Genomic DNA, 41,719 nt, shown 5'->3' with positions numbered 1-41,719 from the left:
CCCGTGATCGGGTGACACATCACGAGAGCGGAACATCGGGAGGAATAGTCCCGACGTTCACAGCGTCCTCGCTGTGTTTTTTCAAAGGAACCTCGACCGTCGGATGTCCGATGGACGGGGTATCAACATATCTGGCGTTGACTTTTGGCACGCTGTTGAGTTCTCAAGGAACGGACGCTTCCTTCGTACTCACCCTCGCGGGCTTTCCTCCGGGCGCTTCCCTTCGGTCTTGCGTTTCCGACTCTATCAGATCTTTCCGATCCGATTTCCTCGGTGCTTTCCAGGTTCCCGCTTCCGCGTTTCCCTTTCCGGCGGTTCCGACTCTATCAGATCCTTTCGGACCCGATTCCCAGTCGGCGGGTTTCGTCTAGGGCTTGGGCTTTCGCCGGCGCCTTTCGACATTCACTACGCTAACCGATTCCCCCGGCCGATTCATAATCGGGCTTCGCGGATTCGCATTCAGGCGTGCGGACACGTCTGAGGCGACCCCGCTGGAGGGGGCTGTCGTAGGTAGTGGGTTGGCCGCTCCGGCTGCTGACGATCGCAGTACCCGGTTCAGCGGCTCGGAATACATTACGCACCTGCGGGGGGCGCGTCAACCCGGCGGCGCTTCGGGACGTGGGCTCGGTAGGGGCTCACCGTCGGGTCGTCGGCGATCCAGTAGCGCCAGGGGTGGACGGCTCCCTCGCCGGACACTCCGGTGCGGGGGCCCTTCCGTACCTGGTGGGCGGGGACGGGGGTGCCGGTGAGGATGCGCAGTGGGGTGTCGCCGGAGGCGCAGGCGTCCGTGCCGTTCAGGGCACGGTCGACGTCCAGGGCCGTGGCCAGGCGGGCGGGGCCTTTGGCCAGTTCCTTGTCGTTGCGGGCCGAGAGTCGTCGGGTACGGGCCAGCTCGGCGCCCTCGATGATCTCGCCGGCGCGCAGCAGTACGGCGCTCGCCCTGCCGTCGGGGCCGCACACCAGGTTCATGCAGAACCACATGCCGTAGGTGAAGTAGACGTACACGTGTCCGGGCGGGCCGAACATCACGTCGTTGCGCGGGGTGCGGCCGCGGTAGGCGTGGGAGCCGGGGTCGTTCTGGCCGTCGTACGCCTCGACCTCCGTGATGCGGAGGGCGATCGGACCGTCCGGGGTGGTGCGTACGAGGATGCGGCCGAGGAGGTCCGGGGCCACTTCCAGGACGGGCCGGTCGAAGAAGTTCCTGGGCAGGGGCGTACGGTCGGGGGTCGCGATCATGCCGTACGAGGGTACTGGAGTCCGGTGGCGTGGCGGGGTGGCCGCAGAACGCCCGGCTTGCCAGGGTGAGGGTACGGAACCGGTCGCGGCCGGGTCGCGTTTAAAGGGATCAAGGGTTCGGACGTTCGGGTTCGGAGTTAGGGAGAGTCATGGCGTTCAAGAAGCTGCTGGCGAGCCTGGGTGCCGGTGGGGCCTCGGTCGAGACCGTGCTGAACGAGATCAACGTCGTTCCGGGCGGGGTCGTGCAGGGCGAGGTGCGGATCCAGGGCGGGTCGGTGAACCAGCAGATCGAGGGGCTCTCGGTCGGGCTGCAGGCCAAGGTCGAGGTCGAGGGGGGCGACCAGGAGTACAAGCAGGACATCGAGTTCACGAAGGTGCGGCTCGGCGGTGCCTTCGAGCTGGAGGCGAACGCGGTGCACGCGGTGCCGTTCGGGCTGGAGATCCCCTGGGAGACGCCGATCACCATGATCGACGGGCAGCAGCTGCGGGGCATGGACATCGGTGTGACGACGGAGCTGGAGATCGCCCGGGCCGTGGACTCCGGCGACCTGGACCTGATCAACGTGCACCCGCTGCCGGCGCAGAAGGCGATCCTCGACGCCTTCCTCCAGCTGGGCTTCCGGTTCAAGAACGCGGACATGGAGCGCGGCCACATCCGCGGCACGCGCCAGAAGCTGCCGTTCTACCAGGAGATCGAGTTCTTCCCGCCGCAGCAGTACCGGGGGCTGCACCAGGTCGAGCTGAGCTTCGTGGCCGACGAGCACACGATGGACGTGGTGCTGGAGATGGACAAGAAGCCGGGGCTGTTCGCCGAGGGCAGCGACACCTTCCGGTCCTTCCAGGTGGGGCTGAACGACTACCAGGGGACCGACTGGGCGGCGTACCTCAACCAGTGGCTGGCCGAGGTCGGCAGCAGGCGGAACTGGTTCTAGGCTCGGGACCGACGCAACGAACGATCAGGAGGTACCGAGGTGACCGAGCTCAAGCGGCGGCCGCTCCCCCACGACTTCCACCCGCCCGTGCCGTCGTTCACGGTGACGAGCAAGGACATCGAGGAGGGCGCGACGCTCCACGGCGCTCAGGTCCACGCGGAGGGCAACACCTCGCCGCATCTGCGGTGGGACGGCTTCCCGGAGGAGACCAAGAGCTTCGCCGTGACCTGCTACGACCCGGACGCCCCGACGGGCAGCGGGTTCTGGCACTGGGTGGTGTTCGACATCCCGGCCTCGGTGACCGAGCTGCCGGCGGGTGCGGGCAGCGGCTCCTTCGAGGGGCTGCCGGAGGGCGCGGTCCAGGTGCGCAACGACTACGGCACCAAGGACTTCGGCGGTGCCGCGCCGCCGCCCGGGGACGGGCCGCACCGGTACGTGTTCACGGTGTACGCCGTGGACCAGGAGAAGCTGGGTCCGGACGCGGACGCGACGCCCGCGGTCGTGGGCTTCAACCTGCGGTTCCACACGATCGCGCGGGCGCAGTTGATCGGTGAGTACGAGGTGCCCGCGGAGGGCTGAGCCCGCTCCGCGCGCCGGTCGGGAGTTCATTCGACGTTTGCCCGCCCCTGGTCTTGGAAGTGATCAGGGGCGGGCATTTTTTTGTTGCCGGGGGCGCGGGGGTCACCTCCTGTGGGAGCAGCAGATATTGCGTTGTCCATCTCGGCGTGCCCGGCCAGAGTTATCCCAGCCCGCCGAGGGGTGGGCCAGGGCACACGGGAGGTGGGCTGGTATGCGGGACACGCTGGTGCTGAACGCGAGCTTCGAGCCGCTGTCGACGGTGACGCTGAACCGAGCCGTCGTTCTGGTGCTGCAGGACAAGGCCGTCGTCGAGCAGGCCCACCCCGAACTGCGGATGCGGGGAGCCGCGGTCGACATACCGGCGCCCCGCGTGATCAGGCTCTGCCAGTACGTACGGGTGCCGTTCCGAAGACAAGCCCCGTGGTCGAGGCGGGGTGTGCTGGTGCGGGACCGGCACCGGTGCGCGTACTGCGGCAGGCGGGCGACGACCGTGGACCACGTGGTGCCGCGGTCCAGGGGCGGGCAGGACACCTGGCTGAACACCGTCGCCGCGTGCGCGGAGGACAACCACCGCAAGGCGAACCGGACTCCGGCGGAGGCCGGGATGACGCTGCTGCGGGAGCCGTTCGAGCCGACGCCGGCGGATGCGATGCTGCTGGCGCTGGGGCGTGAGGACTTCGACGCGCTGCCCGAGTGGCTGGCCGGCGAGGCCGCGTAGCGCCTGCCGGGTCCGGTCGGTCCGCGGCCGCGGGTCGTCCGTGGCCGGTCACGCAGTTCCCCGCGCCCTTCGGGGGTGCGCGGGGAACTGTTCGTTTCCGGGATCCGTCAGTCGATCGAGGGCTTCTCGCGGCGTTCCGTGGCGCCGTTGCCGCCCGCTCCGTTGCCCGAACCGCCGCCCATGGGGCCGAAGTTGCCCATGGCGCCGGACAGGCCCTTGAGGGCGTCGCCGATCTCGCTGGGGACGATCCAGAGCTTGTTGGCGTCGCCCTCGGCGATCTTCGGCAGCATCTGGAGGTACTGGTAGCTCAGCAGCTTCTGGTCGGGGTCGCCGGCGTGGATGGCCTCGAAGACCGTGCGGACGGCCTGGGCCTCGCCCTCGGCGCGCAGGGCGGCGGCCTTGGCCTCGCCCTCGGCGCGCAGGATCTGGGACTGCTTCTCGCCCTCGGCGCGCAGGATCTCGGACTGCCGGACGCCTTCGGCCTGGAGGATCGCGGCGCGCTTGTCGCGGTCGGCGCGCATCTGCTTCTCCATCGAGTCCTGGATGGAGGTGGGCGGCTCGATCGCCTTGAGTTCGACGCGGTTGACGCGGATGCCCCACTTGCCGGTGGCCTCGTCGAGGACGCCGCGCAGGGCCGCGTTGATCTCCTCGCGGGAGGTCAGGGTCCGCTCCAGGTCCATGCCGCCGATGATGTTGCGCAGCGTGGTGACGGTGAGCTGCTCGATGGCCTGGATGTAGCTGGCGACCTCGTAGGTCGCGGCCCGCGCGTCGGTCACCTGGTAGTAGATGACGGTGTCGATGTTGACGACCAGGTTGTCCTGGGTGATCACCGGCTGCGGCGGGAACGGGACGACCTGTTCGCGCAGGTCGATGCGGTTGCGGATGGTGTCGATGAACGGGACGACGATGTTGAGGCCCGCGTTCAGCGTCCGCGTGTAGCGGCCGAAGCGCTCGACGATGGCCGCGCTGGCCTGTGGGATGACTTGGATCGTCTTGATCAGGGCGATGAAGACCAACACCACCAGGATGATCAGAACGATGATGACCGGTTCCATCGTCGGCTCCCCGTACCCTTCTCCGCCTCGGCTCCTCGGCAGATCTCGTGTCTGTGGAAGATCTCGCTGTTGAAGATCTTGCTCGTCGAGTCTGGCAGAACGCCGCGTACCTCGTGGGCCGTTCCGCGCAGTTGTGCCGTGCGAGGTCACATGACGATGGCCGTGGCTCCCTCGATGTCGACGACGTCCACCTGCTGGCCCACCTCGTAGGCCTGGCCGGTGTCGAGGGCGCGGGCCGACCAGACCTCTCCGGCGAGTTTGATGCGGCCGCCGGAGGCGTCGACGCGTTCCAGGACGACGGCCTGCCTGCCCTTCAACGCCTCGACCCCGCTGACGAGTTGGGGTCTCTGGGCGCGGTGCCGGTTGGCGACGGGACGGACGACGGCGATGAGTGCGGTCGAGACGACGACGAAGGTCAGGACCTGCACCACGGCGTCGCCGCCGAAGAAGCCGGAGGCCACCGCGGCCGCGACGGCGCCCACCGCCAGCATGCCCAGTTCGGGCATCGCGGTGATCACGAGCCCGATGCCGAGCGCTGCCGCGCCGATCAACCACCACACCCACGCGTCCATGTCCACAGGGTCATGGTAGGACCGCGGACCCCGTCGCGGACAGGGCGCCGATCAGGCGGAAAGGGCGTTGCCCCGTGGGGTGTTGGGGTGCGGCCGGCCGGGTCAGGACAGCGGGAGGCCCTGCGCGGTCCAGCGGTCGCCCACCTGCTCGACGACGAGGGGCAGGCCGAAGCAGAGGGAGAGGTTGCGGGAGGTGAGTTCGAGCTCGAGCGGGCCGGCGGCGAGGACCTTGCCCTGGCGGATCATCAGGACGTGGGTGAAGCCCGGGGGGATCTCCTCGACGTGGTGGGTGACCATGATCATCGAGGGGGCGATGGGGTCGCGGGCCAGGCGGCCGAGGCGGCGTACGAGGTCCTCGCGGCCGCCGAGGTCGAGGCCGGCGGCCGGCTCGTCGAGGAGGAGCAGCTCGGGGTCGGTCATCAGGGCGCGGGCGATGAGGGTGCGCTTGCGCTCGCCCTCGGAGAGGGTGCCGAACTTGCGCTCCAGGAACTCGCTCATGCCGAGCCGGTCGAGGAAGGCGCGGGCGCGCAGCTCGTCGATCTCCTCGTAGTCCTCGTGCCAGGTGGCCGTCATGCCGTACGCGGCGGTCAGGACGGTCTGCAGGACGGTCTGGCGCTTGGGGAGCTTGTCGGCCATGGCGATGCCGGCCATGCCGATGCGGGGGCGCAGCTCGAAGACGTCGCTGCCGGGCCTGCCGAGGGTCTCGCCGAGGATGGACGCGGTGCCGCTGCTGGGGAAGAGGTAGGTGGACGCGACGTTCAGGAGGGTGGTCTTGCCGGCGCCGTTGGGGCCGAGGATGACCCAGCGCTCGCCTTCCTTGACCGACCAGGAGACCTGGTCCACCAGCGCTCGGCCCTCACGGATGACGGATACGTCCTGAAGTTCCAGAACATCGCTCATGAGCGCGTTGTCTCCCCTTGCAGTGTGGCCGGTCTCGGCTGTCGCGTACGCCTGTGGCTCGGTCCGCCGCGCCGGTGGGCGCAGCCCTCAAGGAAATCTACGCCACCGGTCGGCCCGTCCATTCCATCGGTCCGGTCCTTAGGGTGGGGGCATGTTCTCGGAACCGCGCTCGGGCCGTGTGGCCGCTTGGGGAAATGCCCTTCTCGCCGGACTTGTCCCGCCCGACGACGCCGTCGTCGCGATCGTCGGCGAGGACGCCGTGCACCGGGTGGCGGGGCTGCCCGGGGAGTCCGGGCCCGTCGGGCTGACGCTGGCGCTGGGGCGGCTGCGGGCGCTCGGGGTGTCCGGGCTGCGGGTCGCGCTGCCGGTGCCCGGGCATCCGCTGGGGCTGAGCGGGCCGCCGGAGTTCAACGCGCGGGCGCTGGAGGCGGAGGAGGCCGTGGTGTGCCACGGTGCCGCGTTCGGGCTGGTGCCGGAGGTGCGCGAGGCCGGGCCGGCAGGCGATGTGCACGTCGAGGTGGTGTGGCACTGCCTGCCCGTGCGGGAGGCGCCGCCCGCCGACGTGCCGTCGCTGGGCGAGGCCGAGCGGGAGCTGGCGGAGGCGCTGCGGGAGGCGACCGAGGTGCTGACGCGGCTGGACGTGGCCGGGTCGGGGCCGGTGGCGGAGGCGGCGGTCGACGCGTACCGGGCCCGGGCGGAGAGGGGCCGGGAGGTGCTGGCGCCGGGGTACCCGCCGCGGGCGGTGCGGGTGCTGGAGCTGGCGCAGCGGGTGGGGGCGCTGATCTCGCTGGCGCTGGACCAGGGGCGCGGGCACGGGGGTGCGGTGAGCGCGTCGGAGATGGCGGCGCGCGGGGAGGCGCTGCGGCCGGTGGAGCGGACGGCGCGGCGGGCGCAGGTCGCGGCGTACAACTCCGTTGTGGAGGAGCGGGAGCGGGGGGCGCGCTGAGCGTTCTCCGAGCTGTGTCGGGGGTTCCGCGGGGTGCGTCGGGTGCTTCCCGAGGTGCGCTGAGCGTTTCCTGAGGTGCACCGAGCGTTTTCCAGGTGCGCTGGGCGCCGGCGGCGAGGTGCGCTGGGCGCCGGCGGCGAGGGGTGGGGGCGCGGCCCGGTGCTGCCGCCCGCGGGGTGCGGGGCCGGTCGCCGGTACCGGTCGCCGGTGCCGCCGCCGCGGTACGGACGCGCACGGCCTGCGTGCGCATGGCCCGCGTACGCGCGGCTTGGGTGCGCACGGCCTGCGTGGCGGACGTGCCCGGAACGCCCGACCGGCCTCCCGGGCGTGTCCGGGAGGCCGGTGGTCACCTCCGGCTCGGAGACGGAGGTGGGCGTCAGTGGTTGACGGCCTGGTTGCCGAAGGCCGGGTTCAGCACGCCGATGACGTTCACGCTGTTGCCGGAGACGTTGACCGGGACGTCCACGGGGACCTGGACCAGGTTGCCCGACGCGACGCCCGGGGAGCCCACGGCCTGGCCGTCGGCGTGCGCGCCGCTGGTGGCGGAGGCCATGCCCGCACCGGCGGCCAGCAGGCCACCGGCCACCATCGTCACAGCCGCTGCCTTCTTCAGGTTCTTCACTTCTGAGCCCTCCTTGCGATGGCCGCGGCAGGCGCCGCAGCACGCACTGGAGAACGGCGGGGACCGGCGGGGGATACGCCGAGTGGGGGACATTCCCACGACGGTATGAATCTCGGCCCGGAGCGCAACCTTCCGTATTGCCGTCTTATCACTCCGGCCGCACGGACACGGGCCGGAGGTCAGCCGGCCACGCCGTGACGGACGGCCCACAGGGCGGCCTGGGTGCGGTCGGCGAGGTCGAGTTTCATCAGGATGTTGGAGACGTGCGTCTTGACGGTCTTCTCGGAGAGGACCAGCGCGCGGGCGATCTCCCGGTTGGAGCGGCCGTCCGCTATGAGACCGAGCACCTCCCGCTCCCGCTCCGTGAGCGTCCCGGCCCGGCCCTGGCCGGTACCGGTCCCCTCCTCCGACAGCAGCGCGCCGGCGACCTCGGCCTGGAGGAGGACGTGGCCGGCGTGGACGGAGCGGATCGCGCCGGCCAGCGCGTCGGGGTCGACGTCCTTGTAGACGTAGCCGGCGGCGCCCGCGCGCAGGGCCGGGACGACCGTGCGCTGCTCGGTGAAGCTGGTGACGACGAGCACGCGCGCGGGGTGGTCGAGCTCGCGGAGCCGGCGCAGCGCCTCGACGCCGTCCATGCCCGGCATCTTGACGTCCATGAGGATGACGTCGGGCCTGAGCTCCTCGGCGCGGGCCACGCCCTCGGCGCCGTCGGCGGCCTCGCCGACGACCTCTATGTCGTCCTGGACCTCCAGGAAGGTGCGCAGGCCCCGGCGTACCACCTGGTGGTCGTCGACGAGCAGCACCTTGATTGCGTCAGCCACCGGGGACCTCCATCTCGATCGTGGTGCCCTTGCCGGGCGCCGATTCCACCGTCAGGCTGCCGCCGGCCCCGCTCGCCCGGTCCCGCATGGAGACCAGGCCCAGGTGGCGTCCCGCGCGGCGGACCGCCTGCGGGTCGAAGCCGCTGCCGTCGTCCGTGACCCGCAGGACGGCTCCGGAGCCGCGGCGGTCCAGGGTCACGTCGACGTGTTCGGCGCCGGAGTGCCGCAGCGCGTTGTGCAGGGCCTCCTGGGCGACGCGCAGCACCGCCTCCTCCTGGGCGGCGGGCAGGGCGCGCACCCCGCGGCCGGCGAAGGTCACGCGCGCGCTGTGGGCGCGGTCGAGGACCTGGACCTGGGTGCGCAGGGTGGCGACCAGGCCGTCCTCGTCGAGGGCCGCGGGGCGCAGTTCGACGACGGCGGCGCGCAGTTCGTCGGCGGCCTCGGCGGCCAGGGCGGCCACCTGCTGGAGTTCGCCCTTGGCGCGGGAGGGGTCGCGGTCCACCAGGCGGGCGGCTGCCTGGGCCGTCAGGCGCAGGGAGAACAGCTTCTGGCTGACGGCGTCGTGCAGCTCGTGGGCGAGGCGGGAGCGCTCCTCGGCGATGGTCAGCTCGCGGCTGCGCTCGTAGAGCCGGGCGTTGGTGAGGGCGATGGCCGCGTGCTGGGCGAGGATGCCGAGCAGCTCCTCGTCCTCCTCGGTGAAGCCGCAACCGCCTTCCGGTTTCGGGCAGTTCTTGTTGGCGAGGAACAGCGCTCCGATGACCTCGTCGCCGTCGCGGATCGGCAGGCCCAGGAAGTCGGCCAGGTCGGGGTGGGCGGCGGGCCAGCCCTCGAAGCGGGGGTCCTTGCGCACGTCGGCGAGGCGCTCGGGCCGGGCCTGGTGCAGCATCGCGGCGAGGATGCCGTGCTGGCGGGGCAGGGGGCCGATGGCCTTCCACTGCTCGTCGCTGACGCCGTCGACGACGAACTGGGCGAAGCCGCCGTGGTCGTCCGGGACGCCGAGCGCGGCGTACTGCGCGTCGAGCAGCTCGCGGGCGGAGGCGACGATCGTCTTGAGGACGTCGCGCACCTCCAGGTGCCTGCTCATGGCCAGCAGCGCGGAGCTCACCGCGGCGAGGCCGGACCGGGGACCGTGACTCATGACCTCACCGTACCGGCGGGCCGTGACAGCGGGGATCGGGCCGGTGGCGGCGGCCGGCTGCGCCGGTGGGCCTAGGACGGAGGTCCTGGTTCCCCGCCCCGCACCCGTCGGTCCGGGGAGTGACGTGGGACCGGGTCGTGGGACCGGGGTCGCGGGACCGACGGAGCAGGGCGGGAGGACCCGGTGCCGTGCGGCCCGCGTCCGAGGCGGCCCGGCGGCCGTGTTTCCAGGTCGTGGACACGCCGAGGGAACGAGGGGGCACACCATGCCGGCAGGGATCGTCACGAGGGCTTCGAAGGGGGTGGGGAGGGCGTCCGGCACCGGGCCGGGTCGGTGGAGGCGGTCCGGTGGCCTGGGCCTGGTGGTGCACCACGTGAGCGCGATGGGTGCCGGGCCGCCGGTCCGGTCCTTCCAGGGGCCGCGGCAGGCGCTGGAGGTGAGCGCGGTGGCGGCGCTGGGCCTGGTGCAGGGGGCGCTGCCGCTGCCGCGCGCCGCCCGGGCGGGCACGGTGATCGCGGTGAGCCCGGACGCGGCCGCCGGGGCGTACGGGACGTGGGGCGGCTGCGGCGCGTCCAAGGCGGCCCCGGAGCGGCTCGCGGCCGTGCTCGGGTGGAGGAGCCGAAGCCCTTCCGGCAGGGCGGTCGGTCCCGGGGAGGTGGCCACGGACCTGTGCGCGGCGGCCGTACCGGGGGACGACGGCCCGCGGCCGGAGCCGGTCCGTGTGGTGCCCGCCTTCCCGCGACCGCTGCGGGAGCGCCCGTCGAGCGGCCGGTACGAGGCGTCCGCCCTGCCGGCGGGGCTCCGGTGAGCCCGGCCTCGGGAGTTCCCCCGCGCGGGTCCCTCCCTCGGCGGACGGTGCCGGAGGAGTTGTCCGCGCGCGGGCCCGGGCCGGACCGGGACGCCGTACGGCTGCTGGTCTCGCGGGGTACCGCGGTGGCGCACCACGCGTCCCCGGAGCTGCCGCGGCTGCCGCGGGCCGGGGACCTGCTCGTGGTGAACACGTCGCCCATGCCGGCGGCCGCGGTCGACGGGCGGGCCACGCACGCGCGCGCGTGCGCGCGTACAGGGGAAGGTGAGCCGCTCCAGGAGGCGGGGAGCGGAGGCGTGGGAGGGCTCGCCGGTACGCGGGTGGGCTGCCCCGGGGAGGTGCGGCCGGCGTTGGAGGAGCCGCCGAGCGCGCGCGGTGAGCGGCTGTGGTGGAGCGCGGGCGGCGGGGACGTCCTCGGGCTGCCGCGGGAGTACGGGCGGTCCCTCCGCTGCTCCCGCGCGGAGCGGGACCGGCCGCCGCCGGTGGACCGGACGGTGTTCGCGCCGCCGGCGCCCGGCGGGGCGGGCGGCGCGGAGATGCCGGGCGCGGCACGGCCCTTCACGGCGCGGACGGCGGTGGAGCCGATGAGCCGGGGGTGGCGTTCGCGCCGGTCGCCCTGCACACCGGGGTGGCGTCGGCGGAGGCACCGCAGGAGCCGCCGGGTCCGGAGCGGTTCGCGGTGCCGGAGGCGTCCGCGCGGCTGGTCGACGCGGTCAGGGCGGGCGGTGGCCGGGTGATCGCGGTGGGGACGACGGCCGTGCGGGCCGTGGAGTCGGCGGGGCCGTCCGCGCGCGGGCCGGACGGACGGACCTGGTGGTCACCCCGGAGCGGAGGTGCGGGTGGCGGACGGGCTGCTGACCGGGCTGCACGAGCCGGAGGCCTCGCACCCGCTGACGGTGGAGGCGGTCGCGGGGCGGGCGGCGGTGGACCGGGCGTACGAGGAGGCGATGCGGGCGCGGTACCTGTGGCACGGGTTCGGCGACGTGCGCCTCGTCCTGCCGTTCCGGGCCGCTCACACAGTGCATTGCGCCAGCAACTCGCGGTGAGAACACCGAGGGCCCCATGTGAGCCCGCACATAGGGCGCAGATCACGTACGAAGGACAATAGGAGACAAACAGGACCCGCGTGAACGGGGCGAACAGTCCCGTGTGCCCCGTTTCGCCCACCCCTGATCCACTACCCGGCTTCGTACGTCACACCTTTGCCTGGCGATTTTGCGCCAGCTAAGAATTGCTCCCGTCGCTCAGCGCCGCGGATTCCGGTCCGCGGCGTTCGTGCCGGAAGCACCCTCTGTCCCCCCTGGACGCAGAGCGACCTCCGCGCTACTCGAAGAGGTCCCTTTCCCATGCCCAAGAACCTTCTCAGTCGTGTTCGCAGTCGTGCCGTGACCCGTCACCAGAAGATCGCGACGGCCGGTGTCGCCACCCTCGGCGCCGTTGCCCTCGGCTTCTCGGCCGTGCCCAGCAACGCCTCGACGACCACGGCCGAGGTCGCTCCTGCGGCTCAGGTGGCGGTCAGCTCCGAGAAGATCGACTCCGCGCAGATCAAGGACGTCAAGGCCAGCATCACCGACCAGCTCGCCGGTGCCAGCCTGAAGGCCGAGCAGATCGCGCAGAAGAAGGCCGAGGCGAAGGCCGCCGCGCAGAAGGCCGCCGAGGCCGCGCGGAAGAAGGCCGCCGCCGAGGCCGCGAAGAAGGCCGAGCAGGAGCGGAAGGCCGAGCAGGCCGCGAGCCGCACCGTCCAGCGCGCCGCGCTCAAGAAGGCCGCCGCCAAGGCGTACCCGAACACCCTCGACGGCTGGATCCGCGAGTCCCTCGACATCATGAAGAAGCACGGCATCCCGGGCTCCTACGAGGGCATCCACCGCAACATCATGCGCGAGTCCTCCGGCAACCCGAGGGCCATCAACGACTGGGACATCAACGCCATCAACGGCATCCCGTCCAAGGGCCTGCTCCAGGTCATCCCGCCGACCTTCCAGGCCTACCACGTGCCCGGCACGTCCTGGAACATCTACGACCCGGTCGCCAACATCACCGCCGCCTGCAACTACGCGGCCGACCGGTACGGCTCCATGGACAACGTCAACAGCGCGTACTGAGGCCGGCGCGGACCTCTTCACGCGATCGCGGACGCCGAAGGGCGGCACCCTCCTGACGGGGTGCCGCCCTTCGGGGTCGACGGACCCGGACGCGTGGTGGTGCGCCTACTTCCGCATGACCTCGGGCTCGTGGCGGCGCAGGAAGCGGGCCACGAAGAAGCCGCAGATCACGCCGAGGACGATCAGGGCGGCCATGTCCAGGCCCCAGGTGGCGACGCTGTGCTCCCACAGCGGGTCCTCGTTGCCGGCCTCCTCGGGCGGGCTGATCCTGTTGAAGTCCAGCGTGGCGCCCGCGGCGGCCACCGCCCAGCGCGACGGCATCAGGTACGAGAACTGGTTGACGCCGACCGTGCCGTTCAGGGCGAAGAGGCAGCCGGTGAAGACGACCTGGATGATCGCGAACATCACCAGCAGCGGCATCGTCTTCTCGGCGGTCTTCACCAGCGCGGAGATGATCAGGCCGAACATCATCGAGGTGAAGCCCAGCGCCATGATCGGCAGGGACAGCTCGACGAGCGTGGCGCCGCCGAGGACCAGGCCCTCCTCGGGGATCTCGCGGGTGGAGAAGCCGATGACGCCGACCAGGAGGCCCTGCAGCACGGTGATCATGCCGAGCACGAACACCTTGGACATCAGGTACGCCGAGCGGGACAGGCCGGTGGCGCGCTCCCGCTCGTAGATGACCCGTTCCTTGATCAGCTCGCGGACGGAGTTCGCCGCGCCGGCGAAGCAGGCGCCGACGGCGAGGATCAGCAGGACGGTGGTGGCCGTGCCGTTCGGGATGATCCGGCCGGTCTGCGGGTTGGCCGGGTTCGGCAGCAGGCCGCGGTCCGGGTCGATGAGCAGGCTCACCGCGCCGAGGACGGCCGGCAGGATCACCATCAGGGCCAGGAAGCCCTTGTCGGAGACGATCACCGAGACGTAGCGGCGCACCAGGGTGACGAACTGCGACATCCAGCCCTGCGGCTTCGGCGGCCTGATCGCCTGCATCTGCGGCATCTGTACGGACTGCGGCGCGACGGCGTCGATGTCCGCGGCGTACATCTGGTAGTGCTGCGAGCCCTTCCAGCGGCCCGCCCAGTCGTAGTCGCGGTAGTTCTCGAAGGCGGAGAAGACGTCGGCCCAGGTGTCGTAGCCGAAGAAGTTCAGCGCCTCCTCCGGCGGACCGAAGTACGCCACGGCACCGCCGGGCGCCATCACCAGCAGCTTGTCGCACAGGGCGAGCTCGGCCACGGAGTGGGTGACGACCAGGACCGTGCGGCCGTCGTCGGCGAGGCCGCGCAGCAGCTGCATGACGTCGCGGTCCATGCCCGGGTCGAGGCCGGAGGTCGGCTCGTCCAGGAAGATCAGCGACGGCTTGGTCAGCAGCTCCAGGGCGACCGAGACGCGCTTGCGCTGGCCGCCGGAGAGGGAGGTGACCTTCTTGTCCTTGTGGATGTCGAGCTTCAGCTCGCGCAGCACCTCGTCGATGCGGGCCTCGCGCTCGGCGGCCGTGGTGTCGGCCGGGAAGCGGAGCTTGGCCGCGTACTTGAGGGCCTTCTTGACGGTCAGTTCCTTGTGCAGGATGTCGTCCTGCGGGACCAGACCGATGCGCTGGCGCAGCTCGGCGAACTGCTTGTAGAGGTTGCGGTTGTCGTACAGCACCTCGCCCTGGTTGGCGGGGCGGTAGCCGGTGAGCGCCTTGAGCAGGGTCGACTTGCCGGAGCCGGACGGGCCGATGACCGCGATCAGCGACTTCTCGGGGACGCCGAAGGAGACGTCCTTGAGGATCTGCTTGCCGCCGTCGACCGTGACGGTCAGGTGGCGGGCGGAGAAGGACACCTCACCGGTGTCGACGAACTCCTCCAGCCGGTCGCCGACGATCCGGAACGTCGAGTGGCCGACGCCCACGACGTCGGTGGGGCCGAGGAGTTGCGAGCCGCCCTTGGGGATCGGCTGGCCGTTGACGTACGTGCCGTTGTGCGAGCCGAGGTCGCGGATCTCCATGCGGCCGTCGGGCGTGGAGTGGAACTCGGCGTGGTTGCGCGAGACCTGCAGGTCCGAGACGACCAGGTCGTTCTCCAGGGCACGGCCGATGCGCATGACGCGGCCGAGCGAGAACTGGTGGAACGTGGTCGGGCTGCGGTCGCCGTACACCGGCGGCGCCCCCGCCGCGCCACCGGGGCCCTGCTGCTGCGGGATGTTCGCGGCCGGCCGCTGCGGCTGCTGCCAGCCGGGCTGCGCGGCGGGCGCCTGCTGCTGCGGGGCCTGCTGCTGCGGGGCGGGGGCCTGCGGAGCCCAGCCGGCGTCCGCGCCCTGGGCGGCGAACGGCTGTTGCCGAGGCTGGGCCTGCGGCGCGGCGACGGCGGCCTCGGCGCCGGACAGGTTCACCCGCGGCCCGTCGGTCGCGTTGCCGAGGTGGACCGCCGTGCCCGCCCCGATCTCCAGGTGGTGGATCCGCTGGCCCTGCACGAAGGTGCCGTTGGTGCTGCCGTGGTCCTCGATGACCCAACTGCGGCCGTTGAAGCTGACCGTGGCGTGCCGCCAGGAGACCCTGGCGTCGTCGAACACGACGTCTCCTTGCGGATCGCGTCCGAGCGTGTAAGACCTGGACGGATCGAGCGTCCACGTCCGTCCGTTTGATTGCAGTACGAGTTCCGGCACTCCATGCCCCACTGAGTTGTCCCCCGAATTACCCCCGGCATGGGGAGTCTAGGGATGTCGAACATCGGGGGGAACTATTTCAGGCTCGGCCCCCTGACCGAAAGTCGGGCCTTGTGAAGACCGGGCACGCGGCCCTCGGCCGGATCCGTTGACGGGGTGGAAAACGGCCCGGAGAGTGGTAATCCACGCGAGGGGGACAAGCGCGGCGATCGTGCCGCACCGCGGGTCGGGGGATCTGCCATGGGCGCGTCCACAGGCGTCGGGACGGCCGGGGGCGGCACGCGCGTGCCGTGGGGGGACGTCGTGCTGACCGCGATCGCCTCGGTGAGCTGGGCGTTGATCGGCATGGCGGGCACGGCGGCCGCGGGCCTGCATCTGCTGCGGGCCGACGCGGCGGGCTCGTTGGGGCCGATGACCGCGGCGGTCGTGGCGCTCGGGGCGGGTGGGTCCGTCACACCGTCCGGTGAGGTGTCCGTGTTCGGGCTGACCGGCGCGCGGGCCGACACCGCCGTCGAGATCACGCCACTCGGTGTGAGTCTGGTGGGGGCGCTGCTGCTGTCCTTCTTCTTCCTGCGGTCCCTGCGCACGGCGGGATGCTGGATCTCCCCGGCCGAACTCCTCGCGCGCGCGGGCGCGGTGGTCGCGCTGTTCGTGGCGATGCTGGGCGGTCTGGCCCGGGCGGGGCACGACGTCGTCACCCTCGACGGGAGCTCGCTGGAGCTCGGCGACCTGCCCGGTGCGGACGGGGACGGCGGTGCCGGGGTGCCGGGGCTCGGGGACCTCGGCGGCATCGGGGACGTCGAAGGGCTGCTGCCCGGCCGGATCGGAGACCTCGTCGACGCGCGGGCGGCGGTGGGCTTCACGGTCGACACCGCGCCGACGCTGCTCGGCGGCGCGGTGTGGTCCGCCGGGATCCTGCTCGTCGCGCTGCTGGCCTCGCGCCGCACTCCCCTCCCCCGCGGCTGGGACGCCGTGCACCGGGTCGTGCGGCCCGCCGTGTCCGCGGTGGTGACCGTGCTGCTGCTGGCGGTGGCGGCCGGGCTCGCGGCGGCGGCGTACGCGGCGACCGGGGACGGCCGTCCGCGGCGGATCGCGGGCGCTGCCCTGCTGGGCGCGCCCAACGGGGTCTGGCTCGGCGTCCCGGTCGGCCTGTTCGTGCCGTGGGACGGGCGGTCCACGGGCGAGCTGACCGGGGTGCTGCCGGATCCCCTGGACGAACTGCTGGGCGCGGGCCGGGCGGAGCCGGTCACGCTGGCGCGGCTGGCCGAACTGGAGCCCCGGGTGTGGCTGCTGGGGGTGGCCGCGGCGGTGGCGATGCTGCTGGCGGGAGTGCTCACGGCGGTACGGACGCCCGTGGTGCCCGCGCCCGGGGGCGGGAGCGTGGGGGTCCTGGGTTTCGCGGGGCGGTGCGCGGTGCGGCTCGGGGCCGCCACCGCGCTGGCGCTGCCGCTGCTGACCTGGCTGACGGAGGTGTCGGTGAACGCCTCCCTGTCGGTCCTCGGCTTCGACGCGTTCGGTGCCGGCATCGACATGCGCGGGCACCTCGGCGCGGCGCTGCTGCTGGGCGCGGTGTGGGGTGCGGGGGCGGGTGCCGCGGGGGCGCTGCCGGCGTGGGCGAGCGGGGCGGCCGGGCGGGGGGCGGTGGCGTGGGCGGTGGCCGGGAGCGGTGCGGGGGTGGGCTCGGGAAACGGAGCGGTGCCGGAGGGCGGAGTGGTTCCGGGGACCGGGGCGGGGGCGGCGGGCGCCGGGGGCTCTTGGGGCTCCTGGGGCGGAGCGGGCACCGGGAGTCCGGCGTACGCGGAGCGCCCCGGCCCGTACGAGCCGGGTACGCCGTACCGGCCGCCGGACCCGGCCGCCAACCCGTACCTCCGTGTGCCCGGGGAGCCCCGCCCGCCGCAGGACGCGCGGCCGGGCGGAGCCGGGCCGGGACCGGGCGGTCCGCCCGCGGGGCAGGACGGGACGCGTCCCCCGGGCGGGTCCCGGCGGGACGAGGAGTCCCCGCCCGACGGGGAGGACGGGGACGTGCACGGCGCGCCGACGGTGGCCCGGCCGAGGGGAGCGCCTCCGCGCGGGCCCGGGCGGCCTCCCGCGCCGCGGGCCGGGCAACGACCGCGCTCCCGGCCGGACGACGGGCCGCCGCCCCCGCCGCCGCCTCCCCCGCCGGCATCGCCACGGAGGCCGGGCGGAGGGCGGTGACCCGTCCGTGACGCCCGCGCCGCGGCCCGGACGGAGGGTACGGGCCCCACGACCCCGACGGAGGACGGGCGCCGCGACCCCGACGGAGGGCGCGGGCCCCACGACCCCGACGGAGGGTACGGGCCCCACGACCCGGACGGAGGGCGGGCGCCGCAGCCCGGACGGAGGGTACGGGCGCCGCGACCCCGACCCGGGGGCGGGCCCCGCGACCCGGACGGAGGGCGGGCGCCGCGGCCCGGACGGAGGGTGCGGGCCCCGCGACCCCGACGGGGGTGCGGGTGCCGCGACCCCGACGGGGGCGGGCCCCGCGACCCGAACGGAGGCGGGCCCCGCGACCCGCGGTGCCGGTCCGTGGGGCGTCGGCGGGAGCACGGTGACGCAAGGCGCACGCCACCGACGCGACACCCACTGTTCGCTGTCCGCCAGACGGACCTCGGCGGCGGAAGGCACGGGGTGCCGGATACGGTGGAAGCACCATGAGCGCTTCGCAGACCTCTGACGTTCCCACTCTCCTTGTCAAGATCTTCGGCAAGGACAGGCCGGGCATCACGGCCGGCCTCTTCGACACCCTCGCGGCCTACTCCGTCGACGTGGTCGACATCGAGCAGGTCGTCACCCGTGGCCGGATGGTGCTGTGCGCGCTCGTGACCGAGCCGCCCCAGGGGCTGGAGGGCGACCTGCGGGCGACCGTGCACAGCTGGGCGGAGTCGATGAAGATGCAGGCGGAGATCATCTCCGGCCTCGGCGACAACCGTCCGCGCGGCCTCGGTCGCTCCCTGGTCACCGTCCTCGGCCACCCGCTCACCGCCGAGGCGACGGCGGCCGTCGCCGCCCGCATCACCAAGGCCGGCGGCAACATCGACCGCATCTTCCGGCTCGCCAAGTACCCGGTCACCGCCGTCGAGTTCGCGGTGTCCGGGGTGGAGACCGAGCCGCTGCGCACCACCCTGGTGACCGACGCGGCGAAGCTCGGCGTCGACGTCGCGGTCGTCGGGGCGGGGCTGTACCGGCGGGCCCAGCGCCTGGTCGTCATGGACGTGGACTCGACGCTCATCCAGGACGAGGTCATCGAGCTGTTCGCGGCGCACGCCGGCTGCGAGGACCGGGTCGCCGAGGTGACGGCGGCCGCGATGCGCGGGGAGCTGGACTTCGAGCAGTCGCTGCACGCGCGCGTGGCCCTGCTGGAGGGCCTCGACGCCTCCGTGGTGGACAAGGTGCGCCACGAGGTGCGGCTGACACCGGGTGCCCGCACCCTGATCCGCACGCTGAAGCGGCTCGGCTACCAGGTGGGCGTGGTCTCCGGCGGTTTCACCCAGGTCACGGACGACCTGAAGGAACGGCTGGGGCTGGACTTCGCCCAGGCCAACACGCTGGAGATCGTCGACGGCAAGCTGACCGGCCGGGTCACCGGCGAGATCGTCGACCGGGCGGGCAAGGCGCGGCTGCTGCGCCGGTTCGCCGCCGAGGCGGGGGTGCCGCTGTCGCAGACCGTGGCGATCGGCGACGGTGCCAACGACCTGGACATGCTCAACGCGGCCGGCCTCGGCGTGGCCTTCAACGCCAAGCCGGTCGTGCGCCAGGCCGCGCACACCGCGGTGAACTTCCCCTTCCTGGACACGGTCCTGTACCTGCTGGGCATCACCCGCGAAGAGGTCGAGGCCGCGGACACGCTCGACACCCTCTGAGGCTTCCGCGCATCCCCTGAGGCTTCCGCGCGCGGCGCGCGCACGGGGGGTCCCGCGCGCGGGGCCCGGCACCGCGCCGTGCCGGGCCCCGCGTCACGCCGGGCGGGTCACTCGGTCGGCGCCCAGTAGTCGAGCAGTGTCGCCACGCCGGGCTCCAGGCTCTTCCAGGACCCGGTGAACGACAGGACGGCGAAGGCGGCGGCCGGGAAGCCCCGGCGGCCCATCCGCTCGCCGGCGTCGCCCTCGGCGGAGCCGGCCAGGACCTCCGCGAGGCCGTGCACGCCCGGGTTGTGGCCGACCAGGAGGACGTTCTGCGCGTCGTCGGGCGTCTCGTTGAGCACGGCGATCAGCTCGCCGGGCGAGGCCTCGTAGACCCGCTCCTCGTAGACGGTCCTCGGCCGCTGCGGGAACTCCTGGACGGCGAGTTTCCAGGTCTCGCGGGTCCGGGTCGCGGTCGAGCACAGGGCCAGGTCGAAGGGGATGCCGGTGCCGGCGAGCTTGCGTCCGGCGGCTGCGGCGTCCAGCCGGCCCCGCTCGGCGAGCGGACGCTCGTGGTCGGCGACCTGCGGCCAGTCGGCTTTCGCATGCCGGAAGAGGACGATCCTGCGGGGTTCTGCGACGCTCATGGAACCCAGCTTCGCATGAAACAGGCCACGCGGCGCAGGGAGTTGACCGGCGGCGCGGTGCGGCTCAGCGGGCCGTGAACTGCTGGATACGCTCGAAGAGGTGAGTGATCGAGTAGGTGAGCGCGGGATCGTCGGCGACCGCGTGGGCGTCGGCCGGGTTCAGGATCAGGACGAACAGCGTCACGAAGGCGAGGGCGGGCAGCGCGAGGGCCCACCAGGGCAGCCGGATGTCGACGCCGCCCCGGGTCGCCGGGTGGGGCCGGGTGTGCGTAGGGGCCGGCATGGGTGCCTCCACTGGTCTGCGCGTGGTCCGTGGTCCGTCCCGCGCTCCGCGACGCGCCGCTCGCGGGCACTTCTCGAAGGTACGGAATCCGCGGTCCCCGGCCCATCCGGTGATCCACCCACTCGACCCTGAGCCCCGCCCCCTAGGGGACGGGGGGTTAACCCCACCCCCGGCGGGGCGGTCAGGGGGCCACGAGTGTCGCGATGACGGCGATGACGATGAAGATCGCGAAGAACGAGCCGAAGACGAGGAGCAGCTTCTTCTGGCCGTTCTGGGGGTTCGGGTCGAGCACTGGCATGGGGCAAGTCTCGCATCCCCCGCCCCGGCCCGGCGCCACGGGTCGCCCCTCGGCGGGTCAGCGGGCCGCCTCCTCCTCCACCGTGCGGTCGCGCCCGGCCAGGACGCCCACCACCATCTGCGGGACCATCAGGCCGACCATGAGGGCGAGCGGCAGTCCCCAGCCGCCGCTGTGCTGGTAGAGCACGCCGACCAGGAGCGGGCCCGGGATGGAGATCAGGTAGCCGGTGCTCTGCGCGAAGGCCGACAGCTGGGAGACGCCCGCGCCGGTCCTGGCCCGCATCCCCACCATGGTCAGGGCCAGCGGGAAGGCGCAGTTGGAGACGCCCAGCAGCAGGGCCCACGCCCAGGCGCCGGCGGCCGGGGCGACGTACAGGCCGGCGTATCCGGCCAGTCCGCAGACGCCCAGCGCGACCACGATCGGGCCCTGCCGGGGCAGCCGGGTGGCCAGGCGCGGGATGACGAAGGCCAGCGGCACGCCCATGACCATGGTGACCGCCAGGAGCAGTCCGGCCGTGCCCGCGGGCACGCCCGCGTCCCGGAAGATCTGCGCCATCCAGCCCATCGTGATGTAGGCGGCGGTGGCCTGGAGGCCGAAGAAGACGGCCAGCGCCCAGGCGGTGCGGCTCCGGGTGATCCGCAGCACGGGCGTCTCCCCCGGCCCGGCCCCCTCCCGGGCGGCGTCCCGCGCGGCGGAAGCCCGGCCCCGGTCCCGTACGAACGGCGCCCAGGGCAGCACGGCCGCCGCGGCCAGGGCCGCCCACACGGCGAGGCCGGACTGCCAGTTCCCGCCCAGTGCGCCGGTCAGGGGCACGGTCACCGCGGCGGCGGCCGAGGTGCCGAGGGCGAGGGCCATGGAGTACAGGCCGGTCATGGACCCGACCCGGTCGGGGAACCAGCGCTTGACGATGACCGGCATGAGCACGTTGCTGACCGCGATGCCCATCAGGGCGAGGGCGCTGGCGGCCAGGAAGCCGGGCGTGCCGCCGGCGTACGGGCGGACGAGCAGGCCGGTGGCGATGGCGGCCATGCCGGCGCAGACGACGGCGCCGGCGCCGAAGCGGCGGGCGAGCCGGGGGGCGGTGACCCCGAAGACGGCGAAGCAGAGCGGGGGGACGGAGGTGAGCAGCCCGGCCACGCTGCCGCTCATGCCGAGCCCGTCGCGGACCTCCTCCAGGAGGGCGCCGAGGCTGGTGATGGCGGGGCGGAGGTTGAGGGCGGACAGCACGATGCCGAGGACGATCAGGCGGGTCGTCCACGTGCGCGCGGCGGGGCCGCCGGGCTCGGGGCCGCCGGGCTTCCGGGCGTCCGGCGCGGCCGAGGTGCGTACGGTCGGGGACGTCGGCGTCCGGGTTTCCTCACTAGCCATGAGGCCCATCATAGAATCATAGGATGATTGGTTGTCGAGTGCCCAGGGCCCTCCGGCGCCGGCCGGTGCCCGCCGTGTGCGAAGGTGTGCCATGCCTCTGAGCCACCCCCGTCGTTCGGCCCTGTCCGAACAGGTCATCGCAGCGCTGCGCGCCCAGATCACGTCGGGCGAGTGGCCGGTCGGGTCCCGGATCCCGACGGAACCCGAGCTGGTCGAGCAGCTGGGCGTCGCCCGCAACACGGTCCGCGAGGCCGTCCGCGCGCTCGCGCACAACGGTCTGCTGGACATCCGCCAGGGATCGGGCACGTACGTGGTGGCCACCAGCGAGCTGGCGGGCGTGATGCACCGCCGCTTCGCCGGCGCCGACCCCCGGCACATCGCCGAGCTGCGCTCCGCGCTGGAGTCGTCCGCCGCGCGGCTGGCGGCGGAGCGGCGCACGGAGAAGGACCTCAAGCAGCTGGACGCGCTGCTGCTGCGGCGCGAGGAGGCCTGGGAGTCGGGCGACGCCGAGGCGTTCGTGGCGGCGGACGCGACCTTCCACCTGGCCGTCGTGGCCGCCTCCCACAACGACGCCGTGACGGCGGTCTACGCGGACCTGGGCGAGGTGCTGCGGGACTGGCTGCGCGCGGACGTCGGCGAGGAGCTGACGCCCGAGACGTACATGGACCACGGGCGGCTGGTCGACGCCATCCGGGCGGGCGACGCGGCCACCGCGGCCGCGGAGGCCGCCGGGTACCCGTTCCTGTGCCGTCCGGGGCGGTTCAGTCCGCCCGCCGGTGACTGACCCACACCGGGCCGACCTCCTTCCAGCAGCGGCCGGCCAGCCGCACGGTCTCCGCGGGCCCGGCGTCCACCGGGGAGCCGTCGCTGTCGAGGTCCCACCATCGGACGCACTCGACGTGCAGGCTGACCCGGTCGGTGTCCGGATAGGGGTTGTGGCAGTACGCGGTCACCTCGGAGCCGGTGACGCGGATGCGGCACGCGGCGCCGAACGGCGCGTCCGACGGCTCGTCGGCCGGCTCGTCGGCCGGCTCGTCGGACGCGGTGCCCGCGGCGGGCACGCGCACGTGGGACAGCGCCTCGTGCGGCAGGGCCAGCACGAGACCGGCGGCTACGGCGACGGTCACTGAGGCGACTCGGTGGGACAAGCGCACAAGGGGACCTCCTCGGCCGTGCTGGGGAGGGGATCGCGTGGTGGACCTGCCTCTCCAGGGTGCGCCGGCACCTGCCGTGCCGCCCGGCCGGATGAGCCGTCCGGGTGACGGGCGAAGGGCCCGCACCCGGTCGGGTGCGGGCCCTTCGCGGACCGTCCGTGATCAGGCGCCGATGGCGTGCAGGCCGCCGTCCACGTGGATGATCTCGCCCGTGGTCTTCGGGAACCAGTCGCTCAGCAGCGCGACGACCCCGCGGCCGGCCGGCTCCGGGTCCTTCAGGTCCCACTCCAGCGGGGCGCGGGTGTCCCAGACGGACGCCAGCTCGTCGAAGCCGGGAATGGACTTGGCGGCCATCGAGCCGATCGGGCCGGCCGAGACGAGGTTGCAGCGGATGTTCTGCTTGCCCAGGTCGCGGGCCATGTAGCGGCTGGTGGCCTCCAGGGCGGCCTTGGCCGGGCCCATCCAGTCGTACTGCGGCCAGGCGTACTGGGCGTCGAAGGTGAGGCCGACGACGGAGCCGCCGTTCTGCATCAGCGGCAGGCACGCCATGGTGAGCGACTTCAGGGAGAACGCCGAGACGTGCATCGCGGTGGCGACGGACTCGAAGGGCGTGTTCAGGAAGTTGCCGCCGAGGGCGTCCTGCGGGGCGAAGCCGACGGAGTGGACGACGCCGTCGAGGCCGCCGAGCTCCTCGCCGACGACGTCCGCGAGGCGGCCGAGGTGCTCGTCGTTCGTCACGTCGAGCTCGATGACCTTGGTGGGCTTCGGCAGCTTCTTGGCGATGCGCTCGGTCAGCGTGGGCCGCGGGAACGCGGTCAGGATGATCTCGGCACCCTGCTCCTGGGCCAGCTTGGCGGTGTGGAAGGCGATGGAGGACTCCATCAGCACACCGGTGATCAGGACGCGCTTGCCCTCGAGAATTCCGCTCATGGTGATCAGTGACCCATTCCCAGTCCGCCGTCAACGGGGATGACGGCTCCAGTGATGTACGAGGCGTCGTCCGAGGCGAGGAACCGCACCGTCGCGGCGATCTCCTCCGGCTGCGCGTACCGGCCGAGCGGCACCTGCGAGACGATGCCCGCGCGCTGCTCGTCGGTGAGGACCTTGGTCATGTCGGTGTCGACGAAGCCGGGCGCGACGACGTTGAAGGTGATGTTGCGCGAGCCCAGCTCACGGGCGAGGGAACGCGCGAAGCCGACCAGGCCGGCCTTGGAGGCGGCGTAGTTCGCCTGCCCCGCGGAGCCGAGCAGCCCGACGACCGAGGAGATGAGCACGACGCGGCCCTTCTTGGCGCGCAGCATGGCGCGGTTGGCGCGCTTGACGACGCGGAAGGTGCCGGTGAGGTTGGTGTCGAGGACGGAGGTGAAGTCCTCCTCGGACATGCGCATCAGGAGCTGGTCCTTGGTGATGCCCGCGTTGGCGACCAGGACCTCGACCGGGCCGTGCGCGTCCTCGATCTCCTTGTAGGCCTGCTCCACCTGCTCGGCGTCGGTGATGTCGCACTTGACGGCCAGGCAGCCCCGTTCCGTCAGGGCGGCGGGCGGCTCACCCGAGCGGTACGTGATCGCGACCTTGTCGCCGGCGTCGGCGAACGCGCGGGCGATGGCGAGGCCGATGCCCCGGTTGCCTCCGGTGACGAGAACCGAGCGGCTCAACGGATCACCCTTTCCATAACGGTCCGGTACCCGCCCGAGCACCTGGACGACAGGTGGCGATGAACAGGCGGCTTCCTCGAAAACCTATCGGTCGGGGAGCGCGCGGGAACAATCGGGCACCCACAGTGGCTCGGGGGCCGCACTGTCGGATCCCTACAGAAACGTCCCGGCCGGGGGAGCAAACGTGTGGTCCCCGCACGGACGCACGCGACATGATCGGGGCACCCACAGGTCACACGACAGGGAGAGACCTCGGTGCCTCATACGATCGACGAAGCCTTCACGGCACTTCCCCTACGCGCCCTCGCCGACGCCGCCCTGGCACGCGCGCGTGCGCTCGGGGCCGAGCACGCCGACTTCCGGCTGGAGCGGGTGCGCAGCGCGTCCTGGCGGTTCCGGGACGCCCGGCCCGCCGGCTCGTCGGACACCACCGACCTCGGCTACGCGGTGCGCGTCGTGCACGGCGGCACCTGGGGGTTCGCCTCCGGTGTCGACCTGACGATGGACGCCGCCGCCAGGGTCGCCTCCCAGGCCGTGGCCATGGCGAAGCTGTCCGCCGAGGTGATCAGGGCGGCCGGGTCGGAGGAGCGCGTCGAGCTCGCCGACGAGCCGGTGCACGCCGACCGGACGTGGATCTCGTCGTACGGGATCGACCCGTTCGCCGTGCCCGACGAGGAGAAGGCCGGGCTGCTGGCGGAGTGGAGCGCGCGGCTGCTGGCGGCCGGCGGGGTGGACCACGTCGACGCCTCGCTGCTCACCGTGCACGAGAACAAGTTCTACGCGGACACGGCCGGGACCTCGACCACGCAGCAGCGGGTGCGGCTGCACCCGGTGTTCACCGCGGTGTCGGTGGACGGCTCCAGCGGCGAGTTCGACTCCATGCGCACGCTCGCGCCGCCCGCGGGACGCGGCTGGGAGTACCTGACGGGCACCGGCTGGGACTGGGACGCGGAGCTGGAGCGGATCCCGGAGCTGCTCGCCGAGAAGATGCGGGCGCCGAGCGTGGAGCCGGGGCTGTACGACCTGGTCGTCGACCCGTCCAACCTGTGGCTGACCATCCACGAGTCCATCGGGCACGCCACCGAGCTGGACCGGGCGCTGGGCTACGAGGCGGCGTACGCCGGGACCTCGTTCGCCACCTTCGACCGGCTGGGGAAGCTGCGGTACGGCTCGGAGCTGATGAACGTGACCGGCGACCGCACCGCCGAGCACGGCCTGGCGACCGTCGGGTACGACGACGAGGGCGTCGAGGCGCAGTCCTGGGACCTGGTCAAGGACGGCATCCTGGTCGGCTACCAGCTGGACCGGCGGATCGCGAGGCTGACCGGGCTCGGGCGGTCCAACGGGTGCGCGTTCGCCGACTCCCCCGCGCACGTGCCGGTGCAGCGCATGGCCAACGTCTCGCTCCGGCCGGACCCCGCCGGGATGTCCACGGAGGACCTGATCGGCAGCGTCGACCGGGGCATCTACGTCGTCGGCGACCGGTCCTGGTCGATCGACATGCAGCGGTACAACTTCCAGTTCACCGGCCAGCGGTTCTTCCGGATCGAGAACGGGCGGCTCGCCGGGCAGCTGCGGGACGTGGCCTACCAGGCGACGACCACCGACTTCTGGGGGTCCATGGCGGCCGTCGGCGGCCCGCAGACGTACGTCCTGGGCGGCGCCTTCAACTGCGGCAAGGCCCAGCCCGGGCAGGTGGCCGCGGTCTCGCACGGCTGCCCCTCCGCCCTGTTCCAGGGCGTCAACATCCTCAACACCACGCAGGAGGCCGGCCGATGAGCCCGCGTACCCACCAGCCGCACGAGGTCGTCGAGCGCGCCCTCGACCTGTCGCGGGCCGACGGCTGCGTGGTGATCGCCGACGAGCGGTCGACCGCGAACCTGCGCTGGGCGGGCAACGCCCTGACGACGAACGGCGTCACCCGCGGACGCACCCTCACCGTGATCGCGACCGTCGACGGCGCCCAGGGCACGGCCTCCGGTGTGGTGTCGCGGTCCGCCGTGACCGTGGACGAGCTGGAGCCGCTGGTACGGGCCGCCGAGGCCGCCGCGCGCGGCGCCGGGCCCGCCGAGGACGCGCAGCCGCTGGTCACGGGCGTGCCGGCGTCCCCGGACTTCGCGGACGCGCCCGCCGAGACCTCCTCCGCGGTCTTCGCCGGCTTCGCCCCGGCCCTCGGCGAGGCGTTCGCCCGCGCGCGGGCGGGCGGCCGGGAGCTGTACGGCTTCGCCCACCACGAGCTCGTCTCCACCTACGTCGGCACGTCGACGGGGCTGCGGCTGCGGCACGACCAGCCCAACGGGACGCTGGAGCTGAACGCCAAGTCCCCGGACCGCACGCGTTCGGCGTGGGCGGGGCACTCGACGCGCGACTTCACGGACGTCGACCCGGTGGCGCTGGACGCGGAGCTGGCCGTGCGCCTCGGCTGGGCCGAGCGGCGCGTCGAGCTGCCCGCCGGCCGCTACGAGACGCTGCTGCCGCCGACCGCCGTCGCGGACCTGCTGATCTACCAGATGTGGTCGGCGTCGGGCCGGGACGCGGTGGAGGGCCGCACGGTGTTCTCCCGGCCGGGCGGCGGGACGCGTCTCGGCGACACCCTGGCCGGGCTGCCGCTGACCCTGCGCAGCGACCCCGGCGAGCCGGGCCTGGAGTCGGCGCCGTTCGTGATCGCGCACTCCTCCGGGAGCGACCGGTCGGTGTTCGACAACGGGCTGCCGCTCGCGCCCACCGAGTGGGTGCGCGCGGGCGAGCTGCGGCACCTGACGACCAACCGGCACACCGCGGGCCTGACCGGGCTGCCGCTGGCCCCGGCCATCGACAACCTGGTCCTCGACGGGGGCGAGGACCGCTCCCTGGAGGAGATGGTCGCGGCCACCGGGCGCGGGCTGCTGCTGACCTGCCTGTGGTACATCCGGGAGGTCGATCCGGCGACGCTGCTGCTCACCGGGCTGACCCGGGACGGCGTCTACCTCGTCGAGAACGGCGAGGTGACCGGGGAGGTCAACAACTTCCGGTTCAACGAGTCGCCGGTGAGCGTGCTGGGACGGGCGACGGAGGCGGGCCGCACGCAGAAGACGCTGCCCCGGGAGTGGAGCGACTGGTTCACCAGGGCGGCGATGCCGCCGCTGCGCATCCCGGATTTCAATATGAGCTCTGTCAGCCAGGGCGTATAACCTCGTAGGCGTCCGCGGCCGGACGCAGGTCCGGCCGCCCGAAGACCACCGAGGAGACACGAGCACCGTGACGGACATCGTCGACGAGCTGAAGTGGCGTGGGCTGTTCGCCCTGTCCACTGACGAGGACGCTTTGCGCAAGGCGCTCGCGGACGGTCCTGTCACGTTCTATTGCGGTTTCGACCCGACCGCGCCGTCGCTGCACGTGGGGCACCTGGTGCAGGTGCTCACCGTGCGCCGGCTCCAGCAGGCCGGGCACCGGCCGCTGGCCCTGGTCGGCGGTGCCACCGGCCTGATCGGCGACCCCCGCCCGACGGCGGAGCGCACGCTGAACGACCCGGAGACGGTCGCCGGCTGGGTGGACCGGCTGCGCGGCCAGATCGAGCCGTTCCTGTCCTTCGAGGGCGAGAACGCCGCGGTCATGGTCAACAACCTCGACTGGACGCAGAACCTGTCCGCGATCGAGTTCCTGCGCGACATCGGCAAGCACTTCCGGGTCAACAAGATGCTGACCAAGGACTCCGTGGCCCGGCGCCTGGAGTCCTCGGAGGGCATCAGCTACACGGAGTTCAGCTACCAGCTCCTGCAGGGCATGGACTTCCTCCAGCTCTACCGGCGCTACGGCTGCACGCTCCAGCAGGGCGGCAGCGACCAGTGGGGCAACCTCACGGCGGGCCTGGACCTGATCCACCGCCTGGAGCCCGACGCCACCGTCCACGCCCTGGCCACGCCGCTGATGACGAAGGCGGACGGCACCAAGTTCGGCAAGACCGAGGGCGGCGCCGTCTGGCTCGACCCGGAGATGACCACGCCGTACGCGTTCTACCAGTTCTGGCTGAACGTGGACGACCGGGACATCTCCCGGTACATGCGGATCCTGTCCTTCAGGTCCCGGGAGGAACTGGAGGAGCTGGAGAGGCAGACGGAGGAGCGTCCGCAGGCCCGGGCCGCGCAGCGGGCCCTCGCCGAGGAGCTGACGACGCTGGTGCACGGCGCCGGGCAGACGGCCGCCGTGATCGCCGCGTCCAAGGCCCTCTTCGGCCAGGGCGAGCTCGCGGGGCTCGACGAGCGGACGCTGGCGGCGGCCCTCGCGGAGGTGCCGCACGTCCGGGTCGCCGAGCTCGGCCCGGTCGTGGACCTGTTCGCCGAGGTCGGCCTGGTGGCCAGCAAGTCGGCCGCCCGCCGCACGGTGAAGGAGGGCGGCGCGTACGTGAACAACGTCAAGGTCGCCGCCGAGGACGCGGTCCCCGCCGAGGAGGACCTGATCCACGGGCGCTGGCTGGTGCTGCGCCGCGGCAAGAAGAACCTGGCCGCGGTGGAGGTCACGGGCGCCTGAGCCGGCGGCACGGGTGTGCGAAGGGGGCGGCTTCCGGTTCCGGGGCCGCCCCTTTCGGTCAGGCTCTGCGCCTGCTGCTCCTCATTCCGGCCCAGGCCCGGTCGCCGAGGCCGACCAGGACGACGGCGGCGACCAGCTGGAAGACGTGCCGCCACCAGTCGATGCCCGCCGTCGCGTCGACGCCGGCCGCCCGCGCGATCGCGTTGCCGGCGATGGCACCGACGATGCCCAGGATCGTCGTGAGCCACAGGGGGATGTGCTGCTTGCCGGGAAGGATCGCCTTGGCGATCAGCCCGAGCACCAATCCGACGACGATCGCCCACAACCAGCCCATGGCTGCCTCCTCGTCCCGCTCGACGTCAGCCTTGAGGCCAGTGTCGGTCCCGGTGGCCCCCCGCGCATGCCGGGCGGATCCGCACGCGGCGGGCGCGCGCCGTTCGCGCGGGCAACGGGCCCCGGTCTCGTGGCCGCCGCGGCCGCGGCGTACCGTGGAGAGGTCCGGGCCCTGGTACCCCGACCGGCCACGGACCGGGTGAAGGGGCGCAGAGAGTCCCCTACGGGCGGATGGTGGAATGTGATGCGGAAGCAACGCGACGGCGGCAACGTCCAGGTGTTCCGGATCACCGGCGCCCGGACCGGCCTCCAGGAGGACGTGCGCGGGCGGCAGCGCCGGTACGTGATCTCGATGACGGTCCGTACCCTCTCGGTGATCCTCGCGGCCACGCTCTGGAACGTCGAACGGCACGTGGCCGTGGTGGCCCTGGTCCTCGGGGCGGTCCTGCCCTACATCGCGGTGGTGATCGCCAACGCCGGGCGCGAGAACGCGCCGTCGCTGCCGTCGACGTTCGTGGTGCCCCCGCTGCGGCCGATGATCGAGCAGCCGCGGACGAACGACGGCCACGGGGAACCCGCCGCGGAAGATGTGGTGTCCCCGCCGGCACCGGGCGCACGAACGGAGCCGCGGGAGCGGTCCTGATCGCGGAGCACGTGCGGGGCGTACGTCAAGGAGACGTCATTTCCCCGCCAGGCTCAAGAAAAGCTCAGATCAATCATGTTGTTCCGGTGCCGGGCGAAGGCCCACCCGTGACATACTTCGTACGCGCTCCGCATCCCCCGTCGGAGCGACGGACCGACGCCGGGCAGCTCCCCCCGTGGCTGCTCGGCGTCGCCTTGTCTGCGGACCTGTGAGACGAATCAGTGAGTGACGAGACCCCGATCTGCTCCGCCAAGGGCTGCCGTGCCGACGCCGTGTGGGTGCTGGCGTGGAACAACCCGAAGATCCACACGCCGGAGCGGCGCAAGACGTGGCTCGCGTGCGAGGAGCACCGTGAGCACCTGTCGCAGTTCCTCGGGGTGCGAGGGTTCCTGAAGGACGTCGTGGCGCTCGAGGAGTGGGAAGCGCGCGACGCCTGAGGCGCGCGGGCTGTGCCGGTCGTCCCGCGGGTGCGGGACCGCGGGGGCCGGCCGCGCCGTCCCCCGCGCCCCCGGCTCCTTCAGCCGCCGATCGCCGACATGGGGCGGTCCGGCTGGACGAAGGACGGGTCGTCGAGGCCCGCGCCCGCCTTCTTGCCCCACATGGCCAGCTTCCAGATGCGGGCGATCTCCTCGTCGGGGGCGCCGGAGCGCAGGGCGGCGCGCAGGTCGGTCTCCTCGGTGGCGAACAGGCAGGTGCGGACCTGGCCGTCGGCGGTGAGGCGGGTGCGGTCGCAGGCGGAGCAGAACGGGCGGGTGACGGAGGCGATGACGCCGACGCGGTGCGGTCCGCCGTCGACCAGCCAGCGCTCGGCCGGTGCCGAGCCGCGCGCCTCGTCGCCCTCGGCGGTCAGCTCGAAGCGGGTGCGCAGCGAGGCGAGGATGTCGCCGGCGGTGATCATCCCGTCGCGCTTCCAGCCGTGCTGGGCGTCCAGGGGCATCTGCTCGATGAAGCGCAGCTCGTAGTCGTGCTCGACCGCCCAGGCGAGCAGGTCGGGGGCCTCGTCCTCGTTGAGGCCCGGCATGAGGACCGAGTTGACCTTGACCGGGGTGAGGCCGGCCTCGCGGGCGGCGTGCAGGCCCTCGATGACGTCGTGGTGGCGGTCGCGGCGGGTGAGGGTCTTGAAGACGTCCGGGCGCAGGGTGTCGAGGGAGACGTTGACCCGGTCCAGGCCGGCCGCCTTCAGGGCGGCCGCGGTGCGCTTCAGGCCGATGCCGTTGGTGGTGAGGGACATCTGGGGGCGGGGGGCGAGGGCCGCGACGCGCTCGACGATGCCGACCAGGCCGGGGCGCAGCAGGGGCTCGCCGCCGGTGAAGCGGACCTCCTCGATGCCGAGGGAGGTCACCGCGATGCCGACGAGGCGGACGATCTCGTCGTCGGTGAGCAGGTCCGGCTTGGCCAGCCACTGCAGGCCCTCCTCGGGCATGCAGTAGGTGCAGCGCAGGTTGCACCGGTCGGTCAGCGAGACCCTCAGGTCGGTGGCCACCCGGCCGTAGGTGTCGATGAGCACGTGGGCCCCCTCCCTCGTACGCGGAACGTGCGCGCGGCACGTCTCTTCCGTCACCTGTGAGCGTACGTGACCACGCTGACAACGGCACAGACCCGATCCCACGACGTAAGACACGGCCCCGTCGTAGGGAGCTACGACGGGGCCGGGTGCGGGGGCCGGGGTCAGTGGGCGCCGGTGCCGGTCAGGGACCGGACCTCCAGCTCCGCGTACTTCTTGGCGTCGGGCTCCTCCTTGGACAGGACCGTGCCGAGCCAGCCCATCAGGAAGCCGAACGGGATGGAGATGATGCCGGGGTTCTTCAGCGGGAACCAGGCGAAGTCAACGTCGGGGAACATCGCCTTGGGGTCGCCGGAGACGACCGGCGAGAACAGCACCAGGCCGACGGCGACGATCAGGCCGCCGTAGATCGACCACAGCGCGCCCTGGGTGGTGAACCGCTTCCAGAACAGGCTGTAGAGGATAGTGGGCAGGTTGGCGGAGGCGGCGACCGCGAAGGCGAGGGCGACCAGGCCGGCGACGTTCAGGTCGCGGGCGAGGGCGCCCAGCAGGATGGAGACGGCGCCGATGCCGATGGTGGCCAGGCGGGCCGCCCGGACCTCCTGCTTCTCGGTGGCCTGGCCCTTCTTGATGACGTTGGCGTAGATGTCGTGGGCGAAGGACGAGGACGACGCCAGGGTCAGGCCGGCGACCACCGCGAGGATCGTCGCGAAGGCCACCGCCGAGATGGTGGCGAGCAGGATCGCGCCCCAGGTCGAGTCGACGCCGCCCAGGTGCAGGGCGAGCAGCGGGGCCGCCGTGTTGCCGGACGGGTTGGACGCGATGATCTCGTCCTGGGAGATGAGCGCGGCGGCGCCGAAGCCGAGCGCGATGGTCATCAGGTAGAAGGCGCCGATGATGCCGATGGCCCAGTTGACGGACTTCCGGGCGGCCTTGGCGTTGGGCACGGTGTAGAAGCGGATCAGGATGTGCGGCAGGCCGGCGGTGCCGAGGACCAGGGCGATGCCGAGCGAGATGAAGTCCAGCTTGGAGGTGCCGGTGGCGCCGTACTGCAGGCCGGGCTCCAGGAAGGCGGCGCCCTTGCCGCTGTTCTCGGCGGCCTTGCCGAGCAGGTCGGAGATGTTGAAGTCGAACTTCAGCAGCACCAGGAAGGTGATGAGGATCGTGCCGCCGATGAGGAGCACGGCCTTGACCATCTGGACCCAGGTGGTGCCCTTCATGCCGCCGATGGAGACGTAGACGATCATCAGGACGCCGACCAGGGCGACGATGAGGATCTTGCCGGCGTCGGAGGTGATGCCGAGCAGCAGCGAGACGAGGACGCCCGCGCCCGCCATCTGGGCCAGCAGGTAGAAGATCGACACGACGATCGTGGAGGTGCCGGCGGCGGTGCGCACCGGGCGCTGGCGCATCCGGTACGCGAGGACGTCGCCCATGGTGTAGCGGCCGGAGTTGCGCAGCGGCTCGGCGACCAGCAGCAGGGCCACCAGCCAGGCGACCAGGAAGCCGATGGAGTACAGGAAGCCGTCGTAGCCGAAGAGGGCGATCGCGCCGGCGATGCCGAGGAACGAGGCGGCGGACATGTAGTCGCCGGAGACCGCGAGGCCGTTCTGGAAGGCGCTGAACGAGCGTCCGCCGGCGTAGAAGTCGGCGGCGTCCTTGGTCTGGCGGCCGGCCCAGACGGTGATGAACAGGGTGGCGACGACGAAGGCCGCGAACAGGGAGATGATCAGCGGCCGGTGCTCGCTGGCCTCGTTGGCCGCGAGGATCGTGGCGAGGTTCATGCGCCGCCCTCCATCCGGGTCTTGATGGCCTCGGCCTTGGGGTCGAGCCGGGCGCCCGCGTGCCGCGAGTACCACCAGGCGATGAGGAACGTGGTGAGGAACTGGGCGAGACCGAAGACGAGGGCGACGTTGATGTTGCCGAACAGCTTGGTGCCCATGAAGCCGCCCGCGTAGTTGGAGAGCAGCACGTACAGCAGGTACCAGACGATGAAGGCGACGGTCAGCGGGAAGGCGAAGGAGCGGTAGGAGCGGCGCAGTTCACCGAACTCCGCGCTCTGCTGCACCTCGGCGAACTCCTCGGGCGAGGGCAGTGCGTGTTGCTCTTTCGCGGGGGGTGGTGCGTCGGTGGCCACGGAGTCTCCTCGGACGGCGGACATGACAGCTGGGACCTCACGGTGATGTGGATCACATGAGCCGGGGGCCGATGGTAGGCCTCCGGGGTGTGATCCGACAGGGGCTCGATCGTGCACGGGCTCCCTGCCCAACGTCACGGCGCCGCGCGCGGGCCGGTTCAAGCCCTCGCACGTCTTTCCGAAGTCACCTCCGGAAGGTCATTGCTGGCCAGCGGCTCCGGGAGATAGCTTCACCCTGCACTACCCGTCATGTACCTGCCCGAGCACCACCTGTGCCTCGGGCCGGTTTCGTTTCAGGATGATGTGGAGACCCCATGGCTCATCTGCCTTCCAGACGCCGTCTCGCGCTCGCCGTCCCCCTCGTGCTGTCGCTGACCGCCTCGCTCGGCTTCCTGCCGGCGGCGGCGTCGGCCGCCCCGCGCGCGGAGGCGCCCGCGCAGGCCGCGGACGCCCCGCGGCTGGCGTACGTCGTCAACACCAAGGTGGACGCCCGCACGGTCGCGGCGGTGGAGAAGGCGGTGACGGCGGCCGGCGGCACGGTCGTCGTCACGTACGGCAAGATCGGCGTGATCGTCGCCCACTCCGCGAACCCCGACTTCGCCGAGACCCTGCGCGCGGTGCGCGGGGTGCGGTCGGCGGGGGCGACGCGGACCGCGCCGCTGGCGGCCGCGGGGACGACGGACCAGGGCGCGGTCCAGTACCTGACGGACGCTCAGGCCGCCCGGGCCGAGGCCGCCTCGGCCGACACCCCCGGCAGCGAGCCCCTCGAGGCCGACCAGTGGGACCTGCGCGCGATCGGCGCCGACAAGGCCGCGCAGATCAACCCGGGCAGCAGGAAGGTCACCGTCGCGGTGATCGACACCGGCGTCGACGACACGCACCCGGACCTCGCCCCGAACTTCTCCGCCGGCCAGTCCGCGAACTGCGTCGGCGGCAAGGCCGACACCAGCGAGGGCGCCTGGCGGCCGTACACGGCCGACGACTACCACGGCACGCACGTGGCCGGCGAGATAGCCGCGGCCCGCAACGGCATCGGCGTCGCCGGCGTCGCCCCCGGGGTGAAGGTCTCCGGCATCAAGGTGAGCGACCCCGACAACGGCCTCTTCTACCCGGAGAGCGTCGTGTGCGCCTTCGTGTTCGCCGCCGACCACGGCGTCGAGATCACGAACAACAGCTACTACGTCGACCCGTGGCTCTACAACTGCATGGACGACCCCGACCAGCGGGCCATCGTCGACGCGGTCAACCGGGCCCAGCTGTACGCCCAGAAGAAGGGCACGCTGCACCTGGCGTCCGCGGGCAACTCCAACCACGACCTGGACGCCGACGCCATCCTCGACGACTCCAGCCCCGACGACTCCACGCCGGTGGAGCGCACCATCGACCCGCACGAGTGCTACGACGTGCCGACCCAGCTGCCGGGTGTCGTCACGGTCAGCGCGACGGGCGTGAACAACCTCAAGTCTTACTACTCCAGCTACGGACGGGGCGTCGTCGACGTCGCCGCGCCGGGCGGCGACCGGCTGTACCAGATCCCGGACACCCCGTCGAAGAACGGGCGCATCCTGTCCACCATGCCCAACGGCGGGTACGGCTTCCTGCAGGGCACCTCGATGGCCTCGCCGCACGCCGCCGGCGTCGCCGCGCTGCTGAAGTCGAAGCACCCGTGGGCGGGCCCGGCCCAGCTCCAGGCGCTGCTGAAGGCCCAGGCCGACAACCCCGGCTGCCCCGAGTCGTACGACCAGAACGGTGACGGCACGCAGGACGCGGTGTGCGAGGGCGGCGAGCGCGTCAACGGTTTCTACGGGTTCGGCATCGTCAACGCCCTGCGCGCGGTCAAGTGAGCCGGGAATCCTGACGGCACCCGCACGGCCCGCTCGTACCGCGAACGAACTGGAGACACCATGACAGCGCCTCAGCCGCGCTACCGCCGCGCCCTGGCGATCCCGGCCGGGATGGCCATGGCGACGGCCCTCGCCTTCCTGCCGAACACCTCGGCCTCCGCCGCGCCGGCCGCCGGCTCCGTACCGGCCGCGGCGGACGCCGGCTCGCTCAGCTACGTCGTCAACGTGCGTCCCGGGCACCGGGTTCCGTCCCGCGTGGAGCGGGCCATCGGCGAGGCGGGCGGCACGATCGTGACGTCGTACGACCAGATCGGCGTCGTCGTCGTCCACTCCTCGAACCCCGGCTTCGCCGCCGCCGTCCGCGCGGTGCCCGGGGTGCAGTCGGCCGGTGCCACCCGGACCGCGCCGCTGCCCGCCCAGTCGACCGGCGACCTGGGCGCCCCGAAGGTGCTCGGCGCGGACGAGATCGCGGCCGCCGAGGCCGCCGAGGGCCAGGACCCGCTGGAGCCCCTGCAGTGGGACCTGCCCGCCATCAAGGCGGACCGGGCGCACGAGAAGTCGCTGGGCAGTTCCGAGGTGACCGTCGCGGTGCTGGACACCGGCGTCGACGACACCCACCCGGACATCGCGCCCAACTTCGACCGTGCCGGGTCGGTCGACTGCGCGTCGGGCAAGCCGGACACCACCGACGGGGCGTGGCGGCCGGGCGCGGCGGAGAGCCCGCACGGCACGCACGTGGCGGGCGAGATCGCGGCCGCCAAGAACGGCGTCGGCATGACGGGCGTCGCCCCCGGGGTGAAGGTGTCGGGCATCAAGGTGTCCAACCCCGACGGGTTCTTCTACACGGAGGCCGTGGTGTGCGGCTTCGTGTGGGCCGCCGAGCACGGCGCCGACGTGACCAACAACAGCTATTACACCGACCCGTGGTACTTCAACTGCACGGCCGACCCGGACCAGAAGGCCCTGGTGGAGGCCATCACCCGGGCGTCGCGGTACGCGGAGCGCAAGGGCGCGGTCAACGTCGCCGCGGCCGGCAACGAGAACTACGACCTCGCGGCCGACGAGATCACCGACCCGGTCTCCCCCAACGACTCCACCCCCGCCGAGCGGGTCGTCGACCCGTCCGAGTGCTACGACATCCCGACCCAGCTGCCGGGCGTCGTGACGGTGGCGTCGACCGGGGCGAAGGGCCTGAAGTCGTCGTTCTCCAACTACGGCCGGGGCGTCGTCGACATAGCCGCGCCCGGTGGCGACTCGACCCGTTACCAGACCCCGGCCCCGCCCGCCACCAGCGGCCTGATCCTGGGCACGCTGCCCGGTGGCAAGTGGGGCTACATGGCGGGGACTTCGATGGCGAGCCCACACGTCGCGGGCGTGGCCGCCCTCATCAAGTCCACCCACCCGTACGCCCCGCCGGCGCTGGTGAAGGCCCTGCTGTACGCGCAGGCCGACGCCGTGCCGTGCACGGACCCGTACGACATCGACGCCGACGGCAAGGTCGACGCGGTGTGCGAGGGGCCGGAGAACCGCAACGGCTTCTACGGCTGGGGCATGGCGGACGCGCTGGACGCGGTCACCCGGTGACACCCTGGTGAGAGCCGGCTCGGGCCGGGCGGGGACCTCCCCGCCCGGCCCGCTGCGTTCCCGGTGGACGACCGCTCCGCCCGTCGGCCACCTCCCTGATATTGATTGAATCAATAATGCATAGTGCAGTCATGACGTATGCGAGGCAGTCATGACGTTCCTCGAGTCCGCCTGGTCCGCGCTGGACGGCGATCCGGCCCTGCTCGCGCGGGTGGGGACGGTCGTGCGGGAGGGCGCGCTGCCGGCCCGGCTCCCCGTGCGCGAGGCGGCGCGGGCCTGCGTGGGCGTGTGCGCGCTGGCCGCGGCCGAGCTCGCGGCACGGCGCGCCGGGCTCGCGCGGGTGCCCGGGGTCCGGGTCGACGACGGGGCGGTGGCCACGTCCTTCACCAGCGAACGCCATCTGCGCGTCGACGGGCGGGCACCGGTGGCGTTCGCGCCGCTGTCGCGGTTCTGGCGGACGGCGGACGGCTGGGTGCGGACGCACGCGAACTACCCGCATCACCGGGAGCGGCTGCTCGCCGCGCTGGACCTCCCGCAGGACGCGGCGGAGACCGTGGAGGCGGTGGAGGCGGCGCTCGCGGAGCGCTCCGCGCGGGAGGTGGAGGAGACCGTGTACGCGGCGGGCGGCCTGGCCGTGGCGCTGCGCACCCCCGGCCAGTGGGCCGCGCACGAGCAGGGCGCCGCGGTGGCCGCCCGGCCGCTGGTGGAGCGCGTCCGGCTGGACGCGGCACGCGCGCGTGCGTTCCCGCCGGCCGCCGGCCCGGTCCTGCTGCCCGCCGCCGGGATACGGGTCCTCGACCTCACCCGGGTCGTCGCGGGGCCGGTCGCCACCCGCACCCTCGCCCTGCTCGGCGCGGACGTGCTGCGCCTGGACCCGCCCTGGTTGCCCGAACTCCCGGGCCAGCACGCGGACTCGGGCTTCGGGAAGCGGTCGGCGCGACTGGACCTGGCGGCCGGCGGGAGCGCCTTCGAGGACCTGCTCGCGGCGGCGGACGTCGTGGTCACCGGCTACCGGCCGGGCGCGCTGGACCGGTTCGGGCTGTCCCCGCGGGCGCTGGCGGAGCGCCGGCCCGGGGTGGTCGTGGCGCAGTTGTCGGCCTGGGGCGCGTCCGGGCCGTGGAGCGGGCGGCGCGGCTTCGACAGCCTCGTCCAGGCCGCCACCGGGATCGCGGCCGTCGAGGGGGCGGCCGGCCGGCCGGGCGCGCTGCCCGCCCAGGCGCTCGACCACGGCACGGGCCACCTGCTGGCGGCGGCGGTGCTGCGGGCCCTGACCGAGCAGTCGTCCGAGGGCGGCAGCCGGTGGGTACGGGTGGCCCTGGCCCGCACGGCGGCGTGGCTGACGCGGGAGGGCGGCCCCGGCGAGGCGGCGGAGGCGGAGGCGGACGGCGCCTACGACGGTCCCGGCGCCTGGCTCACCACGGCGGACAGCCCCCTGGGGCGCCTGCGGTACGCACGGCCGCCGGTGTCCTTCGCGGGCGGCCCGGCGGACTGGGCCCGGCTGCCGGGGAGTGGGGGGCCGGCCGGGGCGGGGGGGGGGGGGGGCGCCCGGGGGGGGGCGGGGGCCCGGGGGGGGGGCGGGCCCGGCCGGGGGGGGGGGCGCGGGCCCGGCCGCCGCCGAGTCGCGCGGCGGTCGGGCACGTATCTCCGGGCGGAATGCCGTACTGCCGATTCTTTCCGTGGACTTGCCCGGTTCCGGGCGGCTGGTGAAGATCCTGGGGTGACGTTGACAAGATCCACTTCTGGGGTGGCCGGGGAACGGGGGCCCGGGCGGCGGGCCGCGCTCGGCCGGACCGCCGCCGTGCTCGCCCTGGTGACGCTGGGCGCGCTGATACCCCTGCTCGGGCCGTCCCCCGCCCTGCGCGGCACCGGGGAGGCCGCCGCGCCCGGCACGGGCGGCATCGCCCTGCTGCGCGCGGTGCTGTTCGCCGCGCTGTGCGTGCCGGCCGGCGAGCTGTTCGTCGGGCGGCTGGCCCGGGCGGTGCCCGGCGCTCCCGCGGCGCTGCCCCGCAGCTGGTCCGCGGCCGCGGCCGCGGCCGGTTGCGCCGCGGCCCTCGGACTCGCCTCGGTCGTGGCCACCGGCAACCTGGTCCCGCAGGACCCGTCCCAGGTCGACGTGGGCGGCCTGTACGCGTCCCGGGAGGGCAAGCTCGCCCTGCTGGAGGTCAACGCGTTCCTGCTGGCGGGCCTGTGCGCGGTGTCGCGCCGGCCGGGCACGCAGGCCTGGCCGCTGGCCGCGGTGGTCGTCGCCGAGGCCCTGCGCGCGCACCCCCCGACGGAGTACGGCCCGCTGACCGGCTCCGCCCTGACCCTGGTCCACCTGACCTGCGCGGCGCTGTGGGCGGGCGGGCTGCTGCACGCGCTGCGCACCCTGCGGCGGTGGCGGGGCACCGGGGCGGGCGCGGCCCTGCTGGGCCGCTACGCGCGCGCGGCGACCCTGCTGCTCGCCGCGGTCACCGCCACGGGCGTGTGCAGCTCGCTGCGCCGGATGCCGCCGGGGACCGTCCTGGAGCAGCTGACGACGACGGCGTACGGACGGGTCCTGCTCGCCAAGCTGGTCCTCATGGCGGCCGTCGCCGCCCTGGCCCTGTGGGCGCGGGTCCGGCTGCGCCGGGCGGCCGACCCGCTGACCGCCTGCTCGCCCGCCCGCGCCGAGGTCGTCGCCCTGGGGGCGGTCGTGGCGGTGTCGGGTCTGCTCACCGCGCTGCCGGTGCCGATCCGCTGGTGAGCCGGTCCGCGACCGCGCGCCGCCGCCGCGTACGCGGCGCGTGCGGCCGGGGCCGGCGGGACCGCCGGGGGCCGTGCCGGGCCCCGGCCGGGGGGCGGGCGCCCGGACGGCGGGCGGCACCTGACGGACGGCGCTGTCAGTCCCGGCCCGTATCCTCTGGGACCATGCTCGAAGACCTCTCGACCGCAGCGCCCGCCCCCGCGTCGTGGCCGGCCGCGTATCCGAAGGGATACGCGGTCGTCGACGTGGAGACCACGGGGCTGGCCCGGCACGACCGGATCATCTCCGCGGCCGTCTACCGGCTGGACGCGCGCGGCGAGGTCGAGGACCACTGGTACACCACGGTCAACCCGGAGCGGGACCCGGGGCCGGTGTGGATCCACGGACTGACGAGCGAGATGCTCGAAGGGGCCCCTCTTTTCGGTGACATCGCCGAGGAGTTCGCGGCCCGGCTGGCGGACCGGGTCCTCGTCGCGCACAACGCCGTCTTCGACTGGCAGATGATCGCCCGGGAGTACGCGCGGGCGGAGCGCGAGGCGCCGGTGCGGCAGCGGCTGTGCACCATCGCGCTCTCCAAGGAGCTGGCCCTGCCGCTGGCCAACCACAAGCTGGAGACCCTCGCCGCGCACTTCGGCGTCGTCCAGCGGCGGGCGCACCACGCGCTGGACGACGCGCGCGTGCTGGCGGAGGTGTTCCGGCCCAGCCTGCACACCGCGGCGGCGGGCGGTCTGCGGCTGCCGCTGCACGAGTGCCGGCCGCTGACGGAGTTCAGCGACGCGCCCGCGTCCCGGACCGCGCAGCCGGGCTACGGCGGCCACCGGACGGGCGGTTGGCGCCCCTCCCGCAGGAGGCCCGCGTGCCCGTATCCCAACCCGGGCCGGTACGAAGAGGGCAAACGCCTCAAGCAGGGCATGCGGATCGCCTTTTCGGGCGACACGTCCGTCGAGCGCGAACTGCTGGAGGACCGCGCCACCGAGGCCGGGCTGCACGTCGCCACCAGCCTGTCCCGGCTGACCAGCCTGCTCGTCACCAACGACCCGGACTCGGGCACCTCCAAGGTGGTCAAGGCCCGGCAGTACGGGACGCCGGTCGTGGACGAGGCGGCATTCGGGCAGCTCCTCGCGGACGTGGAACCGGCGTCGCCGGAGTAGCCGTACGGACGGGTGATTGCCGGGCGACTCGCCCGCCGCCCGCTCGCCCGCCCGGCACCGACGGCCCACGCTGTGGCCCATGGCGACCTGTGAAGTATGTGGAAATCAGTACGGCATGACCTTCGAGGTGCACGCCCAGGGCGCGGTGCACGTCTTCGACTGCTTCTCCTGCGCGATCCACCGCATGGCCCCCATCTGCGAGCACTGCCGCGTGCAGATCATCGGGCAGGGGGTCGAGGCCGACGGGCACTGGTACTGCGGCGCCCACTGCGCCCGCGCCGAGGGGAAGGTGGGCATCGTCGACAAGGTGTGAGCGGCGGGGCCCGAGCCCGTACCCCGGTGCAGGAACCCCGCGACCGAGTTGTACGGTCGTGGGGTGTACCGCTTCCTGTTGTCCCGCCAGTGGGTGATCATCACGTTGGTCGCCCTCCTCCTCATCCCCACGATGATCAGGCTGGGCATCTGGCAGATGCACCGCTACGACGAGCGCACCGCCCGCAACCAGCTGGTCTCCGACGCGCTGGCCGCCGACCCGGTGCCGGTGGAGCGGCTGACCTCCCCCGGGCACGCCGTGACCAGGAACGAGCGGTACCGCACCGTCACCGCGCAGGGCCGCTTCGACACCGGCGACGAGGTCGTCGTGCGCCGCCGCACCAACAGCGACGACGAGGTCGGCTACCACGTCCTGACCCCCTTCGTCCTGCGCGACGGCAAGGTCCTGCTCGTCAACCGGGGCTGGGTCCCCGCGGACCGCACGAGCCAGGCCGCCTTCCCCGAGGTCCCGGCGCCGCCGAAGGGCGAGATCACCGTCACGGGCCGGCTGATGCCCGACGAGACGACCGAGAGCAGCGGCATCAAGGACCGCGCGGGGCTGCCGGACCGGCAGATCATGCTGATCAACAGCGCGCGGGAGGCCCGGCGCCTCGGCGCCGAGGTGCTCGGCGGCTACCTCGCG

The 41,719-nt window shown here is 73.1% G+C and carries 41 protein-coding genes and 1 pseudogene (1 of these 42 only partly in view); 23 read left to right on the top strand and 19 right to left on the bottom strand.

The window, feature by feature from the left end; translation table 11 throughout:
* Window positions 1-573: 573 nt before the first annotated feature.
* Window positions 574-1,236 (bottom strand): DNA-3-methyladenine glycosylase, encoded by a 663-nt coding sequence (locus tag ACIF8T_RS05590; protein WP_400031416.1) that lies wholly within the window; start codon window positions 1,234-1,236, stop codon window positions 574-576.
* Window positions 1,237-1,385: 149 nt separating this feature from the next.
* Here ACIF8T_RS05590 and ACIF8T_RS05585 point away from each other — a divergent pair, with 149 nt between their 5' ends.
* The 3 genes from ACIF8T_RS05585 (at window position 1,386) to ACIF8T_RS05575 (ending at window position 3,465) form a co-directional block, all read left to right on the top strand.
* A complete protein-coding gene (locus tag ACIF8T_RS05585; protein ID WP_400031414.1) occupies window positions 1,386-2,168 on the top strand; it encodes a sporulation protein in 783 nt (260 codons plus the stop codon).
* A gap of 39 nt (window positions 2,169-2,207) precedes the next feature.
* On the top strand, window positions 2,208-2,747 hold the full coding sequence (locus ACIF8T_RS05580; protein ID WP_400031412.1) for a YbhB/YbcL family Raf kinase inhibitor-like protein: 540 nt from the start codon (window positions 2,208-2,210) through the stop codon (window positions 2,745-2,747).
* Between the two features lie 211 nt (window positions 2,748-2,958).
* Window positions 2,959-3,465: an HNH endonuclease gene (locus ACIF8T_RS05575; RefSeq protein WP_400031410.1), complete on the top strand. Its 507-nt coding sequence runs from the start codon at window positions 2,959-2,961 to the stop codon at window positions 3,463-3,465.
* A gap of 107 nt (window positions 3,466-3,572) precedes the next feature.
* Here ACIF8T_RS05575 and ACIF8T_RS05570 read toward each other — a convergent pair whose 3' ends face one another.
* The 3 genes from ACIF8T_RS05570 to ACIF8T_RS05560 form a co-directional block, all read right to left on the bottom strand.
* The gene (locus ACIF8T_RS05570) at window positions 3,573-4,520 is read right to left on the bottom strand and encodes an SPFH domain-containing protein (RefSeq protein ID WP_400031408.1); all 948 of its coding nucleotides are present in this window, start codon (window positions 4,518-4,520) and stop codon (window positions 3,573-3,575) included.
* A 146-nt stretch (window positions 4,521-4,666) separates the two neighbouring features.
* The gene (locus ACIF8T_RS05565; protein ID WP_400031516.1) at window positions 4,667-5,092 is read right to left on the bottom strand and encodes an NfeD family protein; all 426 of its coding nucleotides are present in this window, start codon (window positions 5,090-5,092) and stop codon (window positions 4,667-4,669) included.
* A gap of 102 nt (window positions 5,093-5,194) precedes the next feature.
* On the bottom strand, window positions 5,195-5,992 hold the full coding sequence (locus ACIF8T_RS05560; protein WP_400031406.1) for an ABC transporter ATP-binding protein: 798 nt from the start codon (window positions 5,990-5,992) through the stop codon (window positions 5,195-5,197).
* A 151-nt stretch (window positions 5,993-6,143) separates the two neighbouring features.
* Between ACIF8T_RS05560 and ACIF8T_RS05555 the strand changes: the two genes are divergently transcribed.
* Window positions 6,144-6,938: a hypothetical protein gene (locus ACIF8T_RS05555; RefSeq protein WP_400031404.1), complete on the top strand. Its 795-nt coding sequence runs from the start codon at window positions 6,144-6,146 to the stop codon at window positions 6,936-6,938.
* Window positions 6,939-7,314: 376 nt separating this feature from the next.
* On the opposite strand, the gene ACIF8T_RS05550 is transcribed toward ACIF8T_RS05555, so the two are convergent.
* From ACIF8T_RS05550 to ACIF8T_RS05540, 3 genes are all read right to left on the bottom strand, one after another.
* Complete coding sequence (locus ACIF8T_RS05550; RefSeq protein WP_400031402.1) at window positions 7,315-7,560, bottom strand: chaplin; 246 nt, start codon at window positions 7,558-7,560, stop codon at window positions 7,315-7,317.
* A 179-nt stretch (window positions 7,561-7,739) separates the two neighbouring features.
* A complete protein-coding gene (locus ACIF8T_RS05545; protein WP_400031400.1) occupies window positions 7,740-8,381 on the bottom strand; it encodes a response regulator in 642 nt (213 codons plus the stop codon).
* Window positions 8,374-9,519 carry a GAF domain-containing sensor histidine kinase gene (locus ACIF8T_RS05540; RefSeq protein WP_400031398.1) on the bottom strand — a complete coding sequence of 382 codons (1,146 nt, stop codon included), beginning with the start codon at window positions 9,517-9,519 and terminating at the stop codon, window positions 8,374-8,376. The genes ACIF8T_RS05545 and ACIF8T_RS05540 overlap by 8 nt, the downstream gene beginning before the upstream one ends.
* Window positions 9,520-9,892: 373 nt before the next feature.
* Here ACIF8T_RS05540 and ACIF8T_RS05535 point away from each other — a divergent pair, with 373 nt between their 5' ends.
* The 4 genes from ACIF8T_RS05535 to ACIF8T_RS05520 all read left to right on the top strand — a co-directional run bounded on the left by ACIF8T_RS05535 (window position 9,893) and on the right by ACIF8T_RS05520 (window position 12,429).
* Window positions 9,893-10,327, top strand: coding sequence for a hypothetical protein (locus ACIF8T_RS05535; protein WP_400031396.1), 435 nt, complete (start codon window positions 9,893-9,895; stop codon window positions 10,325-10,327).
* Window positions 10,324-11,064, top strand: a complete 741-nt coding sequence (locus ACIF8T_RS05530) for an S-adenosylmethionine:tRNA ribosyltransferase-isomerase (RefSeq protein ID WP_400031394.1) — start codon at window positions 10,324-10,326, stop codon at window positions 11,062-11,064. Before ACIF8T_RS05535 ends, ACIF8T_RS05530 begins: the two co-directional genes overlap by 4 nt.
* 102 nt (window positions 11,065-11,166) lie before the next feature.
* Entirely contained in the window at window positions 11,167-11,373 is a 207-nt protein-coding gene (locus ACIF8T_RS05525; protein ID WP_400031392.1) for an S-adenosylmethionine:tRNA ribosyltransferase-isomerase, read from the top strand.
* 300 nt (window positions 11,374-11,673) lie between these two features.
* Complete coding sequence (locus tag ACIF8T_RS05520) at window positions 11,674-12,429, top strand: transglycosylase SLT domain-containing protein (RefSeq protein WP_400031390.1); 756 nt, start codon at window positions 11,674-11,676, stop codon at window positions 12,427-12,429.
* A 105-nt stretch (window positions 12,430-12,534) separates the two neighbouring features.
* Here the strand turns inward: ACIF8T_RS05520 and ACIF8T_RS05515 are convergent, their stop codons facing one another.
* On the bottom strand, window positions 12,535-15,072 hold the full coding sequence (locus ACIF8T_RS05515; RefSeq protein ID WP_400031388.1) for an FHA domain-containing protein: 2,538 nt from the start codon (window positions 15,070-15,072) through the stop codon (window positions 12,535-12,537).
* Window positions 15,073-15,312: 240 nt separating this feature from the next.
* Between ACIF8T_RS05515 and ACIF8T_RS05510 the strand changes: the two genes are divergently transcribed.
* Both ACIF8T_RS05510 and serB read left to right on the top strand, forming a co-directional pair.
* A complete protein-coding gene (locus tag ACIF8T_RS05510; protein WP_400031386.1) occupies window positions 15,313-17,268 on the top strand; it encodes a streptophobe family protein in 1,956 nt (651 codons plus the stop codon).
* A 476-nt stretch (window positions 17,269-17,744) separates the two neighbouring features.
* Window positions 17,745-18,953 (top strand): phosphoserine phosphatase SerB, encoded by a 1,209-nt coding sequence (serB, locus tag ACIF8T_RS05505; RefSeq protein ID WP_400031385.1) that lies wholly within the window; start codon window positions 17,745-17,747, stop codon window positions 18,951-18,953.
* 107 nt (window positions 18,954-19,060) lie between these two features.
* Here serB and ACIF8T_RS05500 read toward each other — a convergent pair whose 3' ends face one another.
* The 4 genes from ACIF8T_RS05500 to ACIF8T_RS05485 all read right to left on the bottom strand — a co-directional run bounded on the left by ACIF8T_RS05500 (window position 19,061) and on the right by ACIF8T_RS05485 (window position 21,528).
* Window positions 19,061-19,579, bottom strand: a complete 519-nt coding sequence (locus ACIF8T_RS05500; RefSeq protein WP_400031384.1) for a SixA phosphatase family protein — start codon at window positions 19,577-19,579, stop codon at window positions 19,061-19,063.
* 64 nt (window positions 19,580-19,643) lie between these two features.
* Complete coding sequence (locus tag ACIF8T_RS05495; protein WP_400031383.1) at window positions 19,644-19,862, bottom strand: hypothetical protein; 219 nt, start codon at window positions 19,860-19,862, stop codon at window positions 19,644-19,646.
* Window positions 19,863-20,043: 181 nt separating this feature from the next.
* Window positions 20,044-20,160 carry an SGM_5486 family transporter-associated protein gene (locus ACIF8T_RS05490; protein ID WP_400031381.1) on the bottom strand — a complete coding sequence of 39 codons (117 nt, stop codon included), beginning with the start codon at window positions 20,158-20,160 and terminating at the stop codon, window positions 20,044-20,046.
* Between the two features lie 57 nt (window positions 20,161-20,217).
* On the bottom strand, window positions 20,218-21,528 hold the full coding sequence (locus tag ACIF8T_RS05485) for a CynX/NimT family MFS transporter (RefSeq protein WP_400031379.1): 1,311 nt from the start codon (window positions 21,526-21,528) through the stop codon (window positions 20,218-20,220).
* 91 nt (window positions 21,529-21,619) lie between these two features.
* Between ACIF8T_RS05485 and ACIF8T_RS05480 the strand changes: the two genes are divergently transcribed.
* A complete protein-coding gene (locus ACIF8T_RS05480; RefSeq protein ID WP_400031377.1) occupies window positions 21,620-22,312 on the top strand; it encodes a FadR/GntR family transcriptional regulator in 693 nt (230 codons plus the stop codon).
* On the opposite strand, the gene ACIF8T_RS05475 is transcribed toward ACIF8T_RS05480, so the two are convergent.
* The 3 genes from ACIF8T_RS05475 to fabG all read right to left on the bottom strand — a co-directional run bounded on the left by ACIF8T_RS05475 (window position 22,290) and on the right by fabG (window position 24,337).
* On the bottom strand, window positions 22,290-22,682 hold the full coding sequence (locus ACIF8T_RS05475) for a hypothetical protein (RefSeq protein WP_400031375.1): 393 nt from the start codon (window positions 22,680-22,682) through the stop codon (window positions 22,290-22,292). The genes ACIF8T_RS05480 and ACIF8T_RS05475 overlap by 23 nt on opposite strands.
* A gap of 162 nt (window positions 22,683-22,844) precedes the next feature.
* Window positions 22,845-23,612, bottom strand: a complete 768-nt coding sequence (gene fabI, locus ACIF8T_RS05470; protein WP_400031373.1) for an enoyl-ACP reductase FabI — start codon at window positions 23,610-23,612, stop codon at window positions 22,845-22,847.
* A gap of 5 nt (window positions 23,613-23,617) precedes the next feature.
* Entirely contained in the window at window positions 23,618-24,337 is a 720-nt protein-coding gene (gene fabG / locus ACIF8T_RS05465) for a 3-oxoacyl-[acyl-carrier-protein] reductase (RefSeq protein ID WP_400031371.1), read from the bottom strand.
* Window positions 24,338-24,592: 255 nt separating this feature from the next.
* Between fabG and ACIF8T_RS05460 the strand changes: the two genes are divergently transcribed.
* The 3 genes from ACIF8T_RS05460 to tyrS all read left to right on the top strand — a co-directional run bounded on the left by ACIF8T_RS05460 (window position 24,593) and on the right by tyrS (window position 28,843).
* Complete coding sequence (locus tag ACIF8T_RS05460) at window positions 24,593-26,116, top strand: TldD/PmbA family protein (RefSeq protein WP_400031369.1); 1,524 nt, start codon at window positions 24,593-24,595, stop codon at window positions 26,114-26,116.
* Window positions 26,113-27,507: a metallopeptidase TldD-related protein gene (locus ACIF8T_RS05455; RefSeq protein ID WP_400031367.1), complete on the top strand. Its 1,395-nt coding sequence runs from the start codon at window positions 26,113-26,115 to the stop codon at window positions 27,505-27,507. The genes ACIF8T_RS05460 and ACIF8T_RS05455 overlap by 4 nt, the downstream gene beginning before the upstream one ends.
* Window positions 27,508-27,574: 67 nt before the next feature.
* Window positions 27,575-28,843, top strand: coding sequence for a tyrosine--tRNA ligase (gene tyrS / locus ACIF8T_RS05450; RefSeq protein ID WP_400031365.1), 1,269 nt, complete (start codon window positions 27,575-27,577; stop codon window positions 28,841-28,843).
* Between the two features lie 58 nt (window positions 28,844-28,901).
* Here the strand turns inward: tyrS and ACIF8T_RS05445 are convergent, their stop codons facing one another.
* Window positions 28,902-29,177 (bottom strand): GlsB/YeaQ/YmgE family stress response membrane protein, encoded by a 276-nt coding sequence (locus tag ACIF8T_RS05445; protein WP_400031363.1) that lies wholly within the window; start codon window positions 29,175-29,177, stop codon window positions 28,902-28,904.
* Between the two features lie 243 nt (window positions 29,178-29,420).
* Between ACIF8T_RS05445 and ACIF8T_RS05440 the strand changes: the two genes are divergently transcribed.
* Both ACIF8T_RS05440 and ACIF8T_RS05435 read left to right on the top strand, forming a co-directional pair.
* Window positions 29,421-29,819, top strand: coding sequence for a DUF3099 domain-containing protein (locus ACIF8T_RS05440; RefSeq protein ID WP_400031361.1), 399 nt, complete (start codon window positions 29,421-29,423; stop codon window positions 29,817-29,819).
* A gap of 221 nt (window positions 29,820-30,040) precedes the next feature.
* Window positions 30,041-30,256, top strand: a complete 216-nt coding sequence (locus tag ACIF8T_RS05435) for a hypothetical protein (protein ID WP_400031359.1) — start codon at window positions 30,041-30,043, stop codon at window positions 30,254-30,256.
* An 80-nt stretch (window positions 30,257-30,336) separates the two neighbouring features.
* Here ACIF8T_RS05435 and moaA read toward each other — a convergent pair whose 3' ends face one another.
* The 3 genes from moaA to ACIF8T_RS05420 all read right to left on the bottom strand — a co-directional run bounded on the left by moaA (window position 30,337) and on the right by ACIF8T_RS05420 (window position 33,460).
* Window positions 30,337-31,326: a GTP 3',8-cyclase MoaA gene (gene moaA / locus ACIF8T_RS05430; protein WP_400031357.1), complete on the bottom strand. Its 990-nt coding sequence runs from the start codon at window positions 31,324-31,326 to the stop codon at window positions 30,337-30,339.
* A gap of 161 nt (window positions 31,327-31,487) precedes the next feature.
* Window positions 31,488-33,107, bottom strand: coding sequence for a cation acetate symporter (locus ACIF8T_RS05425; protein WP_400031355.1), 1,620 nt, complete (start codon window positions 33,105-33,107; stop codon window positions 31,488-31,490).
* Window positions 33,104-33,460 (bottom strand): DUF485 domain-containing protein, encoded by a 357-nt coding sequence (locus ACIF8T_RS05420; protein ID WP_400031353.1) that lies wholly within the window; start codon window positions 33,458-33,460, stop codon window positions 33,104-33,106. Before ACIF8T_RS05420 ends, ACIF8T_RS05425 begins: the two co-directional genes overlap by 4 nt.
* A gap of 314 nt (window positions 33,461-33,774) precedes the next feature.
* Between ACIF8T_RS05420 and ACIF8T_RS05415 the strand changes: the two genes are divergently transcribed.
* From ACIF8T_RS05415 to ACIF8T_RS05385, 7 genes and pseudogenes are all read left to right on the top strand, one after another.
* Window positions 33,775-35,304, top strand: coding sequence for a S8 family peptidase (locus tag ACIF8T_RS05415; protein WP_400031351.1), 1,530 nt, complete (start codon window positions 33,775-33,777; stop codon window positions 35,302-35,304).
* A gap of 60 nt (window positions 35,305-35,364) precedes the next feature.
* Entirely contained in the window at window positions 35,365-36,888 is a 1,524-nt protein-coding gene (locus tag ACIF8T_RS05410; protein ID WP_400031349.1) for a S8 family serine peptidase, read from the top strand.
* Between the two features lie 151 nt (window positions 36,889-37,039).
* A pseudogene (locus tag ACIF8T_RS05405) lies at window positions 37,040-38,404 on the top strand (CoA transferase); the annotation flags it as partial.
* A 201-nt stretch (window positions 38,405-38,605) separates the two neighbouring features.
* Window positions 38,606-39,613: a CopD family protein gene (locus ACIF8T_RS05400; protein WP_400031514.1), complete on the top strand. Its 1,008-nt coding sequence runs from the start codon at window positions 38,606-38,608 to the stop codon at window positions 39,611-39,613.
* Window positions 39,614-39,777: 164 nt separating this feature from the next.
* A complete protein-coding gene (locus ACIF8T_RS05395) occupies window positions 39,778-40,764 on the top strand; it encodes a DEDDh family exonuclease (protein ID WP_400031347.1) in 987 nt (328 codons plus the stop codon).
* A 79-nt stretch (window positions 40,765-40,843) separates the two neighbouring features.
* Window positions 40,844-41,077, top strand: a complete 234-nt coding sequence (locus ACIF8T_RS05390; protein WP_400031345.1) for a hypothetical protein — start codon at window positions 40,844-40,846, stop codon at window positions 41,075-41,077.
* A gap of 63 nt (window positions 41,078-41,140) precedes the next feature.
* Window positions 41,141-41,719: the 5' portion of an SURF1 family protein gene (locus ACIF8T_RS05385; protein ID WP_400031343.1), read on the top strand. It continues 213 nt past the right edge of the window; the window shows 579 of its 792 coding nt (coding positions 1-579); the start codon lies at window positions 41,141-41,143; its stop codon lies beyond the right edge, outside the window.

The sequence above is a fragment of the Streptomyces sp. NPDC085946 genome (genome assembly GCF_044540485.1).
Lineage (GTDB): Bacteria > Actinomycetota > Actinomycetes > Streptomycetales > Streptomycetaceae > Streptomyces.
This window is presented reverse-complemented; position numbering and strand designations above follow the sequence as displayed.

What these genes read in the sequence shown, in the direction of transcription:
- ACIF8T_RS05520 (WP_400031390.1), top strand. Translation starts at nt 11,674, where the DNA reads ATGCCCAAGAACCTTCTCAGTCGTGTTCGCAGTCGTGCCGTGACCCGT.
- ACIF8T_RS05500 (WP_400031384.1), bottom strand. Translation starts at nt 19,579, where the DNA reads ATGAGCGTCGCAGAACCCCGCAGGATCGTCCTCTTCCGGCATGCGAAA.
- ACIF8T_RS05425 (WP_400031355.1), bottom strand. Translation starts at nt 33,107, where the DNA reads ATGAACCTCGCCACGATCCTCGCGGCCAACGAGGCCAGCGAGCACCGG.
- ACIF8T_RS05575 (WP_400031410.1), top strand. Translation starts at nt 2,959, where the DNA reads ATGCGGGACACGCTGGTGCTGAACGCGAGCTTCGAGCCGCTGTCGACG.
- ACIF8T_RS05440 (WP_400031361.1), top strand. Translation starts at nt 29,421, where the DNA reads ATGCGGAAGCAACGCGACGGCGGCAACGTCCAGGTGTTCCGGATCACC.
- ACIF8T_RS05455 (WP_400031367.1), top strand. Translation starts at nt 26,113, where the DNA reads ATGAGCCCGCGTACCCACCAGCCGCACGAGGTCGTCGAGCGCGCCCTC.
- ACIF8T_RS05495 (WP_400031383.1), bottom strand. Translation starts at nt 19,862, where the DNA reads ATGCCGGCCCCTACGCACACCCGGCCCCACCCGGCGACCCGGGGCGGC.
- ACIF8T_RS05540 (WP_400031398.1), bottom strand. Translation starts at nt 9,519, where the DNA reads ATGAGTCACGGTCCCCGGTCCGGCCTCGCCGCGGTGAGCTCCGCGCTG.
- ACIF8T_RS05390 (WP_400031345.1), top strand. Translation starts at nt 40,844, where the DNA reads ATGGCGACCTGTGAAGTATGTGGAAATCAGTACGGCATGACCTTCGAG.
- ACIF8T_RS05480 (WP_400031377.1), top strand. Translation starts at nt 21,620, where the DNA reads ATGCCTCTGAGCCACCCCCGTCGTTCGGCCCTGTCCGAACAGGTCATC.
- ACIF8T_RS05585 (WP_400031414.1), top strand. Translation starts at nt 1,386, where the DNA reads ATGGCGTTCAAGAAGCTGCTGGCGAGCCTGGGTGCCGGTGGGGCCTCG.
- ACIF8T_RS05485 (WP_400031379.1), bottom strand. Translation starts at nt 21,528, where the DNA reads ATGGCTAGTGAGGAAACCCGGACGCCGACGTCCCCGACCGTACGCACC.
- fabI (WP_400031373.1), bottom strand. Translation starts at nt 23,612, where the DNA reads ATGAGCGGAATTCTCGAGGGCAAGCGCGTCCTGATCACCGGTGTGCTG.
- ACIF8T_RS05490 (WP_400031381.1), bottom strand. Translation starts at nt 20,160, where the DNA reads ATGCCAGTGCTCGACCCGAACCCCCAGAACGGCCAGAAGAAGCTGCTC.
- ACIF8T_RS05590 (WP_400031416.1), bottom strand. Translation starts at nt 1,236, where the DNA reads ATGATCGCGACCCCCGACCGTACGCCCCTGCCCAGGAACTTCTTCGAC.
- serB (WP_400031385.1), top strand. Translation starts at nt 17,745, where the DNA reads ATGAGCGCTTCGCAGACCTCTGACGTTCCCACTCTCCTTGTCAAGATC.
- ACIF8T_RS05555 (WP_400031404.1), top strand. Translation starts at nt 6,144, where the DNA reads ATGTTCTCGGAACCGCGCTCGGGCCGTGTGGCCGCTTGGGGAAATGCC.
- ACIF8T_RS05410 (WP_400031349.1), top strand. Translation starts at nt 35,365, where the DNA reads ATGACAGCGCCTCAGCCGCGCTACCGCCGCGCCCTGGCGATCCCGGCC.
- ACIF8T_RS05560 (WP_400031406.1), bottom strand. Translation starts at nt 5,992, where the DNA reads ATGAGCGATGTTCTGGAACTTCAGGACGTATCCGTCATCCGTGAGGGC.
- ACIF8T_RS05415 (WP_400031351.1), top strand. Translation starts at nt 33,775, where the DNA reads ATGGCTCATCTGCCTTCCAGACGCCGTCTCGCGCTCGCCGTCCCCCTC.
- ACIF8T_RS05510 (WP_400031386.1), top strand. Translation starts at nt 15,313, where the DNA reads ATGGGCGCGTCCACAGGCGTCGGGACGGCCGGGGGCGGCACGCGCGTG.
- ACIF8T_RS05565 (WP_400031516.1), bottom strand. Translation starts at nt 5,092, where the DNA reads ATGGACGCGTGGGTGTGGTGGTTGATCGGCGCGGCAGCGCTCGGCATC.
- ACIF8T_RS05395 (WP_400031347.1), top strand. Translation starts at nt 39,778, where the DNA reads ATGCTCGAAGACCTCTCGACCGCAGCGCCCGCCCCCGCGTCGTGGCCG.
- ACIF8T_RS05445 (WP_400031363.1), bottom strand. Translation starts at nt 29,177, where the DNA reads ATGGGCTGGTTGTGGGCGATCGTCGTCGGATTGGTGCTCGGGCTGATC.
- ACIF8T_RS05570 (WP_400031408.1), bottom strand. Translation starts at nt 4,520, where the DNA reads ATGGAACCGGTCATCATCGTTCTGATCATCCTGGTGGTGTTGGTCTTC.